Origin of the sequence: Streptomyces sp. NPDC088794 (genome assembly GCF_044750545.1) — a bacterium.
GTDB lineage: Bacteria > Actinomycetota > Actinomycetes > Streptomycetales > Streptomycetaceae > Streptomyces.
The window spans coordinates 201,157-257,952 of sequence record NZ_JBIVKB010000002.1 but is presented as its reverse complement, the minus strand read 5'-3'; the positions used below and the strand labels follow the sequence as shown (position 1 = coordinate 257,952).

At 68.8% G+C, this 56,796-nt stretch carries 54 protein-coding genes (2 of these 54 cut by a window edge); 33 read left to right on the top strand and 21 right to left on the bottom strand.

The genetic code is table 11. The features are described from left to right. The 11 genes from ACIP6U_RS05740 to ACIP6U_RS05690 all read left to right on the top strand — a co-directional run. Positions 1–231, top strand: the 3' portion of a protein-coding gene (locus ACIP6U_RS05740; protein WP_401713490.1) for a hypothetical protein. The gene continues 225 nt to the left of window position 1, outside the view; only the last 231 of its 456 coding nucleotides appear in the window; its start codon lies off the left edge, out of view; the stop codon is at positions 229–231. Continuing rightward, positions 228–350: a hypothetical protein gene (locus tag ACIP6U_RS05735; protein WP_401713488.1), complete on the top strand. Its 123-nt coding sequence runs from the start codon at positions 228–230 to the stop codon at positions 348–350. The genes ACIP6U_RS05740 and ACIP6U_RS05735 overlap by 4 nt, the downstream gene beginning before the upstream one ends. A 223-nt stretch (positions 351–573) precedes the next feature. Beyond that, positions 574–1,227, top strand: coding sequence for a hypothetical protein (locus ACIP6U_RS05730; RefSeq protein WP_401713486.1), 654 nt, complete (start codon positions 574–576; stop codon positions 1,225–1,227). Continuing rightward, positions 1,215–2,249 (top strand): hypothetical protein, encoded by a 1,035-nt coding sequence (locus ACIP6U_RS05725; protein WP_401713485.1) that lies wholly within the window; start codon positions 1,215–1,217, stop codon positions 2,247–2,249. The genes ACIP6U_RS05730 and ACIP6U_RS05725 overlap by 13 nt, the downstream gene beginning before the upstream one ends. Positions 2,250–2,395: 146 nt before the next feature. After that, positions 2,396–2,710 (top strand): hypothetical protein, encoded by a 315-nt coding sequence (locus tag ACIP6U_RS05720; RefSeq protein ID WP_401713483.1) that lies wholly within the window; start codon positions 2,396–2,398, stop codon positions 2,708–2,710. Next, positions 2,707–4,065, top strand: coding sequence for a hypothetical protein (locus tag ACIP6U_RS05715; RefSeq protein ID WP_401713482.1), 1,359 nt, complete (start codon positions 2,707–2,709; stop codon positions 4,063–4,065). Before ACIP6U_RS05720 ends, ACIP6U_RS05715 begins: the two co-directional genes overlap by 4 nt. 91 nt (positions 4,066–4,156) lie before the next feature. Continuing rightward, positions 4,157–4,804: a hypothetical protein gene (locus ACIP6U_RS05710; RefSeq protein ID WP_401713480.1), complete on the top strand. Its 648-nt coding sequence runs from the start codon at positions 4,157–4,159 to the stop codon at positions 4,802–4,804. After that, a complete protein-coding gene (locus ACIP6U_RS05705; RefSeq protein ID WP_401713478.1) occupies positions 4,801–5,487 on the top strand; it encodes a hypothetical protein in 687 nt (228 codons plus the stop codon). The genes ACIP6U_RS05710 and ACIP6U_RS05705 overlap by 4 nt, the downstream gene beginning before the upstream one ends. 1 nt (position 5,488) lies before the next feature. Continuing rightward, positions 5,489–6,079: a hypothetical protein gene (locus ACIP6U_RS05700; RefSeq protein ID WP_401713476.1), complete on the top strand. Its 591-nt coding sequence runs from the start codon at positions 5,489–5,491 to the stop codon at positions 6,077–6,079. Beyond that, positions 6,072–6,674: a dihydrofolate reductase family protein gene (locus ACIP6U_RS05695; protein WP_401713474.1), complete on the top strand. Its 603-nt coding sequence runs from the start codon at positions 6,072–6,074 to the stop codon at positions 6,672–6,674. The genes ACIP6U_RS05700 and ACIP6U_RS05695 overlap by 8 nt, the downstream gene beginning before the upstream one ends. Before the next feature lie 40 nt (positions 6,675–6,714). Then, positions 6,715–7,671 (top strand): LLM class flavin-dependent oxidoreductase, encoded by a 957-nt coding sequence (locus ACIP6U_RS05690; protein ID WP_401713472.1) that lies wholly within the window; start codon positions 6,715–6,717, stop codon positions 7,669–7,671. A 155-nt stretch (positions 7,672–7,826) separates the two neighbouring features. On the opposite strand, the gene ACIP6U_RS05685 is transcribed toward ACIP6U_RS05690, so the two are convergent. Continuing rightward, the gene (locus tag ACIP6U_RS05685) at positions 7,827–8,315 is read right to left on the bottom strand and encodes a DinB family protein (RefSeq protein ID WP_401714399.1); all 489 of its coding nucleotides are present in this window, start codon (positions 8,313–8,315) and stop codon (positions 7,827–7,829) included. Between the two features lie 134 nt (positions 8,316–8,449). Between ACIP6U_RS05685 and ACIP6U_RS05680 the strand changes: the two genes are divergently transcribed. After that, positions 8,450–9,256, top strand: coding sequence for a class I SAM-dependent methyltransferase (locus ACIP6U_RS05680; RefSeq protein ID WP_401713470.1), 807 nt, complete (start codon positions 8,450–8,452; stop codon positions 9,254–9,256). A 15-nt stretch (positions 9,257–9,271) separates the two neighbouring features. On the opposite strand, the gene ACIP6U_RS05675 is transcribed toward ACIP6U_RS05680, so the two are convergent. After that, on the bottom strand, positions 9,272–10,552 hold the full coding sequence (locus ACIP6U_RS05675; protein WP_401713468.1) for a winged helix DNA-binding domain-containing protein: 1,281 nt from the start codon (positions 10,550–10,552) through the stop codon (positions 9,272–9,274). A gap of 749 nt (positions 10,553–11,301) precedes the next feature. Between ACIP6U_RS05675 and ACIP6U_RS05670 the strand changes: the two genes are divergently transcribed. The 7 genes from ACIP6U_RS05670 (at position 11,302) to ACIP6U_RS05640 (ending at position 18,407) form a co-directional block, all read left to right on the top strand. Further along, the gene (locus ACIP6U_RS05670) at positions 11,302–12,075 is read left to right on the top strand and encodes an isoprenyl transferase (protein WP_401713467.1); all 774 of its coding nucleotides are present in this window, start codon (positions 11,302–11,304) and stop codon (positions 12,073–12,075) included. A gap of 345 nt (positions 12,076–12,420) precedes the next feature. Beyond that, positions 12,421–13,746, top strand: coding sequence for a PhoH family protein (locus tag ACIP6U_RS05665; protein WP_123998007.1), 1,326 nt, complete (start codon positions 12,421–12,423; stop codon positions 13,744–13,746). Between the two features lie 418 nt (positions 13,747–14,164). After that, positions 14,165–14,860, top strand: coding sequence for a lytic transglycosylase domain-containing protein (locus ACIP6U_RS05660; RefSeq protein ID WP_401713464.1), 696 nt, complete (start codon positions 14,165–14,167; stop codon positions 14,858–14,860). A 156-nt stretch (positions 14,861–15,016) separates the two neighbouring features. After that, positions 15,017–16,486: an AI-2E family transporter gene (locus ACIP6U_RS05655; RefSeq protein ID WP_401713462.1), complete on the top strand. Its 1,470-nt coding sequence runs from the start codon at positions 15,017–15,019 to the stop codon at positions 16,484–16,486. Between the two features lie 134 nt (positions 16,487–16,620). Next, positions 16,621–17,517 (top strand): MarR family transcriptional regulator, encoded by an 897-nt coding sequence (locus tag ACIP6U_RS05650; protein WP_401713461.1) that lies wholly within the window; start codon positions 16,621–16,623, stop codon positions 17,515–17,517. 58 nt (positions 17,518–17,575) lie between these two features. Continuing rightward, positions 17,576–17,974 carry a roadblock/LC7 domain-containing protein gene (locus tag ACIP6U_RS05645; protein WP_401713459.1) on the top strand — a complete coding sequence of 133 codons (399 nt, stop codon included), beginning with the start codon at positions 17,576–17,578 and terminating at the stop codon, positions 17,972–17,974. 4 nt (positions 17,975–17,978) lie between these two features. Next, positions 17,979–18,407: a hypothetical protein gene (locus ACIP6U_RS05640; RefSeq protein WP_123998003.1), complete on the top strand. Its 429-nt coding sequence runs from the start codon at positions 17,979–17,981 to the stop codon at positions 18,405–18,407. 30 nt (positions 18,408–18,437) lie between these two features. On the opposite strand, the gene ACIP6U_RS05635 is transcribed toward ACIP6U_RS05640, so the two are convergent. The 5 genes from ACIP6U_RS05635 to ACIP6U_RS05615 all read right to left on the bottom strand — a co-directional run bounded on the left by ACIP6U_RS05635 (position 18,438) and on the right by ACIP6U_RS05615 (position 23,293). Then, on the bottom strand, positions 18,438–20,774 hold the full coding sequence (locus tag ACIP6U_RS05635; protein WP_401713456.1) for an ABC transporter permease: 2,337 nt from the start codon (positions 20,772–20,774) through the stop codon (positions 18,438–18,440). After that, on the bottom strand, positions 20,771–21,460 hold the full coding sequence (locus tag ACIP6U_RS05630) for an ABC transporter ATP-binding protein (RefSeq protein ID WP_401713453.1): 690 nt from the start codon (positions 21,458–21,460) through the stop codon (positions 20,771–20,773). Before ACIP6U_RS05630 ends, ACIP6U_RS05635 begins: the two co-directional genes overlap by 4 nt. After that, entirely contained in the window at positions 21,457–21,981 is a 525-nt protein-coding gene (locus ACIP6U_RS05625; protein ID WP_123998000.1) for a PadR family transcriptional regulator, read from the bottom strand. Before ACIP6U_RS05625 ends, ACIP6U_RS05630 begins: the two co-directional genes overlap by 4 nt. A gap of 143 nt (positions 21,982–22,124) precedes the next feature. Further along, a complete protein-coding gene (locus ACIP6U_RS05620; RefSeq protein WP_401713450.1) occupies positions 22,125–22,367 on the bottom strand; it encodes a hypothetical protein in 243 nt (80 codons plus the stop codon). Beyond that, entirely contained in the window at positions 22,364–23,293 is a 930-nt protein-coding gene (locus ACIP6U_RS05615) for an SPFH domain-containing protein (RefSeq protein WP_401713447.1), read from the bottom strand. The genes ACIP6U_RS05620 and ACIP6U_RS05615 overlap by 4 nt, the downstream gene beginning before the upstream one ends. A gap of 268 nt (positions 23,294–23,561) precedes the next feature. On the opposite strand from ACIP6U_RS05615, the gene ACIP6U_RS05610 reads away from it, so the two are divergent. Beyond that, on the top strand, positions 23,562–26,006 hold the full coding sequence (locus ACIP6U_RS05610) for a transglycosylase domain-containing protein (protein WP_401713444.1): 2,445 nt from the start codon (positions 23,562–23,564) through the stop codon (positions 26,004–26,006). A gap of 75 nt (positions 26,007–26,081) precedes the next feature. On the opposite strand, the gene ACIP6U_RS05605 is transcribed toward ACIP6U_RS05610, so the two are convergent. After that, a complete protein-coding gene (locus tag ACIP6U_RS05605) occupies positions 26,082–26,636 on the bottom strand; it encodes a hypothetical protein (protein WP_401713442.1) in 555 nt (184 codons plus the stop codon). An 838-nt stretch (positions 26,637–27,474) separates the two neighbouring features. Here ACIP6U_RS05605 and ACIP6U_RS05600 point away from each other — a divergent pair. Genes ACIP6U_RS05600 through ACIP6U_RS05590 form a run of 3 tightly spaced genes read left to right on the top strand, consistent with a single transcriptional unit; the run spans position 27,475 to position 31,014 of the window. Continuing rightward, on the top strand, positions 27,475–29,721 hold the full coding sequence (locus tag ACIP6U_RS05600) for a glycoside hydrolase domain-containing protein (protein ID WP_401714398.1): 2,247 nt from the start codon (positions 27,475–27,477) through the stop codon (positions 29,719–29,721). Between the two features lie 5 nt (positions 29,722–29,726). Beyond that, a complete protein-coding gene (locus tag ACIP6U_RS05595; RefSeq protein ID WP_401713439.1) occupies positions 29,727–30,242 on the top strand; it encodes a hypothetical protein in 516 nt (171 codons plus the stop codon). 1 nt (position 30,243) lies between these two features. Next, positions 30,244–31,014 carry a hypothetical protein gene (locus ACIP6U_RS05590; protein WP_401713437.1) on the top strand — a complete coding sequence of 257 codons (771 nt, stop codon included), beginning with the start codon at positions 30,244–30,246 and terminating at the stop codon, positions 31,012–31,014. Between the two features lie 79 nt (positions 31,015–31,093). Here ACIP6U_RS05590 and ACIP6U_RS05585 read toward each other — a convergent pair whose 3' ends face one another. The 4 genes from ACIP6U_RS05585 to ACIP6U_RS05570 all read right to left on the bottom strand — a co-directional run bounded on the left by ACIP6U_RS05585 (position 31,094) and on the right by ACIP6U_RS05570 (position 37,469). Next, positions 31,094–32,557: a catalase gene (locus ACIP6U_RS05585; protein ID WP_401713434.1), complete on the bottom strand. Its 1,464-nt coding sequence runs from the start codon at positions 32,555–32,557 to the stop codon at positions 31,094–31,096. Between the two features lie 109 nt (positions 32,558–32,666). After that, positions 32,667–34,793, bottom strand: coding sequence for a SpoIIE family protein phosphatase (locus ACIP6U_RS05580; protein WP_401713431.1), 2,127 nt, complete (start codon positions 34,791–34,793; stop codon positions 32,667–32,669). Positions 34,794–35,304: 511 nt separating this feature from the next. Beyond that, positions 35,305–36,000, bottom strand: coding sequence for a DUF402 domain-containing protein (locus ACIP6U_RS05575; RefSeq protein WP_401713428.1), 696 nt, complete (start codon positions 35,998–36,000; stop codon positions 35,305–35,307). 83 nt (positions 36,001–36,083) lie between these two features. Beyond that, positions 36,084–37,469 carry a class II fumarate hydratase gene (locus ACIP6U_RS05570; protein ID WP_401713425.1) on the bottom strand — a complete coding sequence of 462 codons (1,386 nt, stop codon included), beginning with the start codon at positions 37,467–37,469 and terminating at the stop codon, positions 36,084–36,086. A gap of 163 nt (positions 37,470–37,632) precedes the next feature. Between ACIP6U_RS05570 and ACIP6U_RS05565 the strand changes: the two genes are divergently transcribed. Together ACIP6U_RS05565 and ACIP6U_RS05560 are read left to right on the top strand one after the other, a co-directional pair. After that, a complete protein-coding gene (locus ACIP6U_RS05565; protein WP_401713422.1) occupies positions 37,633–38,214 on the top strand; it encodes a SigE family RNA polymerase sigma factor in 582 nt (193 codons plus the stop codon). A 53-nt stretch (positions 38,215–38,267) separates the two neighbouring features. After that, complete coding sequence (locus tag ACIP6U_RS05560) at positions 38,268–38,732, top strand: PASTA domain-containing protein (protein WP_401713419.1); 465 nt, start codon at positions 38,268–38,270, stop codon at positions 38,730–38,732. Positions 38,733–38,806: 74 nt separating this feature from the next. Here the strand turns inward: ACIP6U_RS05560 and ACIP6U_RS05555 are convergent, their stop codons facing one another. Then, positions 38,807–40,498 carry a fumarate hydratase gene (locus ACIP6U_RS05555; RefSeq protein ID WP_401713416.1) on the bottom strand — a complete coding sequence of 564 codons (1,692 nt, stop codon included), beginning with the start codon at positions 40,496–40,498 and terminating at the stop codon, positions 38,807–38,809. 167 nt (positions 40,499–40,665) lie between these two features. Between ACIP6U_RS05555 and ACIP6U_RS05550 the strand changes: the two genes are divergently transcribed. Both ACIP6U_RS05550 and ACIP6U_RS05545 read left to right on the top strand, forming a co-directional pair. After that, positions 40,666–41,373 (top strand): DUF1707 domain-containing protein, encoded by a 708-nt coding sequence (locus ACIP6U_RS05550; protein WP_401713413.1) that lies wholly within the window; start codon positions 40,666–40,668, stop codon positions 41,371–41,373. Between the two features lie 173 nt (positions 41,374–41,546). Next, entirely contained in the window at positions 41,547–41,924 is a 378-nt protein-coding gene (locus ACIP6U_RS05545; protein WP_123997989.1) for a WhiB family transcriptional regulator, read from the top strand. 68 nt (positions 41,925–41,992) lie between these two features. Here the strand turns inward: ACIP6U_RS05545 and glpX are convergent, their stop codons facing one another. Further along, a complete protein-coding gene (glpX, locus tag ACIP6U_RS05540) occupies positions 41,993–43,027 on the bottom strand; it encodes a class II fructose-bisphosphatase (protein ID WP_123997988.1) in 1,035 nt (344 codons plus the stop codon). Between the two features lie 127 nt (positions 43,028–43,154). Here glpX and ACIP6U_RS05535 point away from each other — a divergent pair, with 127 nt between their 5' ends. After that, positions 43,155–43,712: a DUF4245 domain-containing protein gene (locus ACIP6U_RS05535; protein WP_401713409.1), complete on the top strand. Its 558-nt coding sequence runs from the start codon at positions 43,155–43,157 to the stop codon at positions 43,710–43,712. A 70-nt stretch (positions 43,713–43,782) separates the two neighbouring features. On the opposite strand, the gene ACIP6U_RS05530 is transcribed toward ACIP6U_RS05535, so the two are convergent. The 4 genes from ACIP6U_RS05530 to ACIP6U_RS05515 form a co-directional block, all read right to left on the bottom strand. Beyond that, complete coding sequence (locus ACIP6U_RS05530; RefSeq protein WP_401713407.1) at positions 43,783–44,373, bottom strand: malonic semialdehyde reductase; 591 nt, start codon at positions 44,371–44,373, stop codon at positions 43,783–43,785. A 216-nt stretch (positions 44,374–44,589) separates the two neighbouring features. Beyond that, the gene (locus tag ACIP6U_RS05525; protein WP_401713404.1) at positions 44,590–44,829 is read right to left on the bottom strand and encodes an exodeoxyribonuclease VII small subunit; all 240 of its coding nucleotides are present in this window, start codon (positions 44,827–44,829) and stop codon (positions 44,590–44,592) included. Positions 44,830–44,839: 10 nt separating this feature from the next. Then, a complete protein-coding gene (xseA, locus tag ACIP6U_RS05520) occupies positions 44,840–46,057 on the bottom strand; it encodes an exodeoxyribonuclease VII large subunit (RefSeq protein ID WP_401713401.1) in 1,218 nt (405 codons plus the stop codon). 375 nt (positions 46,058–46,432) lie between these two features. Then, positions 46,433–47,806: an APC family permease gene (locus tag ACIP6U_RS05515; RefSeq protein ID WP_401713398.1), complete on the bottom strand. Its 1,374-nt coding sequence runs from the start codon at positions 47,804–47,806 to the stop codon at positions 46,433–46,435. Between the two features lie 106 nt (positions 47,807–47,912). Between ACIP6U_RS05515 and ACIP6U_RS05510 the strand changes: the two genes are divergently transcribed. Both ACIP6U_RS05510 and ppgK read left to right on the top strand, forming a co-directional pair. Then, positions 47,913–48,998 carry a 4-hydroxy-3-methylbut-2-enyl diphosphate reductase gene (locus ACIP6U_RS05510; RefSeq protein WP_401713396.1) on the top strand — a complete coding sequence of 362 codons (1,086 nt, stop codon included), beginning with the start codon at positions 47,913–47,915 and terminating at the stop codon, positions 48,996–48,998. Positions 48,999–49,027: 29 nt separating this feature from the next. After that, positions 49,028–49,783, top strand: a complete 756-nt coding sequence (gene ppgK, locus ACIP6U_RS05505) for a polyphosphate--glucose phosphotransferase (protein ID WP_401713394.1) — start codon at positions 49,028–49,030, stop codon at positions 49,781–49,783. A gap of 118 nt (positions 49,784–49,901) precedes the next feature. Here ppgK and ACIP6U_RS05500 read toward each other — a convergent pair whose 3' ends face one another. Then, complete coding sequence (locus ACIP6U_RS05500; protein ID WP_401713391.1) at positions 49,902–50,495, bottom strand: DUF6542 domain-containing protein; 594 nt, start codon at positions 50,493–50,495, stop codon at positions 49,902–49,904. 235 nt (positions 50,496–50,730) lie between these two features. Here ACIP6U_RS05500 and ychF point away from each other — a divergent pair, with 235 nt between their 5' ends. After that, complete coding sequence (gene ychF, locus ACIP6U_RS05495) at positions 50,731–51,819, top strand: redox-regulated ATPase YchF (protein ID WP_401713389.1); 1,089 nt, start codon at positions 50,731–50,733, stop codon at positions 51,817–51,819. A 45-nt stretch (positions 51,820–51,864) separates the two neighbouring features. On the opposite strand, the gene ACIP6U_RS05490 is transcribed toward ychF, so the two are convergent. Continuing rightward, on the bottom strand, positions 51,865–52,263 hold the full coding sequence (locus ACIP6U_RS05490) for a hypothetical protein (protein WP_401713385.1): 399 nt from the start codon (positions 52,261–52,263) through the stop codon (positions 51,865–51,867). Between the two features lie 195 nt (positions 52,264–52,458). Here ACIP6U_RS05490 and ACIP6U_RS05485 point away from each other — a divergent pair, with 195 nt between their 5' ends. Then, a complete protein-coding gene (locus tag ACIP6U_RS05485; RefSeq protein ID WP_401713382.1) occupies positions 52,459–53,964 on the top strand; it encodes an ATP-binding protein in 1,506 nt (501 codons plus the stop codon). Positions 53,965–54,001: 37 nt separating this feature from the next. Here the strand turns inward: ACIP6U_RS05485 and ACIP6U_RS05480 are convergent, their stop codons facing one another. Next, positions 54,002–56,344 (bottom strand): hypothetical protein, encoded by a 2,343-nt coding sequence (locus ACIP6U_RS05480; RefSeq protein WP_401713379.1) that lies wholly within the window; start codon positions 56,342–56,344, stop codon positions 54,002–54,004. 65 nt (positions 56,345–56,409) lie between these two features. Between ACIP6U_RS05480 and ACIP6U_RS05475 the strand changes: the two genes are divergently transcribed. Beyond that, positions 56,410–56,796: the 5' end (the start) of a CHAT domain-containing protein gene (locus ACIP6U_RS05475; protein WP_401713376.1), read on the top strand. 846 nt of this gene lie beyond the right edge of the window; 387 of the gene's 1,233 nt are visible here — the first part of the coding sequence; it begins with the start codon at positions 56,410–56,412; its stop codon lies off the right edge, out of view.

Here is a 56,796-nt window from a genome sequence, read left to right as displayed (position 1 = left end):
GCCGACAGCGAGCAGTTCATCAAGGCAGTGGACATGGCCATCGCCGAGCAGGATCCGCTCAGTGAGGCGTACAGGTACTACTCCGAGGGTGAAGCTGCGGCGGGAAGCCGGAAGTTCATCCAAGAATTCGTGGACTACAAGGACCGCATCCCCGGCGCCAAATGCCATTTCGAGGCGAAGACCGGAACAAGGCCTACAACCGAAGCCTCAAGACCGGCAAGACGGACATGACGCCGGCCTCCAAGGACAACTACGTCCTCTACACCACGCAACTCCGCAAGAACGCCAAGGGCGTCTGGGTCGTGGGGAAGTTGACTTCGCTGCGCGGTGGCGACAAGTGCCAACCCTGAACACATTCACCTTTGCTTGTTCATGAGTGGAATGATCGGCTCACATCGCTGCACCGTGAACACGTTGGCGCGTTATGTAACTGTAATGACTCAAGTGGTCCCGGGTGTGGGGGATTTGACCTCATACGCTCCCTGGGTCGACGGGTGTCACCCTGGTGTCGCTCCATGCCGCTGGATAGCGTTGGTTCGCTCGAGAGAAGCCTCGCCCCACCAGGAGCCGACCGTGACCCGCCGCCCCACACTGCTCGCAGCGATCACGCTGACCGCCGCTGCGGCCCTGTCGCTGTCCGCATGCGGCAACGACGACAGCTCCGGCAAGAACGACAAGATCGCAGGCGCCGACACCAGCAAGGAGCCGTCGGCATCCCCGACGCCCTCGACGTCGACGGCATCGGACCGCCCGAAGATCACGCTGCCGTCCGACCTGACGCTCGACTTCGAGGACGCGAAGACCGGCGACGCCGTCAAGGACGCGGTGCTGTCGGACAACGCGGAGCGTATGCGTGCCGTCGACGCCGCGATCACGGGAACCGATCCCAAGGGCGAGGCCGTCGGTTACTACAACACCGGCAAGGCGCTGGAATCCGCGCTGTCGTGGGTCGCCGAGTTCAAGGACGCCGGGGCCACGATGACGGGCTCGGCCCGGTACTACGACCGCGAGGTGACGCTCAAGGGCAAGACGTCGGCCGGTCTCACCTTCTGCGCGGACGAGAGCAAGGGCTTCAGCAAGGACAAGAAGACCGGGAAGGTCTCCAAAACGCCGGTGACCAAGAACAGCTACGTCTTCTACAACACCACGTTGGACAAGAACCCCGACGGTGTCTGGCAGACGTCGCAGATCATTTCCACAAGGGGGGCGGCTCAGTGCCAGCCATAACGAGGATCTCGCTCGGCACCGCCGTCATGGCAGGCGTCCTGGTGTTCACGTCCAGCCCGTCGGCCTGGGCCGATTTCGTGCCCGGCGGAAAAGGCACCGGTTCCGAGACCCAGGAGCAGGGCGGCAACGAGGGCGACAAGCTCACCTCGACCGCGGGAGCCGTCGTCTACGACCGTTCCAAGAACGGCTCCGGCGAATCCGTGGGCCCGGTCACCTCCACGACGACCTGGACCCCACCCGCCTGCTACTACGCCCCGAAATACACGCCCGCCCAACTGGAGAAGTACCTCAAGCCGATCTGGGAAGCCGGTTCGACGGGCTACGAGTGGGACGCCAAGGAGCGCGCGACATACGAAGAGGGCAAGCCCTACAAGGACTTCAACAAGGAGGAGACCGGCAAGGGTTTCTGGTGGGACTCGTACGTCACTCAGGGCCGCGAGGGTGACCCCGCCGCGCTGAACTGCAAGGAGCCCTACTTCTGGGTCGCCACCGGCGACGCCCCGCCGGCCAACATCGCCGAGGCGGTCACGCCCGAGATGCTTGCCCAACTCGCCTATGCCGAGATCCGCGTCCCCTCCACGAAGATGGACCTCGCCCCGGCGAACACCACGAAGGTGAACCTCCCGACCTGGGCCTGGCTGGACGCGGCCAAGTTCAAGCCCGTCTCGGTCACGGCGAGGGTCCCGCTGCTGCAGATCTCCGCGACGACCACCGCCACACCGGTCTCGGTGAAGATCGAACCCGGCACCGCGGACGCCCAGACCTACCCCGCGTCCGGCGTCTGCCCGCTCGACGGCGACCGCATCGGCGAGCCCTACGCCAAGGGCAAGGCCGGCAAGACCCCACCCTGCGGGGTGAAGTACCTGCGCTCGTCGGGCGACGACACCTTCCCACTCAGGGCCACGGTCACCTGGGAGATCCACTGGACCGGCACGAACTCCCCGGGCGGCGACCTCGACCCCGGCACCTTCGGCGCCACCCAGAACGTCGTCGTACAGGAGATCCAGGCCGTCAACCGCTGACCCCGGCCACCCACTCCACTCCGCCGCACCCCCGCTGTCCGGTAAGCGCTCCCCCTAAAGAGGGGAGCGCCCCACCGTCCGTCACAAAACCCGGACCCGGTCGTTCCTCCCATCGGTGCTGATCAACTGGGGAGAGGGACCGGGGCATGGCGGAACGCTTGGTCGTCGACGGCGACGAACTCGCGCATTTCATGAAGCAACTGCGTAAGTCGAAGAGCTCTCTTCAAGGCATCCGCAAGGCGCTGATGGACGCGAACGTCATCGGGCTCGGCACCGATGACCTGGATTGCGCCTGCGAGGAGTTCCAGGACGACTGGCGGTACGGGACCGAGGAGATCGGCCGGCAGACGGAGGACCTCGCCGAGATCATCGGGAAGAGCAAGGACAGCTATCGCGAGGTCGACAGGGCGCTCGACGAAGCCTTGAAGAAGGCCGGCGCGGGCAAGGGGAACCGGACGTGACGGTCACTCCTGGAGCCGAGCGGATCGGGGCCGCTCTCGATCCGAAGTCACGTGCGGATCTGGACAAGCCTCAGGGTCTCAAGCCGGCGCCGCGCATCCCGAATTCCGACTACCCGCACTTGGGGTTCAACCCCGTTCCCGGTCATACGGAGACGGTTCGGGCGTTGCACAAGAAGCTCGCCGGCTGCGCGAAGGTCCTCGAAGACACCCACGACTTGGTGACCAGGCTCCTCGACGGCAGTTACTGGAAGGGGGACGCGGCTGTCGCCTTCCGTGAGCAACTCGACGGCGGCCCTCTTCCGATGAACCTGAAGAACGCGGGTCACTCCATTCGGAAGGCGGCGCGGCATCTCCACCGCTGGGAAGGGGAGCTCGATGACTTCCAGCGCCGGGCCAGAGATCTCGAACGGGACGCGAAGGATGCCAAGGACGTCCTGGACGCGGCGAAGGGGCGCGCGAACAAGGCCGCGAACGCTCCCGGCCTGGACCACAAGGGGGCTCGGCACGATGAGGCACAGAAGGCACTGACTCACGCGAACACGGCCGTCGGCGACGCCCAGGGCGACCTGGAAAGGGTCATCGGCAGGGCGAAGAAACTCGCGGAGGAGCACGAGAGCAGAGCGAAGTACCGGGCTGCCAAGATCCGCGACGCGACGAAGAAGCTGGCACCGCACGAACCGGGCTGGTGCGACGAGGCACTCGACTGGCTGAGCGAGAACCTGCCGGACATTCTCAGCTTCGTGGCAGGTGTGATCGCCGTGGCGGCGCTGCTTCTCTCCGGGCCGTTGGGATGGACTCTCGCGACGGTGGGGATGTTGATGCTCACGTCGTCCGCGCTCAGCCTGGCTGCGTTCGCATGGCGCCTTTCGGATGCGGAGACATGGGAATCCCTGAAGGACGGCTTCACCAAGCAGGAATTCGACGCCGACTTCTGGAGCAACCTCGTCTCCGTAGGGGCGGATTTCGCAGGTGCCCTGCCAGGAGCGGGGGCAGCCGGAAAGGGCGCGTACGCCGGTATCCGGGCCGCTGCTCGCAGCGCCGAAGCCGTCGGCCTGGGGGAGAGGATGCTCCTGGTGGGCGCAAGAACCATGGACGAGGTGAGTGCGGTGTCGAATGTGGACAACCTGCTGGTCGCGCGAGCCGTGCGAGGCCTCAGCAATCCCGCGAGGGCCGCTGAAGTCGTCGAGGGAACTTCCGGGTTGGTGGGAGTCGGTACCGGTGGGTTCGGTTTCTACAACCAGGTGGCGGACGCGGACGACGACGGCATCAAGGACGGAACCGTCGCCGGTATCGATGGATCGCGGCTGGCGCTTGATGTCGGTGGCGTCTACAGCGTCGCGCGACATGTCTTCTGAGGTCACTGCTGAAACGGAGAGTCCTGTGAACCCGACTGACTGCTCCACGGCATGGGGTCACCCGCCCACGCGTCGTGCCTGGTCGGCACACATGGTCATGAACATCGTCGGCCTCGTGGGCTGGCCCGTCGTATGGTTCGGCCTGCTGTATGTGTTGATCGGTTATCTGTCGCCCGGTTTTGCATGGCTGTTCGCGTTGCCTCTTTGCTATGTGCTCTACCGGGCGGTCATCCAACTGCGCTACATCTCGACGGCACTGCGCATGGTGCGTGTTCTCCAGCACTATCCGTGGCAACTCCTTCACCGCGCCCCCCGCGGTCTCGACCGACACCCCGAAGCGGAGGACGACGGCATCTGGATCGAATTCCCCGACCCGGTGGATGATCGGGAGAGGGGAATCCCGCTCACGTTCGTCAAGCACTACCGCGCGTACTGGTGGCTGCGGCGCATCGGAGGTCCGCGGACCAAGCCCGGGCTCAAGGCTCGACTGGAACCGCTCTGGTTCGCCGGCGACCCGCGATTTCTCGGTGTCCTGGCGGTGTCCGCCAGAGGCGGCAAGGCTCCCCGCAGGCTTCATTTCCTCTATCGCCCGTCCGCACTCGACCCGAGAGCGGAACGGCGGCGGTGGCAAGGAGCCACTCCCGCCGATCTCGAGGTCGCCCGCCGAGCAGGCGCCCGCTTCGCGGAGGCCTCCCCGACCTCCGTCGACACGGCCGCAGTCACCGGACAGGAATCATGAGCAGTCCCACCGTCATCCTCCACGACTCGGTCAAGGACGCCCTCGCGGAACTGTGGTTCGCCGAGCCGGCCGGCTTCACCGCCCTTCCGCTCGACGCCCTGTTACCCGAGCCCGGGTCTCCCGCCGCCGAGGAACTGCGCAGTACCGTCGCCCCCTTCTTGGCCGCGGCACCGAACGAACTGGCCCGGCAGAAATTCATCACCGACTTCGCCGCGGTCCAGCAACTGCTCTGCGCACTCCGCGAAGTAGGTACCGTGCACTGCTCGGTCGGCTTGCACAGTGACGACGCCGATGCGGCGGGTCCGAAAAACGGGCAGCCTCTGCTGTCCTGGTTCACCATCTCCTGGCGTGACGTGGCCGTCGCTCCCCGCGGGGTGCTGGCAGCTCGCGCGGTCACGTCCTCCGAGCCTCGCACCGACATCGAATACCGCGAACTCCCTTGTGGCCCAGCGACATTCAGCGAGAGCGTCATGGCAGTACCTACGCAAGGCGACCTTCCGCGGCAACCCCTCTCCCAGTTCCACGCCTACCTTCCCCAACCCGACTGCAGACGTCTGGCCGTCCTCGCCCTGAGCACGACTAGGGGCGCCGCCCACCGCGAGCAGTATCGGGCCATCGTTCGTCAGATCGCCGCGACGGTCAGTTTCGAGAACCCGCTCCCGGACGTATCCGACGAGGAGTGAAATGCCGCCCCCGAACCACCCCACGGCATGGGACGACCCGGCAACTCGCCGTGCCTGGAACAGGCTTGCCATCTGTGCTGTCATCGGCCAGATTCTGTGGCCGGCGGCGTGGGCGGGCCTGTTGGTGTGGTACGTGATCATGTCCATCGCATGGACGCTGTGGCTCTTCTTCGTCCCGTTGGCCTACACGTTCTACCGGACGTTCCTTCAAGTGGCCTACTGGCGGGGAGCATTCCGTGCGCGCCGCATTCTGCGCCACCATCCGTGGCAGGTGTACGAGGCGCCGGAAAGCGGCATCGGGAACATCCCCGGGGTGCGGAACGGGTACGCCTGGCTGCGGTTCCCGCACCCCGAAGCACCGGATCAGCAGGTGACGATGGTGATGCATTCCCACGTGCGCTCCGTGTGGTGGGGAGGTCGCCTCGGGAAGCGGGCCAAGCCTGCGAGGAAGGCGGAGGTCAGGACGGTCTGGTTCGCCGGCGATCCCTGCCTCGCCGCGGTGATCGCCGTTCCGGGACCCCGTCACCTGTACGTCATCGACCAGCGTCCGAGCTACAGACCCGCACCCACCAGTGAGGTACGCGATGCCTAAAGTCGTTCTGATGATGTCCGTGTCCCTCGACGGCTACATCGAAGGCCCCGACAAAGACATCTCCTGGCACACCGTCGACGACGAACTCCACCAGCACTTCAACGACGAGATCGGACAGCTGGGCGCGCTGCTCAGTGGGCGGGTCATGTATGAGCTGATGGCGGACTTCTGGCCCACCGCCGACGCCGATCCCGAGGCCGACGCCGTGACCGCCGAGTTCGCCGGGATCTGGCGGGAGCTGCCGAAGGTCGTGTACTCGCGGACGCTCGCGCGGGCCGAGTGGAACGCCACGGTGGTGCGGGAGATCGTGCCCGAGGAGGTCGCCGCGCTCAAAGAGGACACCCGTGGGGACCTCTGGGTCGGTGGGGCCGGTGTCGGTGGCGAGTTTCTGCGGCTCGGACTGGTCGAGGAGTTGCGGTTGTACGTCCATCCCGCGCTGGTCGGGCAGGGGACGCGGCTCTTCCCGGAGGCGACCGCCATCGCCACCTCCCTCCGCCTCCTCGAGAACCGTGTCTTCGGCAACGGCGTCGTGCTGCTCCGTTACGGCATGGGCATGAGCAGAGACGGCGGCAGCGACGGCTTGTCAGGGGTGTAAAGGTGTTGTTCCTGCTCCCCGCGCCGGGTAGGAAAGGTCCATGACTGGACTCGGCGCTGTGTTCCGGCCCCAACTGCCCCCTGAGCGACTGCGTTCCGTCGCCCGGCTCGCTGACGAGACCGGGCTGGAGGAACTGTGGTTGTGGGAGGACTGCTTCCGGGAGGGCGGGATCTCCACCGCCGCGGCGGCCCTCGCCTGGACCGAACGCGTGCGGATCGGCGTCGGGCTGCTGCCCGTCCCGCTGCGCAACGTCGCCGTCACCGCCATGGAGGCCGCCGCCCTGCACCGCATGTTCCCCGGCCGCCCGATCCTCGCCGTCGGCCACGGCGTGCAGGACTGGATGGGCCAGGTCGGCGCCCGTGTCGAGTCGCCCGTGACGCTGCTGCGGGAGCATCTCGACGCGCTGCGCGCCCTGCTGGCCGGTGAGCGGGTCACCACCAGCGGGCGGTACGTGAAACTGGACGACGTCGCACTCGACTGGCCGCCCGCCGAACCCGTCCCCGTTCTCGCCGGCGCCACCGGACCCCGTACGCTCCGCCTCGCCGGTGAGGCCGCCGACGGCACCGTCCTGACCGCCAGCACTTCACCCGAGGGCGTACGCCGGGCCCGCCAACTCATCGACGAGGGGATCAACGAGAGGAACCAGCAGCGGCAGAAGGCCGCCGGTCCCTCCTCCGCCGGTCTCTCCCCCGCAGACCCCTCCTCCGCCGACCCCTCTCACCAGCCCCCAACCCCCCGGCACGAGGTCGTCGTCTACCTCCTCGCCGCCACCGGCCCCGACGCCCCCGCCCGCCTCCGCGCCGAACTCGCCGCCGAGGGTGTCGAGTCCGTCCCCGACCTCGGTGTCGCCGGGGACGCCGGAGCCGTCGCCAAGGCCGTTCAGCGGCTCGCCGACGCCGGTGCCGACACGGTGATCATCCAGCCGACGGGCGACGAGCCCGACCCCGAGGGATTCGTACGGTTCGTGGCGGAGGAGGTCCGGCCCCTCGTCCCGTAGCCCCCAATCCGTGGGCCCCCGTTCCGTAACCCCTCGTCCCATAGCCTCCGTTCCGTAACCCCTCGTCCCATAGCCTCCGTTCCGTAACCCCTCGTCCCGTAACCCCCGCCCCGTAACCCCTCCCGCCGCGACCATCGCCCAGGCCGGCCGACACCTCAGCCCCGGCGATGGTCCCCGGCCGCCCCGTCGAGCAGCTCCCGCACGATGTCCATGTGCCCCGCGTGTCTCGCCGTCTCCTCGATCATGTGGACCAGGGTCCAGCGCATCGACACGGAGTGCTCGCGCCACGGCGGCCGGCCCAGGTCGTCCAGTGATCGCGCGGCGATCATGAGGTCGGCGGCGGCGCGGGCGCGGCCGTAGAACTCGATGATCTGTCCGGTCGTCTCGCCCTGGTCCGCGCGCATGTCCTCGTCGCTGTACGGGTCGAACCACAGCGGCTCGGCCTCGCCGCCGAAGGTCTCCACGAACCACCCGTACTCGACCGACGCCAGGTGCTTCACCAGGCCGAGCAGAGTCGTGCCCGACGGGGTCATCGGGCGCCGCAGCCCCTCGTCGTCCATCCCCTCCAGCTTCCACAGCACCGCGTCCCGGTGCCGGTCGAGACTCTCCCGCAACGTCTCCTTCTCACTGCCCGCGTACGGCATGCCCATAGCCGCCGTGCCTGCGGACGGGGCACTCTCGCCCGCCGTACTCCCAGCCACCGTGCCCGATGCGTCACCAGTCGTCATGCTCGAAAAATTAGCAGCGCCCACTGACAACGCCCTGCCACGATGACCACATGGACGTACACCCGCGCACTTTCGAAGACCTGGTCGCCGAAGGGGTCGCCGTCCCCACCGCGGGCTGGGACTTCTCGTGGTTCGAGGGGCGGGCCAGCGAGGCGCGGCCCTCCTGGGGGTACGCCAGTTCGATGGCGGAGCGTCTCGCGGAGGCGACCGCCGCGCTCGACATCCAGACCGGGGGAGGGGAGGTCCTCGGGTTCGCCCTCGGCTCCGTCCCCCGCCCGTTGCCCGGCGCCGCCCCCCGCCCCCTCCTCACCGCCGCCACCGAGGGCTGGCCGCCGAACGTCGCCAAGGCCACCGCCCTGCTCCGCCCGCACGGCGTCGCCGTCGTCGCGTCCGGGGAGGACGCGCCGCTGCCCTTCGCGGACGCCGCCTTCGACCTGGTCGTGAGCCGGCACCCGGTGCGCGCGCACTGGCACGAGATCGCCCGCGTGCTCCGCCCCGGCGGCACGTACTTCGCTCAGCACGTCGGTCCCAGCAGCGTCTACGAACTGGTCGAGCACTTCCTCGGCGCCCAGCCCGACGCGACCCGCAACGCCCGCCACCCCGACCGCGAGCGCGCCGCCGCCGAGGCCGCCGGTCTCGAAGTCGTCGAACTGCGCGCCGAGCAGCTGCGGATCGAGTTCTACGACATCGCCGCCGTCGTCCACTTCCTGCGCAAGGTGATCTGGATGGTCCCCGACTTCACCGTGGAGAAGTACGAGGACCGACTCCGCTCCCTGCACGAACGCATCGAGTCCGAGGGCCCGTTCGTCGCGCACAGCACCCGCCACCTCTTCGACGCCCGCAAGCCCCTCGCCTGAGAGCCCTCACGCCCGTCACGCGTGCGGCCCCGTCGTCACCGCCCCGATCACCAACTCCGCCTCCGCCTCCAGCACTTCCCCCACCCGTCGGACCCGCTCGCCCAACTCCCGTTCCTGGCCCGCCGTCAGCCGCCCGAGCGGCTCGACCGTGACCGTCGTACGACGTCCCCGGCGCCGTTGGTGCCAGACCCCGGCCACGACCCCGTCGACCAGCAGCACGGGGAAGTTGCCGGCCTGGCCGCCCGCGAGGGCCCTTCGGTACGCGGCCCCCGGGAACAGCAGCTCCCGAGGCTGCGCGGCGATGGCGTACGCATCGAAGTACGGCAACAACCGCACCCCGCGCGCGGGTTCGGAGGGGAACACGGTGTCGCCGGCCACGACCCAAGCGACCCCGTTCCCTCTCCCACTCCCGTTCCCTCTCCCACTCCCGTTGCCGCTCCCGTCCCCGGCGCCCTTGGACGCCACCCCCTCCAAGACCGCCCCTTCCAACACCGCCCCCTCCAGGACCACCTCCTCGATCTCCCCCGCCGCCGCCAGCTCCCCGAACAGCTCCGCCGCCCAACCACCCCGCGCCGCCAGCCACTTGGCGAAGTGCGCCGGTGTCGCCGGGCCGTAGGCGTGCAGATAGCGGCGTACCAGCTCGCGCAGGGCCTCGTCCGCGGGCTGCGGGGCGAAGTGCGGTGGGCGGGTGTACGTCACCTTGCGGCCCCGGTTCGGTCCGAAGCAGAGGGCGCCCGACTGGCCGGCCCGGTGCATCACTTGGCGCCAGCGCGGCCACAGGTCCTGGAAGGCGGGCATCACCCGGTCGCCGGCCCAGGGCCCGGTGCGGGCGACCACCGCCTCGCCCAGTTCGTCGATGGTCAGGCAGGTCCCGTCGAGCGCGTCCCTGATCGCCGTCACGATCTCCCGCGCCTGCTCCTCGGTGACCCGCACGTCCGGCGCGAACGGACTGGCCCCGCCCGGTACCGCGGGCAACGCCGAGCACCACAGGGGCAGTTCACGCGCCGGCAGCAGATGCACGGTCCCGCGCGGACCGTACGCCTTCACCAACGACGCCGAACCCGTCGACGATGCCGACGTCCCGTCTCCCCACAACCCCGCCCGTACATCCGCCCGTGTCAGCCCGACCGCCCGCACCCCCACCGACACCTCCGCCGCCGACAGCACTTGCGCGTGCGTGGCGAGCATGGCGCTCACCACATCGGCGACCGGTGTGCCCGCCGGCGCCGGGTTGGCCAGGAACTGCCGCTCCATGCGTCGCGCGCTCGCCTGTTTCCACGTGATCGTCAGGGTCATGGACCGACGGTAGAGGGGGAGTAGGACGGGAGGTGTCCGCCATGGCATAACGCCCCCACAGCGCCCGCCTACGGCGTATTCGCAGGCAGGGGCGGGGTTTCCACATTGTTATCGAGGTCGGCTCGCATCTGGGCCTATGGCTCACGTAAGTTCGTACCAAGGTAATTCGCGTGAGCAAAGCTGCGCGGGCGGCACCGCGCAGTGGAGGGGGCTGCGCGGTGCCGATTTCTCTGTGGTTCCGTGACCGTCCGTTTGTGCCCATGTGCGCGTCAAGTGAGCGTTCGCCGACGGGGTCACCCACCCGGGGGACGGGTAAAACGCCTGGGAATCCGCTGTGTTTCGGCCATGTGCGCGCTACGAAAGGGCCCTTGTACGGCCATCGGCGCGTCGCCGTTCGATTCCGGAGAGTAGTTGTGGCACGCCGATGCACGCAGCATCACTTACGAAGGGTTATGGTGGAAACCCCCCCTCGGGCCGGTCCGTATCCCCCCCACGGACCGGCCCGTTTTATGTGGGCGGACAGGGATACCCGGAGCGGACGCTCACGGCAGGCACCCGGGGGTTGCGGGAACCGCTCGACCGGCCCCCGCCGTCCTGCACTCGGCGACGCATCCTCAAGCACCGCAACTTCAAGCACCGCGTCTCGCACCACCGCGTCCTCGACCGCCGGACCCCCCAACTCGGGTGCGGCCAGGCAGCGGTACGCTGCCGACGCGGGGACCGCCACCGTACGGAGGGGCTGACATCACGTGAACCTGCGCGACAAGCTGCGCGGCCTGCTGGTCAGGCTCTACGCACGCCGGGTGGAAGGCCACCTGGACCACGCTCAGGTGCCCAAGCACATCGGCGTCATCATGGACGGCAACCGCCGCTGGGCGAAGGCCGCGGGCTCCACCACCGTGCACGGCCACCGGGCCGGCGCGGAGAAGATCGAGGAGTTCCTCGGCTGGTGCACCGAGACGGACGTCGAGGTCGTCACCCTCTGGCTGCTGTCGACGGACAACTTCGACCGGCCCCAGGACGAGCTCGGCCCGCTCCTCGGCATCATCGAGGACGTCGTGCGCACCCTCGCCGCCGACGGCCGCTGGCGCGTGCACCACGTCGGCACCCCCGACCTGCTGCCCGGCCAGATGCAGACCGCGCTGAAGGAGGCCGAGGAGGCCACCGCGCTGGTCGACGGGATAGTGGTCAACGTGGCCATCGGCTACGGCGGCCGGCAGGAGATCGCCGACGCCGTGCGCTCGATGGTCCTCGACGCCCACGACAAGGGCCATTCCATGGAGGAGCTCGCCGACGCCGTCTCCGTCGACATGATCAGCCGCCACCTCTACACGGGTGCGCAGCCCGACCCCGATCTGGTGATCCGGACCAGCGGCGAGCAGCGGCTGTCCGGATTCATGCTGTGGCAGTCGGCCCACTCGGAGTACTACTTCTGTGAGGTCTTCTGGCCGGCCTTCCGCAAGGTCGACTTCCTGCGCGCACTGCGCGACTACGCGCTGCGCCACCGCCGCTACGGCGGCTGAGGGCGGGCCGGCAGGGGCCGGCGGGACGGTCCGGGAGGCAACGGGACCATCCCTTTTGGGACGGAAGTAACAAGGAGTTCACCGGGGCGCCGTCATATGCCGTGGCATGGCGGCGCATGTTCGAGGGCATAAGCCAAGCAGGTCGACGCCCGAACCACGGGTGTCGGATCTCAGCGGACGGCACGGGGCCGTCCGCCCGGGAGGCCCTTTGCACCAGCTCGACCGTGCGGTCACGGCACGGAAGAAGCAGTGGAGGGCCGGTTCTCGGCCCGTGCAGAGCGGCCGTCGACCGGTCCAGCTCCACTCCGTCGCTCCCCGACCTCATCCGAGGGGGTACGTCCTTCCGTGGTGACCAGCACAAAGCGCCGTATGCCAGACCGGCGCACCTATGTTCTCGACACCAGCGTCCTGCTGGCCGACCCGAACGCCATGACCCGCTTCGAGGAGCACGAAGTAGTGCTCCCCATCGTCGTGGTCACGGAACTGGAGGCCAAGCGGCACCATCCCGAGCTCGGGTACTTCGCCAGGCAGGCCCTGCGCCTGCTCGACGACTACCGGGTGAAGTTCGGTCGCCTCGATGCCCCCATCCCGATCGGGGAGCTGGGCGGGACCATCCGTGTCGAGCTCAACCACTCGGACCCCAGCGTGCTGCCCAGCGGCTACCGCCTGGGGGACAACGACTCCCGCATCCTCGCGGTCGCCCGCAATCTGCAGGCCGAGGGGTTCGACGTCACGGTCGTGTCCAAGGACCTGCCGCTCAGGATCAAGGCCTCGTCCGTCGGGCTCCTCGCCGAGGAGTACCGCGCGGAACTCGCCATCACGGGCTCCTCCGGCTGGACCGGAATGTCCGAACTGACCCTGGCCGGCGAGCAGGTGGACATCCTCTTCGAGGAAGGGCACGTGTACGTGCCCGAGGCCGCCGAGCTTCCCGTGCACACCGGGCTCACCATCCAGTCCGAGCGCGGCAACGCGCTGGGCCGGGTGACGTCCGAGGGCAACGTCCGCCTCGTGCGCGGCGACCGGGAGGCGTTCGGCATCAAGGGCCGCAGCGCGGAGCAGCGCATCGCGCTGGATCTGCTGCTCGACCCGGACGTCGGGATCGTGTCGATGGGAGGCCGGGCCGGCACCGGCAAGTCGGCGCTCGCGCTCTGCGCGGGTCTTGAGGCGGTCCTGGAGCGCCGCCAGCACCAGAAAGTGATGGTCTTCCGGCCGCTGTACGCGGTGGGCGGACAGGAGCTCGGCTATCTGCCCGGCTCCGAGGCCGAGAAGATGGGCCCCTGGGCGCAGGCGGTCTTCGACACGCTCTCCGCGGTCACCAGCCGCGAGGTCATCGAAGAGGTCACCGCGCGCGGGATGCTCGAAGTGCTGCCCCTGACCCACATCCGCGGACGCTCGCTGCACGACGCGTTCGTGATCGTGGACGAGGCGCAGTCACTGGAAAGGAATGTCCTGCTGACCGTTCTGTCCCGGATCGGCGCGAATTCACGGGTGATCCTGACCCATGACGTCGCCCAGCGGGACAATCTGCGGGTCGGTCGCTACGACGGCGTGGTCGCCGTCGTGGAGAAACTGAAGGGGCATCCGCTCTTCGCGCATGTCACGCTGAACCGGTCCGAGAGGTCCCAGATCGCGGCCCTTGTGACCGAAATGCTGGAGGACGGGCAGATCTGACCCAAGTGCTCAACTTGCGGTAGCTACTCGTTGGTTGGCGCCGTCCGGAAAGGCCAAGAGCCTAGCCGGGCGGCGCCTTCGCGTGGCCCTGTTTCTCGAATTCACCGGCGCCAAACGGGATGTGAGCTTTCACACGCAACTCAGAATTGCCACCCGACGTCCGGTTACGGCAGAGTCTCACTCCTGTCAGGCCCCGCATACGACACACCTGTGCCCCCAGCGGTACAACACCACAGCAGCATCACAGCCAACTGAACAGCGTCGTCGTATGCCGCCCGAGCACCAAGCGGCGCTCCCCTCGTGGGAGTTGCCCACCGGGCCCGTGCCTCCCGTGACCCCGCAGTTGGGAGGCCAGTGTTCAGGGGCACGATTGCGTCCGCCAGGGTCACCGAAGCGGGCGATGCTGGAAGGAAACCGTGTGAGCCGGATCTCGGTCCGGGGATTCGCAGTGGTCTCGGCCACCGCGGTCACCGCCGTCGGAAGCGTCGTGGGCGTTGCCTCGGGCAGCGTGGCGCAGAACAACGACGCAGAGGCGACGGCAACCGATGCGACGCTCCTCGCGGACATACCCGCGGGCCAGCAGGCCCACGTGCAGCTGGCGTCCCTGACGCAGCAGGCGGACGCGCAGGCCATCGCGGCCGACGCGAGCGCCAAGAAGGGTGCCGAGGAGTCGGCCCGCAAGGCAGCCGCGAAGACCGCCCTCGAGAAGAAGGCGGCCGCCGAGAAGGCGGAGAAGGAAGCCAAGGAGCGCGCCGAGGCCAAGAAGGCCGCGAGCCGCACCAGCACGCGTGACGCTTCCTCCTTCCCCGTGCAGAGCTCGTACTCGGTCGCGCAGATCCAGGCGATCGCCCGCCAGATGGTGCCGAGCGCCCAGTTCCAGTGCTTCAGCAACATCGTGGACCACGAGTCCGGCTGGCGGATGAACGCGGTCAACGCGTCCTCCGGTGCCTACGGTCTCTTCCAGGCACTGCCCGCCTCCAAGTACTCCTCGGCGGGCTCCGACTGGCAGACCAACCCGGCCACCCAGATCAAGTGGGGCCTGAACTACATGGACAGCCGCTACGGCAGCCCGTGCGAAGCCTGGTCCTTCTGGCAGGCCAACAGCTGGTACTAGGCCCCGAAGCCTGAGCCGTCGCCGAAACCGGCGCTCTCACCTCTCAACCTCGCGCAGCCCCTCCCCGTCCTTAGGGGAGGGGCTTTCGCCCTGTACGGTCGGACGCGACGACTCCAGGGAGGAGTGGTGGGCACGGACGGGGGTAGAGGGCGAATCATGTCGCGCGTGCCTGGATGGCTCGGCCGGATCGGCGCCGGACTCACGGATCTGAGTGAGCGGCTGGATGAACGCCGGGCCGAGGTGGAGCGGGAGAGTTCCGACTCCGACGTACCGCCGCCCGGCGCGACGGAACCGGCCCGGCAACCCGCGGACCGCGCCAAGCCGAAGACCGCCGAGAGCGCCGAGTCCGAGGACCCGCCGGCCGTCCGTCCGTCCGCCGCGCCCGTCGTGACCGTCAAACGCCCCTCCGCGCCCCGCCAGCTCACCGTCCGCCCCGATCCCGCCCAGGCCGTCCCCTGGGGCGTACGGGTGGCGGCCGAGGCCGGCTGGCGGCTGCTGGTGCTCGCGGGCACCGTGTGGGTGCTGATGCGGGTCATCAGCGCCGTCCAACTCGTCATCCTCGCCTTCGTGATCGCGCTGCTCATCACGGCGCTGTTGCAGCCGACGGTGGCGCGGCTGAAGCGGCGCGGGGTGCCGGGCGGCCTTGCCACCGCGCTCACCGCGATCCTCGGCTTCTGTGTGATGGGCCTGATCGGCTGGTTCGTGACCTGGCAGGTCATGGAGAACATCGACAACCTCTCCGACCAGATCCAGAACGGCATCGACGACCTGCGCAACTGGCTGCTGAAGAGCCCGTTCCACGTCACCGACAAGCAGATCAACCAGATCGCCAAGAACCTGCGCGACGCGGTCGGCGCCAACACCGACCAGATCACCTCGGTGGGCCTGGAGGGCGTCCAGGTCGTCATCGAGGCCCTCACGGGGATCCTGCTGGCGTTCTTCTCGACGCTCTTCCTGCTGTACGACGGTGAGCGGATCTGGGGCTGGGTGCTCAAGCTGGTTCCCGCGGACGCCCGGCCCGGCGTGGCGGGTGCGGGACCGCGCGCCTGGCACACGCTGACGGCCTACGTCCGCGGCACGGTGATCGTCGCCCTCATCGACGCCACCTTCATCGGCGTCGGCATCTACTTCCTCGACGTGCCCATGGCCGTCCCGCTGGCCGTGTTCATCTTCCTGTTCTCCTTCATCCCGCTGGTCGGCGCGGTCGCCTCCGGCGCGCTCGCGGTGGTCGTCGCGCTGGTCACCCAGGGCGTGTTCACCGCGGTGATGACCCTCGCCGTGGTCCTCGCCGTCCAGCAGATCGAGGGCCACATCCTCCAGCCCTTCATCCTCGGCCGCGCGGTCCGCGTGCACCCCCTCGCGGTCGTCCTGTCGGTCGCGGCGGGCGGCATGGTCGCCGGCATCGGCGGCGCGGTGGTCGCCGTACCGCTGGTGGCGGTGTCGAACACGGTGGTCAGTTACCTGAAGCGGTATTCGGAGGAACAGCGGGAAGAGGAGCAGGAACCGGAGCGGGACGAGAGCCTTGAACAGGAACCGGAACAGCGGAACCTCGAGGATTCGCCTCCGGCGGCCGATACCGACCCGCCCTCGGATCGCTCAAATGCGGCGTCGAACGAAGTGAATTGACACGTCCTCCGGCGCAACTTCCGTCACCTGAAGACAGGTTGGAAACCCCCGGCCGGAATATGCGCCCGGACTGATACACCTTCCCCCCTGAGCGCTACGCGTCAGGCGTATGTGCGACACGGCAGGGGGGCGTGATGTCGGGGTACGACCTCCTGGCGCGGTCCCTGGTCGCGTGCGGACGGGAGGGGCTGACGGGGGAGTTGCGGGTGGCGGGGGCGCCCGGCGGGGTCTTCCATCTGCGGGACGGGCTCGTCGTCGCCGTCGAGTCGCCCGGGGCGCCGGGGCCCGAGGCGCTGCTGCTGCGCTCGGGGCGTATCGACGGGGAGCAGTGGGCCGCGCTGGTGCGGGAGGCGGGAGGCGCGCGCTGGCCGGTCGCCGGGCTGATCGCACATGGGTACGCGGGGGCCGCGCAGCTGCGGGTGGTGTGCGTGATGGCCTTGCAGGACGCCGCGTTCGCGATCGCCGCGGGCGGTGTCCACGGCTGTGAGCGCACCGAGGGGGAGGTGGGGCCGCCGGCTCCGGTCACCGTCGGCGAGCCGCCCGGACGGCTGCTCCAGGACGCCTCCCGCAAGCTCGCCGCGGTCGCCGCCATGCCCCGGCCCGCCCACCCCGACCGCGAACGGCCCGTGCCCGCGGCCGGCTGGGCCGACGGCCCGCTCACCGAGTTGCGCAGCGAGCTGCTTGCCCATGCGGACGGTCGCCGTACCGCCCGTGACCTGGCCTTCCGTACCGGACGCGGGGTCTACACCGTCACCGTCGAGGTGGCCCGCATGCTCGCCGAGGGGCTCCTGGAAACCCCGGGACCGCCCACGCCGATCGTCGTCCGCACCCCGCCGGGCGGGGTCCGGCAGCGCACCCCGCCGCCCACGCCCGCACCGCCCGTGCCCACCGCGCCGCGCGCCGTCGAACTGCCCCGGCGCAGCCCCGGCGCCAGCGGCATCACGGAATCACTCACCCCCTCGCTCGCCCCGGAGAAGCACGGCGCGAGCTGGAAAGGGTTCTTCCGGCTGCGGAACGGAACCTCGAAATGAAAGAACCCCGAGATGAAAAGACCGATCAATTGCGAACAGAATATGGGGAGTTGATTCCATGGACCATGAAGCGCTGACCCTGGAAATGCGCGGACTGCGCGAACAGGTGGCCGGTATCACCGACACGGCGCTCGCGGCCGCCGACGGACTGCTCATCGCCGCCGACACCGCCGACTCCATCGACCCGGAGGGCCTCGCCGCCCTCGCCGCGGCCGGCCTCGGCCTCGCCCGGCGCACCGCGGCGGCGACGGACCGCGGCACCTTGCGACGGACGGTGACCTACGGCAGCCACGGCTGCGCGGCCTTCTACGCCGTCGGCGACGCCGCCCTCATGGTCGTACTCGGAGACGAGGGCATCGACGTGGACCACCTGCACCGGGCGACCCGGCAGGCGTTGCACCGCATCGACCTGATCCTCACCGAGAAAGCACCGGAAAAAGCACCAGAAGGAGTCTGAAGGGATGGCGACGAAGCGCATGACCCCAGGTTTCTCCGACCAGGTGATGGGCCTGGTCAAAGCACTCCGCACCGATGCACCCGACTGTGTGGCCTCGGGCGTGGTCGACATGTCCACCGGGATGCTGCTGTCGTACGAGACGGTGGACAACCACCCGCCAGAGATCCTCGACCTGCTGGCGGGCGCGACCCTCGACCTGTTCCAGGGCCGGACGGTCGTGATGATCGAGGACGTCTTCAAGGAGCGTCGCGGGATCACCAGTGACCACCACTTCTTCCAGGAGATCCTCGTCAACAGCGAGAACCTCACCCATCTGTTCGTGCGGATGACCGAGCAACAGGACGTCGTCGCCGTGGTCGTGTGCCGCAAGTCGGTGAACGTGGGCATGCTCTTCGCCCAAGTCCGCCGGGTGGTACGGGAGTACGGACTCTGACCGGAGCGAGCGGAGGGCTGCGGGCGGCTGCTACTCCGTGCGCAGTCCGTCCGGCCGCATCATGCGCAGCAGCGGCGGCAGGCTGAGCAGGGTCACGGCCAGGACGATCCCCGCGCCGACGCCCGTCATCTGCAGCACGCTCGTCCAGTCCACGCGCACCGTCGTGTCCGTCATCCTCAGCAGCACCGCGCCCAGCGTCAGCCCGACCGCCGACGCGAGCGCCAGCCCCAGGGTGATCGGGATCGCCGTCTGCCACAGCACGGACAGGCTCAGCGTGCGCCGCCGGGTACCGAAGGCGACCAGTGCGGAGAGGAGCTTCTTGCGCTCGCGCAGCTGCTCCAGCTGGGACACCAGCAGACTCGCCCCGATCAGCGCCAGCACAGCCGCGGCGCCGACGAACAGCCCGGTGCGGATGGAGGTGTACTTGTCCGACCGCTGGGTGGCCGACCACGTCATCGGATCCGTCATCGGGTCGACGGCGGTCGCCGTGTTGCGGACCAGGTCCTGCACATCGGGCACCGACTGGTCGAGGCTGAGATAGACCTGCCCGCTCAGGCCCGCCAGGGTGGCGGCCGGCAGCGCCTTCGGGGTGACCAGGAAGCCGCCCCGCTCGTAGCCGGTCATGTCCTTGCGCGCATCGGCGGTCTTCACGTCGGCCGGCAGCGGCCAGGGGAGCTCCTTGCCGCGCGTGGAGTCACCCTCGTAGCTCGGGTCGACGTACAGCGTCCCGCCCGCCTTGGCGAGCTTGGGCGTGTCGTTGTCGTACTCGACGTCGCGGACGGCGAAGACGTCGCCGTCGTGGCACGAGGACAGCCGGGCCACCTCGCGCAGTGCCGCACAGCTGCCGACGGTCATCGAGCTGGAGTGCAGGGGGTCCGAGCGCCGGTCGCCGAGGGTGCCGTCGGAGTAGACATTGACCGCGCGCACGCCCTCGGTCGCCCGGAACTTCGCGGCGGCCTGCGCGGTCGACACCCCGCTCGGCAGCGTCACCTGCATCTGCGCCCGCGTCACGTCGAGGCCGGTGTCCTTGGTGTAGTCGCCGTCCACGCCCGCGAACAGCATCTGCAGCGCGATCGCCCCGGCCACCGCCACCGCGATGCCGTTGACCATCCGGGCCGCCGAGCCGCTGCTCAACTGCAGCCTGCGCACGGCCAGTTGCCAGGCGACCCCGCCCGGGCCGAGCCGGGCGACGACCGCCTCCACGATCCACGGCAGCAGCGCGGTGATGCCGACCAGGAGCAGCATCACGCCGCCGATGACGAGGTACTGGTTGAAGTCGCCGTTGGTGCGGCCCTGCCCGATCATCGGGTAGAGCATCGCGAGCCCCGCCAGCGGCAGCAGCAGCCGCCACCACAGCCGGCGCCGGGCCGGCTTCGCCGTACGCACCACGCCGAGCGGCTCGATGACCACCCCGCGCAGGGCGAACAGCGTCACCAGCACCGCGGCCGCCGGCACCGCGAGGGCGACCAGCAGGGCCAGGGCGGGGGAGGGGTTCAGATAGCTCGGGAACACACTGACGTCGAAGACCTCCATGGAGCCCGCGATCTGCCGGCCGATCATGAAGAACCCGGCACCGAGCACCAGGCCGAGCACCGAGCCCGCGAGCGCCTCACCGGCCGCGATCCGCCGGGTCATCCGGCTGTCGGAGCCGACAAGCCGCAGTGCCGCGAGCCGCCGGTCGCGCCGCTCGCCGCCGAACCGCACGGCCGCCGCGATGAAGACGGCGACCGGCATCAGCAGCGCCACGAACACGACCAGGACCAGCAGGAGCAGTACGGGGTCCATCGCGTCGGACGACGGGTCCGGGTCCCCGAAGTGGTCGATGCGCTCGACCCGGCCGCCGTCGACCTTCGGCGCGAGGTCGTCGGCGCCCCGGTAGAAGGCGAGTTCGGCCGAACCGACCAGCCCGCTCTCGCCGATCGTCCCGATGATCTTCTGCGGCAGCCGCTCCCGCAGCAGCTTCCCGTCGGAGGACTCCAGGAGCCTCTTCAGCGCGGGGGAGACGACGATCTCGCCCACCCCCGGGAACTTCGCCACACCGGGCGGCAGCGGGGCCTTCGGGCCCTCCGGCTCCAGCGCGCGGCCCCGGACGTCCTTGTCGCGGAAGGTCGTACCGACGCTCGCGACGATCACGGTGTCGTCGGCCTTCTTGATCCTCTTCGCGGTGTACGTGATGTCGCTGCGCGCGGCCTCCCGGTCGTGCCGCACGTTCAGCGCGTTCGGCAGGGCCGTGGTCAGCAGCAGCAGCGCCACCCCGAGCCCCACGCCGACCGCGGTCAGCAGGGCCCGTACCCAGCCCTCGCGCCCGCCGGCGAAGGCGAACCGCACCCCCATGGCCAGGTCCCTGACCGACTGCCCCGCCTTCATACGGCCCGCTCCATGTCCCGGGACTTGCCGTCCCGTACGACGATCTCGCGGTCGGAGTACGCGGCCACCCGGGCCTCGTGCGTGACCAGGACGACGGCCGCGTTGGTGGACCGGGCCGCGTCCGTGAGCAGTTCCATCACGCGCTCGCCGTTGAGCGAGTCGAGCGCGCCCGTCGGCTCGTCGGCGAACAGCACGCGCGGACCGGTGACCAGCGAGCGGGCGACGGCGACGCGCTGCCCCTGTCCGCCGGACACCTCGCCGGGGCGCTTCCTGCCGAGGTCGTCGACCTCCAGGCGCTCCATCCAGGTCAGCGCGGCCCGCTCGGCCTCCTTGCGGGAGGTGCCGTTCAGCCGCAGCGGCAGGGCGACGTTCTCCACACAGGTGAGTTCGGGCACGAGCTGGCCGAACTGGAAGACGAAGCCGAACTCGGAGCGCCGCAGCTGACTGCGCTGCGCGTCGCTCATGGTCGCCATCTCGCGACCCTGGTACGTGATCGAGCCCGAGTCGGGCGGCACGATGCCGGCGAGGCAGTGCAGCAGCGTCGACTTGCCGGACCCGGAGGGGCCCATCACGGCGACGACCTCGCCGGGGTGGATGGAGAACTCGGCGCCGTCGAGCGCGAGGGTGGGGCCGTAGGCCTTGCGCAGGTCCTGGGCGGCCAGCAGGGAACCGGGCGGAGGAGTCACTTGGCCACCGCCTCACGGAGCTTGTCGAGCCGCGCGGCCGTCAGCTCCAGCCAGCGCAGATCGGCCTCAAGGTGGAACAGGGCGTGGTCGCAGACCAGTTGGTCCGCCAGATCGCCCCGGCGCTTGCGGTCGGTCAGGATGCGCATGCTGCGCAGGTGCTCGGAGCGCTGGCTGTCTAGGATGTCGGCGGCCTCGCGATGGGTGAGCAGCGCCAGGACGACCTTGGTGTAGAGGGTCGACTGGAGGTACTCCTCCGGCTTCTCCGGCGTCGCCAGCCACCGCTCCACGTCGGTGATGCCGGCGTCGGTGATCGCGTAGCGCTTGCGCTCGGGGCCGCCGCCGGCCTCGATGCCGTCGACTTCGACGAGCCCGTTCTTCAGCAGCCGGGACATCGTCGAGTAGACCTGGCCGTAGTGCAGCGGCCGGTCGTGACCGAACTTCTCGTCGAAGGCCCGCTTGAGGTCGTAACCGTGGCGCGGGCCGGACTCCAGGAGCCCCAGGAGGGTGTGACCGATGGACATGCGGAGCACTCTACACACGGTGTATACGCCTCATGTATACGCGGTATGTGTAGATCATGGCGGGGTGTACGGGTGCGCAGGTGGGGGCCGATTGTCACGGTTCTGCTACATGGATTCGGCCGCCTGGGCCGGGCTCTCCGGCTTCAGCTGTCGCGGTCGGTGGGCGGGCGGCCTCTGCGCGGGATCGGTCCCGCCTGGTCCGGCAGGCGGCCGGCCTCCTTCAGCGCCCTCCGCAGCAGCAACTCGATCTGCGCGTTGGCGGACCGCAGTTCGTCGCCGGCCCAGCGGGCGAGGGCCTCGTAGACGGACGGGTCCAGCCGCAGCAGCACCTGCTTGCGCTGCTGCGGCCGACTTTGAGGGGCCGACCCCTCGGAGGGATCCGTCACTGGTAGAGGGTTCCGGTGTTGAGGACGGGCTGGGGTGCGCGGTCGCCGCACAGCACCACCATCAGGTTCGACACCATCGCCGCCTTGCGCTCGTTGTCCAGCTCCACGATGTCCCGCTCCGAGATCCGCGCGAGCGCCGCCTCGACCATGCCCACCGCTCCGTCCACGATCTGCCGCCGGGCCGCGACGACCGCGCCGGCCTGCTGTCGCTGGAGCATCGCCGAGGCGATCTCGGGAGCGTACGCGAGATGCGTGAAGCGCGACTCGATGATCTGGACGCCGGCCGCCTCCACGCGCGCGTGCAGTTCGACGGCGAGCTTCTCGGTGATCTCCTCGGCGTTGCCGCGCAGCGAGAGGCCTCCCTCGTCGTGGGCGTCGTAGGGGTACTCGATGGCGATGTGACGGACCGCGGCCTCGGTCTGGGTGGCCACGAACTCCAGGTAGTTGTCGACCTCGAAGGTGGCCTGCGCGGTGTCCCGCACCTTCCAGACCACCACCGCGGCGAGCTCGATCGGGTTGCCGTAGGCGTCGTTGACCTTGAGGACGGCGGTCTCGTGGTTGCGGACCCGGGTGGAGATCTTGGACCGCGAGGTGAAGGGGTTCACCCAGCGCAGCCCGTCCTCGCGGATCGTGCCGCGGTAGCGCCCGAAGAGCTGGACCACGCGCGCCTCGCCGGGCGCGACCGTGTTCAGTCCGAGCAGCGAGATCAGTGACGCGAGCAGGACGAGGACACCGCCGACGGCGAAGCCGGCGCTCGCGGAGGCGGCCACGAACAGGCCGACGGCGGCCAGGATCCCGACCAGCCCGAGCAGCAGCACGAGTCCGCCCCCGATGCTGTGCGCGGTGAACTCCCGCACGTGCGGCGCGGGCATCTCGGGCAGGTCGGCGGGTGTGTCGGTGGTGGGTGCGGAGTCGTGTGCGGACATGGTGGGGCCCCCGTTCTCGTACGGTTTCGTACGTCTTCGCCGTGCATATCTCGGCTCTAGCTAAGTGATATCACTTTACCCTGTGGGGCAACCCTTCACGCCTCTCGGCCGTCGGTTCCGTTGGGACGGGTGCTGATTCTCACGTCCGAGAAAGGACGGATCGGCGGACCTGTGTCACAACTCCCGGTGTTAGCTTTCTGAGCTGACTTGAGCGGCGAACCTGTGTGACGTGTGAGCACACATGACCGAAGCGGAGCGGAACGGACCAATGGGACGGGCGGAAGAGAGACGAGCGCGACAGCGCGGCGGTCGCCGCGCGGCGCCCCCTACGCGCTCGTCCGAAGAGACGGCGTCGACGGCCCCCACGGGCCCCTCCGGGACGACGTCCACGGCGACCACGGCCACCGCCGAGGCCGAACCCACCGTCATCGGCGGCCGGGCCGCGGCCCGCAAGGCGGCCCAGGCCGAGGCCAAGGGGCGGGGCAAGGGCAAGGCTGGCAAAGGTAAGAACGACAAGAGCTTCCTGCGCCGGATGTTCACGTGGAAGAAGATCGTCGGGGCCGTCTTCGGGTTCTGTCTGCTCGGCATGGGCGCCTTCATCGCGATGTACATGATGATCGACATCCCGGCGGGCAACGCCGACGCGGAGTTGCAGAGCAACGTCTACAAGTACAGCGACGGCAGCCTGCTGACCCGTGACGGCGAGCGCAACCGCGAGATCGTGGACCTGGCCAAGGTGCCCAAGAAGGTCCAGTACACGTTCGTCGCCGCCGAGAACAAGACCTTCTACCAGGACGGCGGCGTCGACCTGAAGGGCACCGCCCGCGGTCTGCTCAACACGCTGTCCGGCAAGGGCACCCAGGGCGGTTCGACGATCACCCAGCAGTACGTCAAGAACTACTACCTCACGGCCGACCAGACCGTCACGCGCAAGCTGAAGGAACTGGTCATCTCGCTCAAGCTGGACCGCGAGAAGTCCAAGGACTACATCCTCGCCGGGTACATCAACACCAGCTACTACGGCCGCGGCGCGTACGGCATCCAGGCCGCCGCCCAGGCCTACTACCGCGTCGACGCCGAGGACCTCAACGTCCAGCAGGGCGCCTACCTCGCCGCGCTGCTCCAGGCGCCGAGCCAGTACGACTGGGCCGTCGCCTCGCCCACCGGCCAGAAACTGGTGAAGGCGCGCTGGAACTACGTACTGGACAACATGGTCGGCCAGGGCTGGCTCGACGAGGCCAAGCGCGCGGAGATGAAGTTCCCGGTGCCCAAGGAGCCCAAGGCCGCGCCCGGCATGGGCGGCCAGACCGGCTACCTGGTGGACGCGGCCAACGACCAGCTCGCCAAGCAACTCGTCGCGCAGGGCACGGCGGACAACGTCAACGACGCTCTGACCATGGTCAAGGCGGGTGGCTGGACCATCACGCTGAACATCGACAAGAAGCGGCAGAAGGCGCTGGAGAGCGCCGCCAAGTCGCAGCTGACCAGCAAGCTGGACCCGAAGAAGCGCAAGGTCGACGCGGACGTCCAGGCCGGCGCGGTGTCGGTGAACCCGAAGACGGGCGCGGTCGTCGCGCTGTACGGCGGCACGGACTACTACAAGCACTTCCGCTCCAACGCGACCCGCGTGGACTACCAGCCCGCGTCGACGTTCAAGCCGGTCATCCTGGCCGCCGCCCTCGACGAGGACGCCAAGACCCAGTCGGGCAAGGCGATCTCCGCGAACACGATCTACGACGGCACCAGCAAGCGCCAGGTCGTGAACAACGGCACCAAGGTCGGCTTCGCCCCGGAGAACGAGGACGACCAGGACTACGGCGACATCACCGTCCAGACGGCGATGAACAAGTCCGTGAACTCCGTCTTCGCGCAGATGGGCGTCGACGTCGGCATGGACAAGGTGCTCAAGGTCGGCAGTCAGATGGGCATGGACACCGCCGACCTCAAGGCGGTGCCCGCGCAGACGCTGGGCACCATGGGCGCGAGCCCGTGGCAGATGGCCGGTGTGTACGCGACCCTCGACAACCACGGCCGACAGGTCACCCCGACCATCATCAAGGCGGTCGAGAACAGCAAGCGCGAGGTGAAGCTGCCGGATCCGATCGGCGCCCAGATCGTCAGCCGCGAGGCCGCCGACACCGTCACCTCGGTGCTGACGGGCGTGGTCGACGACGGTACGGCGAAGAAGTCGGTGGCGGAGAACACGGAGCGCGACGGCCGCAAGGTGGCCGGAAAGACGGGTACGTCCGACGACAACCTGTCGGCCTGGTTCACCGGCTTCACGCCCGACCTGGTCACCTCGGTCGGCCTGTTCGGTGAGGCCGCGAAGGGCGGTGCGCATGTCTCGCTGACCGGTGCCACCGGTCTCATTCCCGCCCCGGGCCGTATCAACGGCGGTGGCTACCCGGCGCAGATCTGGGCCGCGTACACCTTCGGCGTCGCCTCCAAGAACGCCAAGTTCGACCTGGACACCACGCAGGGCGCGGCCGTCCAGCCGAGCACGACGCCGACGGTCTCCGAGACGCCGAGTCAGACGCCCAGCGAGACACCGAGCGAGACGCCGACGACCAAGCCGCCGACGTCCTCGGCGCCGCCGAGCCAGACGCCGACCACCTCGGCGCCGGTCGAGACGCCGACCACGTCTCCACCGGTCTCCACACCGGTGGAGACACCGACGGAACCGGAAAACCCGCTGGAGGGCGACGACCAGTAGGTACGACGCCGGCGGACACCTGACGAAGGGGCGCCCGGTGAGCACCGGGCGCCCGTGTCGCAGACAGTGTCGAAATCAGTCGCAGAGCGTCGCCGACCTCACTCTGTCGATGATCGGCGTTCCGTTTGCATCCCACATGATCGCCGTGACCGGGGCACACATGACGTACAGGCCGTTGCTGCTCTCGTACTTCACAGGACCGGCGTACTGACTGTATGTACCCTCATCGGTCGGGCAGGCCGCGCCTTCCTTGTTGGGACAGAGCTTCAGTTTCATGTGCTTCGCACTGCTCGTGTTGTTGTCGAACAATGCGCAAACACCGTAAGACCCCACAGAGGACTTGACGTAGGTGAAGAGCGTCCCGTAGCGCCTGGAGTCGGGAAGCTGCTCCGCGAACTCCAGTTCATAACCGGTGCCACAAAGGGTGGCCGCCGCGCTGACCTCGGCGGCGTTCGCTTCGGCGATGGCTCGAGTCTGCGCGTCCCGAGCGCCGTTGGGGGACAACTGAACATCGGTTCCCGCGATTTGCTGCTCCGGCGCGTGAGCGTCCTGGGCGATCGCTTGTGGAGCGAATAGGACGGAGGCGGCGAGTGACGCACCAACAGCGACAGAACGGATGAGCTTGCGCATGGAAAAGGCTTCCTCTCGGTGCGGGTTCTGGGCGGTGCCGGATCCCAGGTGAAAAGGAGCGGGTTCGGCGAAGTGATCTGCACCTGCCAAACATATCGATCACCATAGGCGCGGGTCGGCGCCGTCGACCAGCGATTATTCGAGGGCTGGCTCGATCACGTCCCCCTGGGATCTCTGTAAGAGACAGCGGTTTCCCTGCGTATGGGCGGCTGGAGGAAGCTGAACCGCATTGCCGGCCGCTCTCTCCTATGGGCATATTCGGGCCACTTCTCCACTCCCGCAAAGTCGGCCCTTGACTCCTGTCCGTGATCCGAGGCTAGGGTGATCGGTGCGTGGGCGGTTCGACGACTGAATTGCCGGAACATGCGTCCGCCAACGACTGGGGGATCGTTGCGATGGGGGGATAGGTCGCCGTGTCGTGATGCCAGCTATCCGTGCTCAGTAAGCGGAATCTGCGCGCCCTGTTCCGCTCTACTCGACTTCCCTGACGCCATGCCGTTAGGCAATTTATATCTGTACGCAGCGTGCTACCGGTGTGTTCGGATATGTGAGGCGCCCTGAAGGCGACAGCGCCGACCGGGGCACGATGTTCAGCTTGATCATGGATCTTCTGTATGCATTGGACATCAGGCCGGTCGTCACTGACCTCGGCGACGGAGTCCTTTCTGTGGCCGCCGCTCATGGGTCCATCGGTATCGGCTGGGGCGCGAACGAAAACGTTGTCAAAGAAGCAGAGGCGGGGCAGCGCCTTGATCGTGAAAGCTGCTCGAATCTGACTGGAATGACACATTCCGATTATTTCAGGTGGTCAGTCCAAACTCGCGAAGGGGGACTTTCAGTGGCCGACGAGATGGTGCTCAGAGCCCAGAAGTTCGTCAATCAGGTCTACGGCAGCAAGATCGGTATGACCGTCACCGAGGACGGGCGTACCGGATGGAACACCATGTACGCCCTGACGCGTGCTCTCCAGTACGAACTCGCCATCACCTCGCTCTCCAACACATTCGGTCCCACCACCCTCTCGACGCTTCAGTCGAAATACCCGAAGCTCAATGCTTCCACGGTTCCGTCGGGTGACTTCTGTCGCATCATTCAGTCCGGGCTCTACTGCAAGGGCTACGACGGCGGCGGCATCGACGGTGTGTACAGCGACCGCGTGGCCTCATCCATAGCGTCGCTCAAGGCCGACATGGGTGTCGGAAGCGCTTTTTCGGGCAGTAGCCTCGAACCCAAGGTGTTCAAGGGCCTGCTCAACATGGACGCGTACGTCACCGTCAACGGCGGCTCCGACAGCATCCGTGGGATCCAGCAGTGGATGAACGGCCGCTACGTCAACCGGCAGGACTTCTACATCATCCCCTGCGACGGCCATCACTCCCGCGATGTCGCCAAGTCCCTGCTGTTTGCCATCCAGTACGAGCTCGGCATGGCCGACGGCACCGCCAACGGCGTCTTCGGCCCCGGTACTCAGGCCGGCCTGAAGAACCACACGGTCGCTGTCGGCACGACCGGCACGTGGGCGCTGCTGTTCACCGCGGCCATGATCCTCAACAAGCGCAGCGTGCCGTTCGGAAACTTCACCGGGGATGTGCAGACCGGTGTCAAAGTGTTCCAGTCCTTTGCGCAGCTCCCAGTCAGCGGAGTCGGCGACTTTCAGACCTGGGCTTCCCTGTTGGTCTCCTACGGTGACCAGGCTCGCGTGGGAGAGGCGTGCGACGGCATCACGAAGATAACCCCCGCTCGTGCGCAGGCATTGAAGAACGCGGGCTACAAGTACATCGGCCGGTACCTGTACAACCCCTCCACCACATCACTGCCGGAGAAGGAGATCCAGCCGGGCGAGCTGGACACGATCAAGCAGTACGGACTGCGCTGCTTCCCGATCTACCAGACGTATGCCCGGTCGGTCGACTACTACAGCACAGCGCAGGCAGTCACAGACTGCATGACCGCCGCGTACAAAGCGGAGGAGCACGGTTTCAAGTCAGGTTCGAGGATCTATTTCGCAGTCGACTACGACGCGGTCGACGAGGAGGTCACCTCGTTCGTCCTACCGTACTTCGGGAGTATCAGGGCCCAGATGAACCGGATGGGAAGCCCGTTCAGGATCGGCATCTACGGTCCGCGCAATGTGTGCTCCCGTGTCTCCGATGCCGGATACGCGGACGCGAGTTTCGTATCCGACATGTCGTCCGGTTTCTCCGGAAATCTGGGCTACACGCTGCCAGCGAATTGGGCCTTCGATCAGATCGTCACGAAGTCGATCGGTTCCGGCGACGGTGCGATCGAGATCGACAACAACATCGCCTCTGGGCGGGACCTGGGTCAGAGCGACTTCGACGCCCCGCCGGCTCAGAAGCTCGACATCGGCTTCAGCCTGTCCTACTGGGAGGCACTGGCGCAGGAAGCCACCGACTACATGAAATCCATCGGAAGGGGCGAGGGCGCCAACAACATCTACACACGTCGAGAGTGCTTGGAAACGATCATCTCGCTGGACGACGTCATCACGTCGACAGCCCGCAGGTACCGTATGCGCAAGTCCCTGATCCAGACCACCGCTTTCTGGGAGTTCTGTCACTACGGCAAGGAGGACGTCAACGTGGACGGCGGCGTCGCCCTCTACTACACAGGTGTCCTCCCGGACTGGGCCAAGGACATCCCCGGCATCGAACGGGCCCAGGACAGCAGCACCGGAGTCGGCCAGATAAAGGGCCGTACCGGCATCCTGGCGTGGAACAACTCCATACGTTCCGGTCTCGTCGACGGGACGCTCCTTGACCCCGATGACGTCCGCCCCGACCCGGACGCCGACCGGTACAAGATGTGGGTACAGCTTCTTGAGGACAACGCGTTTAATGTTCGCACCGTGGCTCATGCCCACATATGGGCCGCTGATGGCAAGGCCGGCGACGTGGAGGAGACTCCGATCGACCGCCCCTCACTCAACTACAGCGACAGCTATATCTACGAGATCCTGCGCCGCTACCAAGGGCCGGTCGAGCCCGCGTTCTCCGACGCCAAGCTGCGCATGCCGCTGTACGCGATCTTCGAGAAGTACAACCTCCTTATCCGCGAGGCGTAGCCACCATGCCAGTATCCGATCCGTACCAGGTGCACAACTACACGGTGCTCTCCACGATCATGATTGCCGGCGTGGCGGCTCTGCTGGGCCTTGCCGTGTATCTGGGCTCACGGCTTACGGGCCAGAACCTCCGGGCCTATAGCCCGCCCACCGTGTGGCGAGATCTGTCCCTGCTGACGGCTACCACGTCGCTCGCCCTTTATCTGTGGGGATGCCTCCACATCGTCTTCCTGGAACGACAGGAGGTCGGCAACGAATGCGCCAAGAAAGCCGGAGGGATCCGCGTAGCCGCGTTCCACGGTGATTTCGTCCCGTTGCAACTCGTATGTCGTACGGACGCCGACCGCAGCTTCACCGTGGTCATCCCGGACTACATCAACCCCTCCATCGCCGTCCTGTTGCTGTCCGCGCTGGCCTGCGGAATCACATCCATTTTGCTCCACCGCAAGCGGCACTCGGCCACCTGCGAGCAGCGCACGGCCATACGCAAGCAGCACACGGCCATACAGAAGGAAGGCTGACATGTTGCGCCACACCGCCCCGACCCGTAGACATGCCCTCACCGCAGTGGCAGGCGTCACCGCCGCCGCGAGCCTCGGCTCCACCGGCTTCCTCGCGACACCGGCCGCCGCGGCACCTTCGATCCAGTCTCAGCCCCTCAAGGACGACGGGCTGAAGGCAGCGTTGCGCCGCCTCGAAGCGCGCCGCCGCCGCATCCTCACCGGTCGCCCGTCCGCCAATGGGTGGGAGATGGAGAAGGAGATCGACACTGGTGGCTCGATCTGGACTTGCGAGATCGAAGGCACCCGCGGCCCGCTCACCGTCGCCGTCCGCGCCGGTGACGTGGAGACGATCCTCATCCATGTGATTCGCCGCTTTCACTACGAGATCGATAGCCTGGGCGCCCAGGGCGAACCCAAGCCGGTCGAAGGCTGGGTGCCGCCGTCGGACGTCCGCGACAGTCGGCTGCCGGAGTCGAGCCAGGCGTCTGGCACGGTCGTGGTGATCCGGCCGGACTCTTACCCGCCGGGCGCTCGGGGTGCCTTCACAGCGGCGCAACAGCTGATCATCCGGGACATCCTCGCCGACACGGAGGGACTTGTCCGCTGGGGCGGCGACGACCGTCGCCCTTACGAGGGCCTGTTCTACCTGGCTGTACGCCCCGGTGACCCGCGTCTGGTGAGCGTGGCCGCCAAGATCCGTTCCTGGGATGAGACCCCCGGCCGGGGCGCCGGTGTCCTCGTCGACATGACTCAACCGTCCCGCAGGCGTCGCGCCACTCGTTACCAGTGACATGCACCTGGTAACCGGTAGGTGAACGCCCTCGTCCAGCGTGCATACGCGGGACGAGGGCGTACCGGACGCGGCCGACTCAGTAGCCGTCGACCTTGGCCGCGACCCGCTCGCCGAGTTCCTTGTCGACGTTCTGCCAGTACTGCAGCGCCCGGGCCAGCACCGGCCGGGAGACGCCGTCCAGCAGATGCCCGGCGATGTTGGAGACCAGCCGGTCGCGGGCCGCGTCGTCGAGGACTTCGCGGACCATCGTGCCGGCCTGGCCGAAGTCGTCGTCCTCGCGGTGCGGCTTCGTCGCCTCACGGACCAGTTCACCGGCGGTCTGCCAGCTCGCCGGATCACCGAACCGCGCGTAGTCCGCCGCGGGGCCGCCGTAGGAGTTCGGTGCGTACGGCCGGGCCGCGTCGGACGCCTCGTAGCGCATCGGGCCGTCCTTGGCGTACGAGTTGACCGGGGAGTGCGGTCGGTTCGGCGGCAGCTGGGTGTAGTTGGGGCCGATCCGGTACCGGTGGGTGTCCGGGTAGGAGAACAGCCGGCCCAGCAGCATCTTGTCCGGCGAGGGGCCGATACCGGGCACCAGGTTCGAGGGCTCGAAGGCGGCCTGCTCGATGTGGACGAAGTAGTCGTCCGGATTCCGGTTCAGGGTCATACGGCCGACGTCGATCAGCGGGTAGTCCCCGTGCGGCCAGACCTTCGTCAGGTCGAAGGGGTTGAAGCGGTAGTCCGCCGCGTCCTCGAACGGCATGATCTGGACCTTCAGGCTCCAGCTCGGCGCGTTCCCGGACGCGATCGACTCGTAGAGGTCCCGGCGGTGCTTGTCGCCGTCGGACCCGGCCAGTTCGTCGGCCTCGGCCTGGGTGAGGTACTCGATGCCCTGGTCGGTCTTGAAGTGGTACTTCACCCAGAACCGCTCGCCGCCGCCGTTGATCCACATGTAGGTGTGGGAGCTGTAGCCGTTCATGTGGCGGTACGTCTTCGGGATGCCCCGGTCGCCCATCAGCCAGGTCACCTGGTGTGCCGACTCGGGGGAGAGGGTCCAGAAGTCCCACTGCATGTCGTTGCTGCGCAGTCCGGTCGCCGGGTGGCGCTTCTGCGAGCGGATGAAGTCCTGGAACTTGATGGTGTCCCGGACGAAGAAGACCGGGGTGTTGTTGCCCACCATGTCGTAATTGCCGTGCTCTGTGTAGAACTTGAGCGCGAAGCCGCGGGGGTCGCGCCAGGTGTCGGGCGAGCCCTGCTCGCCGGCCACGGTCGAGAACCGGGCCAGCATCTCGGTGCGCCTGCCGGGCTGGAAGAGGTCCGCCCTGGTGAACTGGCTGACGTCGTTGGTGACTTCGAACGTCCCGTACGCGCCGCTGCCCTTGGCGTGGACCACCCGCTCGGGGACCCGCTCCCGGTTGAACTGGGCCATCTTCTCGATGAGGTAGTGGTCCTGGAGCAGGATCGGGCCGTCGGGCCCGACGGTGAGCGAGTGTTCGTCGCTCTCGACGGGGATGCCCGCGTTGGTCGTCGTGTACGGAATCTGCTGGGGTGCCTGCGTCACGATTGTCCTCCCATCCTCGGGTGAGGGGTCGGTCAGGCGCTTCGCGTACCCCAGCAGTCAACGCCTCCAACATGATGTCGGCAACTTTTGGAATTAATCCAAAACTGATTCAGTTCCGGTTCAGCTCGAACCAGACCACCTTGCCGGTGCTGAGCCGGGTCGCTCCCCACCGTCTGGCCAGTTTGTTCACCAGGTACAGCCCGCGACCGCCCTCGTCGGTGGCCCGCGCCTGCCGCAGCCGCGGCAGCTGAGGCACGTCGTCGCCGACCTCGCAGCGCAGCACATCGGTGCGCAGCAGCCGCAGGGTGACCGGCCGCGAGGCGTACCGCACGGCGTTGGTCACGACCTCGCTGACCAGCAGCTCGACCGAGTCGCTCATGTCCTCCATGCCCCAGCGGGACAGCGCCCGCCGGGCCAGCCGGCGGGCCCGGCCGGGGGCCGCGTCCTCCGGTTCGAGGAACCAGTACGCCACGTCGCTGGGCGCGATCCCGTCGAAGCGGGCGGCGAGCAGCGCGATGTCGTCGTCCCGGTCGCCCGGGCCGAGCATGTCGAGCACCTCGTCGCAGAGGGCCTCCAGCGGCGGCGGATGGTCGGGGCCGGTCAACTGCGCGGTCGCGGCGAGCTTCTCGCGCAGCTGCTCTATGCCGGTCCAGACGTCCCGCAGGCGGGACTCGACCAGGCCGTCGGTGTAGAGGAGCAGGGTGGCGCCCGCGGGCGCGTCCAGCTCGACGGCCTCGAAGTCCACGCCGCCGACGCCGATCGGGGCGCCCGGCGGCACCCGCAGCACCTCGGCCCGGCCGCCCAGGTGGAGCAGGACGGGCGGCGGGTGGCCGGCGTTGGCGATGGTGATGCGGTGCGAGACCGGGTCGTAGACCGCGTAGAGGCAGGTCGCCATGCGGTCGGTGCCCAGGCGCTGGGCCTGTTCGTCCAGGTGGTGCAGGACCTCCTGCGGGGGCAGGTCGAGGCCGGCCAGCGTCTGGGCCGTCGTGCGCAGCTGGCCCATGATCGCCGCGGAGGTCATGGAGTGACCCATGACGTCACCGACGACGAGCGCCACGCGGCTGCCGGGCAGCGGGATGGCGTCGTACCAGTCGCCGCCCACCCGGGCCGTCTCGGCGGCCGGGAGGTAGCGGGAGGCCAGCCGGACGCCCGTGGGGCGCGGCAGCGTCTCGGGCAGCATCGTGCGCTGCAACTCGTCGGCGATGTAGGCCTCGCGGCCGTACAGCACCGCCTTGTCGATGCCGAGCGCGCTGTGCGTGGCCAGTTGGGCCGCGACCAGCAGGTCGTCCGGCTCGAAGGCGATGCGGTCGGGGCGGCGCAGGAAGAGCGCGGCGCCGATCACCCGGCGCCGGCCGCGCAGCGGGGCGAGGATCGCGCGCTGGCCGCCGGGCACGCTGAACTCGCAGCCGTCGCCCAGCAGTTCGGGCAGGGCGGCGCGGGCCGCAGGGGCGTCCGTGAAGACCGGGCGCACCCCGCGCAGCACCTCGGCGAGCGCGCTGCCGGGGCGGACCTCGCACAACTCGGCGCCGAGCAGATCCAGTTCGGTCACCTCCGCGGGCTCCGGCTGGAGCGCGGGCGTGAATCCGGCCTCGCTGTCCCGCTCCGCCGGTATCCGGTCGGTGCGGCGCAGCCGCAGCAGCAGCGGTCCGGTGGGCCGCTCGTCGCCGACCGGCAGCGGGTCGCGCAGATAGACCAGGATCGCGTCCGAGAACGTCGGGACGGTGGCCCGGCACAGCCCCATGACGATCTCGTCGAGGTCGATGCCGCGGGCGATCCGCCGGGTGGCGGCGCCCACGAACCGCAGCCGGTCCCCGTCCCGCCGCATGGGCGTGGGCCGCCCGGGCGGCAGACCCTGTCCGGTACGGCGCTCGGAGTCGCCGGAGCCCTGCGGCCCCGCCTGCTCGGCGCCGGGCTGGGTGGGGATGCCCTCGGGCGCGGGCCGCGGCCGGTGCGTGTCCGGTTCCGCGACGGCCGGCTGCGAGTGCTCGGAGCCGGCCGCGTCCGCGGAAGTGGCCGGATCCGTGCCCTGGCTCGTGCTCTTACCCGTACCCGTGCCCTTGTCGCACGGATGAGCCGTGCCCGGTGTCGACGGTGTCTCGCCCGTGCGCGCCTGTGCGGGTAAGGCGGCCGAGGGCGATGCCGTCGCCGGTGTCGGGGTGTGCAGGAGCGCCCCGCGGGGGTCAGCGGGGTCGACGCCCGGCTGTGGGCGCTCGAAGGAGATGGGGTGCTCCGTCACGCGTGTCGAATCCGTCCGTCCGGGGCTGCGCGCCGCGCGCGCAGTTCGTCCCGCAGAAAACCCGATACCCGGAATGCGTGTCCCAGGAACGGAATTCCCGCGTGGTCAGAAGCTGTTCCTGCGCCACCGGCGCACCGTCTGCGGCTCCCAGGGCCAGGGGCTGTCGTTTGGATCAGGTTGGCTGTGAGGTGCGGTACCTCTTGGCCGAGCCGAGCGGGGTCTGGTGCGTGCAGCTGCAAGGCGGAGGAGGGAGTCGACGCGGAGCGTCGGCGACCGACGACAACGCGGCAGATGTGCGTGCCAGACCCCGCGACGCCGGGCTGATCCAAACGGCAGCCCCTAGGACCCGCGTCCACGCAGGCCCTTTCGGTCTTGCCCTCGTACCCCTCGCTCACGTCCTGCCGCCCCTCGGTGACGATCGGTCAAGCCCAGCGCATGCTCCGGGAGTTGCTACTGCGCGCCCTTGCGGAGGACGATCCTACGGTTGCGGACCGGGGGCGCATCAAGGGTCTCATGTGGACATGTGCGCGGGCATACGGTCCCAGCCCTCCGGGAGTGACGGTACATCCCAGGACGGATCCGGGCGCCAGTGCTGCCATCCGTCGCCGAACGGCGGGCCCCAGGCGCGGATCACCTCCACCGCCGAACGTCCCGCCTCCCGTACCCGTTCGGCGACTTCGGCGTCCATCAGCCCGTCCCGCTGGGCCTGCGCGAACTCGTCCTCGTCCCGCCAGTGCCAACTGCGGTCCGGGTGCACGGAGATGTCGAGGAAGTGGTCCTCGGAGTCGACGCCGCCGGCCCAACGCACCAGCGGCGTCTCCAGGTTCACGTACCAGTTCTTGAACCGCCAGCCCGGCTCCCAGAACAGCCACACCGACCAGGGCTCACCCGGCCGCGCCAGCTTCAGCACGCCCGTGCCGAACCAGGTGTCGAGCTGGACCGTGCGCGGCTTGGTGTAGCGCGACTCCAGCGGCTCCTGGTGCACCGGCGTTCCGTCACTGAGCACCGGCTTCACGCACTCGGTGCCGGGCGCGAGCCACACGGCGAGCAGCTCGGCGTCGTCACTCACGACCGTGACGGGGCGCGCGATGTGAAAACCCCGGCCCGCGTTCTCCCGGTACCGCCACAGGATCTGACTCCCGGGGGCCCAGAATCCCGCCGAACCGCCCGTTTCCGCTTCAGCTCTCACCGCTCCGCCCTCTGCCATGCACAGATATTAGGTGCCACAGGCATACGACGCTGCGGTCCGCGTCACGGTTCACGAACACTCTGGTTCTGGTTCGCAATCGGTTACGGGTGCGTCATGCGCAGGACATCCAGGGCCTCGTCGAGCTGTTCGACGGTGAGGTCGCCGCGTTCGACGTACGGGCCCTCCAGCACCACCTGGCGGATGGTCTTCCGCTCGGCCAGCGCCTTCTTGGCGACCTTGGCGGCCTCCTCGTACCCGATGTACTTGTTCAGCGGGGTCACCACGGACGGGGAGGACTCGGCGTACTCGCGGGCCCGCTCGCGGTGCGCCACGATGCCGTCGATCGTGCGGTCGGCCAGCAGGCGGGAGACGTTGGCCAGCAGCCGGACCGACTCCAGGACGTTCTTCGCGATCACCGGCAGCATCACGTTCAGCTCGAAGTTGCCGGCGGCGCCCGCGGCGGCCACCGTCGCGTCGTTGCCCACGACCTGCGCGGCGACCATGAGCACGGCCTCCGGGACGACCGGGTTGACCTTGCCGGGCATGATCGAGGAACCGGGCTGGAGATCGGGGAGGGAGATCTCGGCGAGGCCGGTGCGCGGTCCGGAGGCCATCCACCGAAGGTCGTTGGAGATCTTGGTGAGGGAGCCGGCGATCGTCCGCAGCTGTCCGCTGGTCTCGACGACGCCGTCCCGGGCGCCCTGGGCCTCGAAGTGGTTGCGGGCCTCGGTGAGCGGGAGCTCCGTGGCGCGCGCGACCTCCTCGATCACGGCCGCGGAGAAGCCGGGCGGGGTGTTGATGCCGGTGCCCACCGCCGTGCCGCCCAGCGGCAGCTCGGCCAGCCGGGGCAGCGAGGCGTGCAGCCGCTCGACGCCGTACCGCACCTGGGCCGCGTACCCGCCGAACTCCTGCCCCAGCGTCACGGGCGTCGCGTCCATCAGATGGGTCCGCCCCGACTTCACCACGTCCGCGAACTCCTCGGCCTTGCGCTCCAGGGAGGCGGCGAGGTGCTCCAGGGCCGGCACGAGGTCGCGGGTGACGGCGGCGGTGGCGGCGATGTGCAGGGAGGACGGGAAGACGTCGTTGGAGGACTGGGACGCGTTCACATGGTCGTTCGGATGGACGTCCCGGCCAAGTCGCTCGGTCGCCAGCGTCGCGATGACTTCGTTGGTGTTCATGTTCGAGGAGGTGCCGGAGCCGGTCTGGAACACGTCGACCGGGAACTGGTCGTCCCAGTCCCCGCGCGCGACCTCCGCCGCCGCCTCCTGGATCGCCTCGGCGATGTCCTTGTCGAGCACCCCGAGCCGGGCGTTCACCTTCGCCGCGGCTCCCTTGATCCGCGCCAGCGCCTCGATGTGCGCGCGCTCGATCCGCTGCCCGGAGACGGGGAAGTTCTCTACGGCCCGCTGCGTCTGCGCCCGCCACTTGGCGTCGGCGGGGACGCGGACCTCGCCCATGGAGTCGTGCTCGATGCGGTAGTCGCTCATGTCCCGTACAGCGATCGGGGCGGCCCGGATGTTCCGGACCAGGGCCGTTCTTCGCGTACTTCGCCCGAACGGGTTTCCGGCCTGTGACCCAGGTCTCAGAACGGCCGTGCAGCAGAAGCGGAGGTGTCCACGTCGAGAAGGGATGACAGGAAGGGAGGAGCGTGTGGAGAGGGACTTCAAGGCACCGGACTTCACGGCGGCGGACTTCCCGGCACCGGCTTTTCCGGCATCGGACTTCCAGGAATTCGTGGCCGCTCGATCGACCGCGTTGTTCCGGGGCGCCCTGGTCCTCACGGGCAACCGTGAGGCGGCGGAGGACCTGGTCCAGGAGACCCTGGAGAAGGCCTGCCGCAAGTGGCGCGTCATCGCCTCGAAGGACGCTCCGGACGCCTACGTCCGGCGGATCATGGTGAACCTGGCCAACGACCGCTGGCGGAGATTCCGCCGCCTGACCACGACTCCGCACCCGGAGGCCGGCGACACCGCCGCCCCGGGTGACGAGTACGGACAGGTGGACAGCAGGGACCAGTTGGTGCGCGCGCTGCAGCAACTGCCCATGCGGATGCGGACGGTGGTGGTGCTCCGGTACTTCCACGATCTCTCGGACGGCGAGATAGCGGCCGACCTCGGCATCACGCCGAGCACGGTCCGCTCCCAGCTGGCCCGGGGCATCGAGAAGCTCAGAAGCCAGTTCTCCGCGCTCTCCGGCCCTTCGGCCCCGCGGCACACGGAAGGAATCCGATGACCTCGTACGGCGACGCACGGCCTTCCGGCCGCACACCTTTCGAAGAGGAACTGATGAACGCCATGAACCGACTCGCCGACTCCGCCGAGACCCCCGAGTTCGACGCCCCCCGGATCGAGCGCCGCACCCGTCGCCGCCGTACCGCCGGCATCGCGACGGTCGCCGCCGCGCTCATCGCGGCGGGCGGCGGCACGGCCCTGGCCACCTCGGTGGCGAGCAGCAGCAGTTCGACCCCGGCGTCGAGCACCAGCAGCCCGGCCGCCACCGCCGCCACCGGCAGCGACGCCACCACCCTGCTCTACACCTTCGCCGACGGCACCCACACGCGGATGGAGGTCGGCGGCTACGACCTGCAGATGGCCAAGGCCGTCCTGGAGAAGACCCAGACGAAACTCGGCAGCGTCACGAAGAAGGCGGTCAAGAACTGCAAGCCGGGCTCGGTGGTCGAGGTGTCGCCGCACGCCCCGACGGCCATCAAGCCGGGCGACACGATCAACATCGTGCTCTGCGCCGGCTGACCGGTCCCGACCCGGAACGACGACGCCCGCCCCTGCGTCAATCAGGGGCGGGCGTCCGTCACAGCATCACACGGTCAGGCGAGGCCGGGCCCGCGCACCGGGATCGTCGTGAACGTCGGCGCCGGGGCCGGGTCCTGGAAGAAGTCGTTGCCCTTGTCGTCGACGACGACGAACGCCGGGAAGTCCTCGACCTCGATCTTCCAGACCGCCTCCATGCCGAGTTCCTCGTACTCGACGACCTCGACCTTCTTGATGCAGTCCTGGGCGAGCCGGGCGGCCGGGCCGCCGATGGAGCCGAGGTAGAAGCCGCCGTGCGCGTCGCACGCGTCCGTGACCTGTTTGCTGCGGTTGCCCTTGGCCAGCATCACCTTGGAGCCGCCGGCGGCCTGGAACTGCTCGACGTAGGAGTCCATACGGCCGGCCGTCGTGGGACCGAAGGAACCCGACGCGTAGCCCTCGGGGGTTTTCGCCGGACCCGCGTAGTACACCGGGTGGTCCTTCAGGTACTGCGGCATCTCCTCGCCCGCGTCCAGGCGTTCCTTGATCTTGGCGTGCGCGATGTCACGGGCCACGACCAGCGGGCCGGAGAGCGAGAGCCGGGTCTTCACCGGGTACTTGGTCAGCTCGGCGAGGATGTCGTCCATCGGCTGGTTGAGGTCGATGCGGACGACGTCCGAGGACTCGTCCAGGTGCTCGTCCGTCGTTTCCGGCAGGAACCGCGCGGGGTCCGTCTCCAGCTGCTCCAGGAAGACGCCCTCGGGGGTGACCTTGGCCAGCGCCTGGCGGTCGGCGGAGCAGGAGACAGCGATGGCGACCGGGCAGGACGCCCCGTGCCGCGGCAGCCGCACCACGCGCACGTCGTGGCAGAAGTACTTGCCGCCGAACTGCGCCCCGATACCGATCCGCTGCGTCAGCTCGAAGACCTTCTGCTCCAGCTCCTTGTCCCGGAACCCGTGCCCCAGCTCCGAGCCCTCGGCCGGGATCTCGTCCAGGTAGTGCGCGGAGGCGTACTTCGCGGTCTTCAGCGCGTACTCCGCGCTGGTCCCGCCGACCACGATCGCCAGGTGGTACGGCGGACAGGCCGCCGTACCCAGCGAACGGATCTTCTCCTCCAGGAACTTCATCATGGAGCCCTCGTTGAGGACCGCCTTCGTCTCCTGGTAGAGGAACGACTTGTTGGCCGAGCCGCCGCCCTTGGCCATGAACAGGAACTTGTAGGCGCCGCCGTCCGTTGCGTACAGCTCGATCTGGGCCGGCAGGTTCGACCCGGTGTTCTTCTCGTCCCACATCGTCAGCGGAGCCATCTGCGAGTACCGCAGATTGAGGTTCAGGTACGCGTCGTAGATGCCGCGCGACAGGGCCGACTCGTCGCCGCCCTCCGTGAGGACGTTCTGCCCGCGCTTGCCCATGACGATCGCCGTACCGGTGTCCTGGCACATCGGCAGTACGCCCGCGGCCGCGATGTTCGCGTTCTTCAGCAGGTCGAGGGCCACGAACTTGTCGTTGCTCGACGCCTCGGGGTCGTCGATGATGCGCCGCAGCTGCGCCAGGTGCGCGGGCCGCAGATAGTGCTGGATGTCGTGGATGGCCTCCTCGGCGAGCTTGCGCAGCGCCTCCGGCTCCACCTTGAGGAAGGTCCGCCCGTCGGCCTCGAAGGTGGAGACACCCTCGGAGGTCACCAGCCGGTACGGGGTGGTGTCCTCTCCCATGGGGAGCAGATCGGTGTACGCGAACGCAGGGCTGGGCGGGGGGGAACTATTCGGCATCTCAGCCCATTCCTCACTCGACGGACGGTCACCCACCGACACTGGCGGGCGCTCACCAGCGTAGAACCTGCCACTGCCACGGTCCTTGTGAGGTAGTCCTCAGTTGGCCGGACTTGGTTATCCACACCCCCTAGTCGCGATCTATCGCGTTTCGGTACGCTGCTGTCGTGGACCTTCAGAAGCAGCCTCAGCAGCAGGACAAGGCACCGCGCGCCGCCGACCCCGAGGTCGTCGAGCTGCGCGCCTCGGACGCCGACCGGGACCGTATCGCCGACATCCTGCGCGAGGCCATGGCCGAGGGCCGGCTCACGCCCGACGAGCACGCCGAGCGGGTCGAGGGCGTGCTCGCCGCCAAGACGGTGGGCGAGCTGGAGGTCTTCGTCCGGGACCTGCCGGTCGCGCACCGCCGCGCCGCCCCCTCCTTCGCCGCCGACCGGCCCGCCCCGGACACGGTCCCGGCGGAGGCCGACGACAACGTGGTGGCGGTCTTCAGCGCCGCCGTCCGCAAGGGCCGCTGGCGCGCCGGGCGCCGGATCCACGCGTACGCGATCTTCGGCTCGGTGGAGATAGACCTCAGCGAGGCGATCTTCGAGTACCAACAGGTCATGATCAAGGTCGTCTCCGTCTTCGGCGACATCCAGATCCGCGTCCCGGAGAACGTGTCGCTGCGCGGCACCGGCGGCGGCGTGCTCGGCAACTTCGAGGTGGACAACCTCGACGCGGAGGACCAGGAGGCGCCCGTCGTGTACGTCGACGGGTGGGCCGTACTGGGCAATGTCGAAGGCCGACCGAAGCGCGGCAAGCTCGTCGCGGACATCATCGATCGGGTTCAGCGCAAGGTCGACAAGAATTTGCGCAAGCACTTGGGCCGTTGACGGTTGCGAATCGAACGGTTTCCGGAGGGAGTTGGTCCACCCGCGGTCGGGTGGGCACGGGGCTCCGGCGCCCCGAATTCCAGCGGTTCGGAACTCAGTGCATAGGCACGCGCACAGCGGGTAGGCCTTGCTGCATCGTCTCTCGCTCGCGAAGCCGTCGTCAGGAGTAGACCGTGCTGCAACCGCCGCATTCGTCCCTGCAGGTCGCTGCCGTTCCGGCCCAGCGGGTGCCAGTGCGGGACAGGGACCAAGACGCACCCTGGCACACCGAGGCGGTGTGCCGGCGCGACGAGGCCGGCCTGTTCTTCGCACCGTCCAAGGAACCCACCGCCGCCCGACTCTCCCGGGAGGCGGCCGCGAAGCGCGTGTGTGCCGGCTGTCCGGTCATGGTCGAGTGCCGAGAACACGCACTGCTGCAACCCGAGCCCTACGGAGTCTGGGGCGGTCTCACCGCGGCGGAACGCCGAGTGGTCCTGGCCCGCAGGCGCCGCCGCGACATGGAGTTGAAGAAGGCGGCGAGGGCTTCGGGCCGCATAGCGCAGGCAGGCTGACACACGCGAAGGGCGCCCCCACCGCACCGGGGGCGCCCTTCGCGTTCCGAACAAGCCGTTGTGAGGCCCTACTTGGCGCGGTCGAAGTCGATCGCGCTGTACGCCCGCAGCTTGCTCAGCCGGTGCTCCGAGTCGATCCGCCGGACCGTGCCGGACTTGGACCGCATCACGATGGAGTCGGTCGTGGCGGTCTCCGAGCGGTAGCGCACACCCCGCAGCAGCTCGCCGTCCGTGATCCCGGTCGCGACGAAGAAGACGTTCTCGCCCGACACCAGGTCGTTGGTGGTGAGCACCCGGTCCAGGTCGTGCCCGGCGTCCAGCGCCCGCTGCCGCTCGGCGTCGTCCTTCGGCCACAACTTGCCCTGGATCACACCGCCCAGGCACTTCACGGCACAGGCCGAGATGATGCCCTCGGGGGTGCCGCCGATACCGAGCAGCAGGTCCACGCCGGTGCCCTCGCGCAGCGCCAGGATCGAGCCCGCCACATCGCCGTCGGAGATCAGCTTGATCCGCGCACCGGTCTCCCGGATCTCCTTGATGATCCCGTCGTGCCGCGGCCGGTCCAGGACGACGACGGTGACGTCCTCGGGGGTGACCCGCTTGGCCTTGGCGACCCGGCGCACGTTCACCGAGATCGGGGCCTCGATGTCGACGAACTCCGCGGCCTCGGGCCCGGTGACCAGCTTGTCCATGTAGAACACGGCGGACGGGTCGAACATCGAACCCCGGTCCGCGGCGGCCAGCACGGCGATCGCGTTCGGCATGCCCTTGGCGTTGAGCGTGGTCCCGTCGATCGGGTCGACGGCGATGTCGCACTCGGGCCCGGTGCCGTCACCGACGCGCTCGCCGTTGAAGAGCATCGGCGCCTCGTCCTTCTCGCCCTCGCCGATGACGACGACGCCGTTCATCGAGACGGTGGAGACGAGCGTCCGCATGGCGCGCACCGCGGCACCGTCCGCGCCGTTCTTGTCGCCGCGCCCGACCCAGCGGCCCGCGGCCATCGCGGCGGCTTCGGTCACTCGGACGAGCTCAAGGGCGAGGTTGCGGTCGGGGGCTTCGCTGGGAACTTCGAGTTCGGTCGGCAAGTGATGATGCTCGGTCATCGAGGCGCACCTTTCTGATACGACGACGGCCGGATGAGGGTTCGACCATCGACTCTATCGTCAGTCCGACAAAATGAGCAGGGCCCCCCACGGATGAGCGGACCGGGCACCTGCGACGATGGGGCGCGTGGCAGGTTCGAACAGCGAGACCGGCAAGACCGGCGCGACCGGCAGGACCGGCAGGCAGAAGACGGTCCGGGACATGATTCTGTCCCTGGGCCTGATCATGATCGCGGCGGCGGTCATCTACGTCTTCATCCCGCACGACGACTCACCCCCGGACATCAAGCCGGTCGACTACCGCGTCGAACTGCTCACCGCGCGCCGTGCCGCCTCCTATCCGGTGGCCGCCCCGGAGGGCCTGTCCACGGGCTGGAAGGCGACCTCCGTCCGCTTCCGCGGCGACGAGTTCGACGCCTGGCACCTCGGCTTCAACGCCCCCGGTGGTCAGTACGTGCAGGTCGAGCAGTCGACTCAGAAGCCGGGCGCGTTCATAGACACCGCCAGCCAGGGCGCCGAGGCGACGAAGGCCACCCAGCGGATCGACGGCCGCACCTGGACGCGGTACACCGGCGGCCGGTACGACGCCCTCGTGCTGTCGGAGAAGGGCTCGACGACGGTGGTCGCGGGCACGGGCTCGTACGCGCAGCTGACGGAGATGGCGCAGGCGCTGAAGACGGAGTGACCTGCCGCCCACGTGCGACGAAGGCCCCCGGCGGATGCGCCGGGGGCCTTCACGCGTGTCGGGTCCGTCCTCAGACCGTGGTGACGACCTCGTCGTACGCCAGTCGCGGGGAGCGCGGGAACCAGGCGTCCGGGCCCGGCTTGCCGATGTTGATGACGACGAACGGCGTGTGGTCGTCGTCCAGGAACTCCTTCTGGACGCCCGCGAAGTCGAGACCGGTCATCGGTCCCGCGGCCAGGCCGGCGGCGCGGATGCCGATGATGAAGTACGCGGCCTGGAGGGCGGCGTTCAGCGAGGCGTTGGCCTCACGGACCGTGCGCTCGCCGAAGACGGCGTCCTTGGCCTGCGGGAAGTGCGGGAAGAGGGTGGGCAGTTCCTCGTGGAACTCGTTGTCCGCGGAGAGGATCGCGACCAGCGGGGCGGCGGCGGTCTTCTTCTGGTTGCCCTCGGCCAGGTGCTGCACGAGGCGCTCACGGGCCTCGGGGGAGCGGACCAGGGTGATGCGCAGCGGCGACTGGTTCATCGAGGTCGGGCCGTACTTGACCAGGTCGTAGATCGCCTGCACCTGCTCGTCGGTCACGGGCTCGTCGGTGAAGGTGTTGGCGGTGCGGGCCTCGCGGAACAGCAGGTCCTGGGCGGCGGGGGCGAGAGCGAGAGACATGCGGACTTCCTCGGGGGGTAGCCTGGAACCGGATAACCGGACCGTGGTCCGGATCTGCTTACGGCATGAAGGTACGCCAGATGAAGTTCAACGTTCAACAAAAAGCGGGGTGACGTGATCCGCTTCACATACGTGACCGGATGGCGCGTCGGCGCATACGGCAGGGGCGGCACCGTTCCGCTCGGTGCCGCCCCTGCTCCGTACCCGGTGCCGTACCTACTCGGCGTCGGCTTCTTCCGCCGCCCCGGCCTCTTCCTCCGCCAGCGCCGCGTCCAGCCGCGCCCGGGCCCCGTCCAGCCAGCGCCGGCACACCTTGGCCAGCTCCTCGCCCCGCTCCCAGAGCGCCAGGGACTCCTCCAGCGTCGTACCGCCCGCCTCGAGGCGTCGTACGACCTCGATCAGCTCGTCCCGCGCCTGCTCGTACCCGAGCGTCTCTTCCGCCACCTTGCTGGTCATTCCGCCCACCCTATGCATCGCCCGCGTCGACTCGAACCGTGAACTCGCCCTCGGCGACCCGCGCCCGCAGGGACTCCGCCGCCGTCACGTCGTCCGGCGCGCGGACCACATGACCGTCGGCCTTCTGGAGCACCGCGTACCCGCGCTTGAGGGTGGCGGCGGGGGAGAGCGCCACCACGCGCGCGTGCGTGTGCGTCAGCTCGGAGTCGGCGCGGTCCAGGAGATGCCCCAGGGTGCGCCGCCCCCGGTCGAGCAAGGACGCGACATGGTCGGCCCGCTCGTCCACCATCCGGTGCGGATCCTCTATCGAGGGCCGCGCCAGCGCCTGCGCGAGCCCGCGCTCCTCCCGCTCGACGAAGGCCCGCACCGAGCGTCGGGCCCGGTCCCGCAGCTGCCGCACGCGCTCGTGCTCCTCGCCCACGTCCGGTACGACCTTCTTGGCGGCGTCGGTGGGGGTGGAGGCCCGCAGGTCGGCCACGTAGTCCAGGAGCGGGTTGTCGGGCTCGTGCCCGATGGCGGACACGACCGGCGTACGACACTCGGCCACCACGCGCACGAGCTGCTCGTCGGAGAAGGGCAGCAGGTCCTCCACGCTGCCGCCGCCGCGCGCGACGATGATCACGTCGACGCCCTCGGTCTCGTCGAGCTCCTTCACGGCCTGCACGACCTGCGGCACCGCGTGCACGCCCTGGACGGCGACATTGCGCACCTCGAAGCGGACGGCGGGCCAGCGGTGCCGCGCGTTCTCCAGCACGTCCCGCTCCGCGGCGGAGGCCCGACCGCAGACCAGCCCGATCAACTGCGGCAGAAACGGCAGCGCCTTCTTCCGGTCCGCCGCGAACAGCCCCTCGGCGGCCAGCGACTTCTTCAACTGCTCCAGCCGCGCCAGCAGTTCCCCGACCCCGACCGGCCTTATCTCGGTGGCCCGCAACGACAACTGCCCCCGCGGCGCGTACCACTCGGGCTTCGCCTGTACGACGACCCGCGCGCCCTCGCTCACCACATCGGCGACCGTGTCGAACACCTGCCGGAAACAGGTCACGCTGATCGAGATGTCGTACGAGGGATCACGCAGCGTCAGAAACACCACACCGGCGCCGGGCCGCCGCGACAGCTGGGTGATCTGCCCCTCGACCCACACCGCCCCCAGCCGGTCGATCCACCCCCCGATCAGCCGGGAGACCTCACCGACGGGGAGCGGCGCTTCCGCGGACGTGTTGAGAGCCATGCAGGTGAGCGTATCCGCAGGCACCGACAACGGGCCGGACGCGTGCGGTGGGCTTGGCGGGAGCGGTCGTTGGGGCGGGATGCCGGGGCGGACGCGTCCGTCGAACTCTGCCGATTCGGCCCGCGTCCGTCGAGCCCCGTCGGCTCGGCCCGCGTCCGTCGAACTCTGCCGATTCGGCCCGCGTCCGTCGAGCCCCGCCGATTCGGCCCGCGTCCGTCGAACTCTGCCGATTCGGCCTGCCTCCGTCGAGCCCCGCCGATTCGGCCCGCGTCCGTCGAACTCTGCCGATTCGGCCTGCCTCCGTCGAACCCCGCCGATTCGACCCGCCTCCGCCGAGTCTCCCGGCTCAGCCTGCCTCCGCCGAGCCCCGCCGGCTCAGCCCGCCTCTGCCGGCCCCCGCCCGCGTTGTGCGAACAGCACAGCCAACCCGATCGCCAGCCACACCGCGCCCACCACCTGGGCGGTCCCCGATGCCTCGACGATCACCGCGATCGTGATCGCCGCTCCGACCACCGGCATCAGCACATGCCGCCACCAGACGACCGGTCCGCCGGCCCGGCGTACCGCGAACCAGCTCACCACGCTCGCGTGCAGCAGGGTGAAGGCCGTCAACGCGCCGATGTCGACCACCGACACCAGATGATCCATCCCGTCGTCCCGGCGAGCCGCCCAGACCGCGGCGACCAGGGTGATGACGGCCGCGCAGAGCAGCGCGATCCGCGGCACCCCGGAGTCCGTCTTGGACAGCGCCCGGGGCAGCCGCCGCTCCCGGCCCATGGCGAACAGCAGCCGCCCCGCGGCCGCCTGCCCGGCCAGCGCCGCGAAGGCCGCGCCGATCGCCTTGCTCACGGCCACCAGATCGTGCAGCCAGGTGCCGACGGAGACGTCCACGGCGTCGTAGAAGGCCGTCCCCTGCTTGCCCGGATCGGCGGCCAGTTGGGCGGACGTGGTCGGCTCCAGGAGCGCCACCAGATACGACTGCGCCACGAACAGCACACCCGCAAGCGCCAGGCAGAACAGCACCGCGCGGGCGACCTTCTCCGAGCCGCCCGTGACCTCCTCCGCGAAGGACGCGATCGCGTCGAAGCCGAGATACGACAGCACCGCCACCGACACCGCGCCGATCACGGCCGACAGCGCGAACGCCCCCTGGGTGCCGTCCCCGGACAGCGGCGACAGCCACCCCCGCTCGGCCCCGTCCCGCGCGAGGACCACCACCGCGGAGACGACGAAGATCAGCAGCACCACGATCTCCATCGCCAGGACCAGGAAGCCCACGCGGGCAGCGGCCCGTACGCCCCACAGGTTCAGCAGGGTCGTGACGACGACCGCGATCGCCGTCCACACCCAGCGCGAGACCTCCGGGACGAGGGAGTTCATCGCGATCCCCGAGAACAGGTACGCCACCGCCGGGATGAGCAGGTAGTCCAGCATCGCCATCCAGCCGGCGACGAACCCCGCCTCCTTGCCGAGCGCCACGCGTGCGTAGGCGAACACCGACCCCGCCAGGGGGACCACCCGCACCATCTGCGCGTAGCTGAAAGCGGTGAACGCCATCGCGATCGTCGCGACGACGTAGACCAGCGCCACGGCCCCGTGCGACTTCGCGTCCAGGGTGCCGAACACGCCGACGGGAGCCATCGGGGCGATGAACAGCAGCCCGTAGACGACGAGGTCCCGGAAGCCGAGGCTCCGCCGCAGGTCGTGCCCCGCCTCGTCCGTTCGTGCCGTCGTACCGGTCCCGGACATCGTGCCTCCGCCTGTGCCTCGCCCGTCGAGTCCTTCCCCACCCCTCCCACCGCAGGGCCAGTCTCCCCAAGGAGGCGATCTTTGACCCGTCGGGCGCGGCCTTACGATGGTTCTCATGACTGCTTCGCCTGGCCGCCGTGTCCTGCTCGCCGCCCCCCGGGGCTACTGCGCGGGTGTGGACCGCGCCGTGATCGCCGTCGAGAAAGCCCTGGAGCAGTACGGGGCTCCGATCTATGTCCGGCACGAGATCGTGCACAACAAGTACGTCGTGCAGACCCTTGAGAAGAAGGGCGCCGTCTTCGTCGAGCGGACGGAGGAGGTCCCCGAGGGGAACATCGTCATGTTCTCCGCGCACGGTGTGGCCCCCGTCGTCCACGAGGAGGCCGCGCGGGGCCGGCTCGCCACCATCGACGCGACCTGCCCGCTGGTGACCAAGGTCCACAAGGAAGCCGTCCGCTTCGCCAACGACGACTACGACATCCTCCTGATCGGGCACGAGGGCCACGAGGAGGTCATCGGCACGTCCGGCGAGGCCCCCGACCACATCACGCTGGTCGACGGCCCGTCCGACGTCTCCAAGGTGGAGGTCCGCGACCCCTCCAAGGTCGTGTGGCTCTCGCAGACCACGCTCTCCGTCGACGAGACGATGGAGACGGTCGACGCCCTCAAGACGAAGTTCCCGCAGCTCATCTCGCCGCCCAGCGACGACATCTGCTACGCCACCCAGAACCGCCAGCTCGCCGTGAAGCAGATGGGCGAGGAGGCCGAGCTGGTGATCGTGGTCGGCTCGAAGAACTCCTCCAACTCCGTACGGCTCGTCGAGGTCGCCAAGCTCGCCGGCTCCCGCGAGGCCTACCTGGTGGACTTCGCCGACGAGATCGACGAGGCCTGGCTGGAGGATGTCTCCACGGTCGGCGTCACCTCCGGCGCCTCGGTGCCGGAGATCCTGGTCGAGCAGGTCCTTGAGTGGCTCTCGCAGCGCGGCTTCGAGGACGTCGAACTGGTCCGGGCGGCCGAGGAGTCCATCACGTTCTCCCTGCCCAAGGAGCTGCGCCGGGACCTGCGTGACGAGGCGGCCGCGCTGGTCGCGGAGCGCGGCGGATCCGGAGCGGGGTCGGGTACGGGGTCGGGTACCGGATCCGGTGCGGGATCCAGTGCGGGATCCGTTACGGATACCGCCTCCGCTGAGTGACTGTCAGTCCATCGTCGTAACGTAGAGCCATGCAGATCTTCGGTGTGGACATCGGTGGGTCCGGGATCAAGGGCGCCCCTGTGGATTTGGACAAGGGCGACCTGGCGGAGGAGCGCTTCAAGGTGCTCACTCCGCACCCGGCGACGCCCGACGGAGTGGCGGACGGCGTCAAGGAGGTCGTCGAGCACTTCGGCTGGACGGGCCCGGTCGGGCTGACGTTCCCGGGCGTGGTGACGGGCGGGTCGACGATCCGTACGGCGGCCAACGTCGACAAGAGCTGGATCGACACGGACGCGCGCGTGCTGTTCAGCGACCGGCTCGGCGGGCACGACGTGACGGTCGTCAATGACGCGGACGCGGCGGGCGTCGCCGAGATGGCCTTCGGCGCGGGCCGCGACCGCAAGGGCACGGTCATCCTGTTGACCTTCGGGACCGGCATCGGCAGCGCGGTGTTCGTGGACGGCGTCCTCGTTCCGAACACCGAGCTGGGCCATCTGGAGCTGCACGGCCACGACGCGGAGACGCGCGCCTCCAGCAAGGCCAAGGAGGACGGCGAGCTGACCTGGGAGCACTGGGCGCACCGCGTCCAGAAGTACCTGGCCCATGTCGAGATGCTCTTCACGCCCGAGCTGTTCATCATCGGCGGCGGGGTCAGCCGCAAGGCCGACAAGTTCCTGCACTTCATCGAGGACATCAAGGCGGAGATCGTCCCGGCGCAGCTGCAGAACAACGCGGGGATCGTGGGCGCGGCGATGCACGCGGCGGGGCGGGACGGCGACCAGTAGTCGGTTGTCGGGTCGGGCCGCCTCCGGCGGCCGGCGGGTGCCCGTCCCGTCCGGTCGGCTCACCGGCAGTCGGCGGACGGTGCCCCGGTAGGTCACCGGCGGGCGGTGCCCCGGTAGGTCACCGGCGGGCGGCCCGTGCCGTCGCCGTCCGTTGGCGCATCAGGTGGATCTTGCGGGCGGAGGCGATCAGGCCCGCGACGAGGGTGCCGCCGTACAGCCAGCCGGCCTGGGTGGCGAGGGCCGTCACCAGGCCCATCAGGCGGCCGAGGATCCCACCGTTGCTGTCGGCGACGGGCAGCAGGCCGAAGGCGAAGGCGATCGGGACGACCACCGGGGCGGTCACCAGGTCGCCCCGCCGCACCCAGCACGCGGTCAGCACGCACACCGGCAGGAACAGCACGCCGTAGACGGTCAGGGACGACCCGAACAGCAGCGCGTCCAGGCCGCCGAGCACGAACATCACCGCCCCGCAGAACAGCCCGCCGCCCAGCCCCGTCAGCCGGGGGTTGGGCATCCGCCGTACCGCCTCGACCAGCGGCGAACCGGGCCGGCGTACGGGCGTCGTCGGGCGGGCGGCCGGGCGGTTCGCGGGGCGCCGCTGCCCCGGGCGCGCACCGCCGCTCCCGCTCTCGCCGCGCGTCGCCTGCGGGGGCAGCGGGGGTGTGCCGCGTCGCGGTCCGTGCTGCGGGGGTCGCGTCCTGTGTTGCTCCACTGGACAAACTTAGGTCGGTTTATGTGCCGAATCGCTTCCGGGACACGCCGGAGGGCGGACCTTGGCCAAGCGTTCGACTGGTAGCCGGGGCGGGGTCGGGCACGCCGTAGACTGGTGGATCGGCCCGCCCGCGCACTGAAGAAGAACCGCGCACCGAAGAAGGACCGGGCCCGCAATCCCAGTGCCAGCCCCAGTCCCAGCCCCTTGATGTCTCTCACGTACGGGAAGTCGCAACGTGTCGCTCACGATCGGAATCGTCGGTCTGCCGAATGTCGGCAAGTCGACCCTGTTCAACGCCCTGACCAAGAACGACGTGCTCGCGGCCAACTACCCGTTCGCCACGATCGAGCCCAACGTCGGTGTGGTCGGTGTCCCCGACGCGCGCCTGACGAAGCTGGCCGAGATCTTCTCCTCCCAGAAGGTCATCCCGGCGACCGTCGACTTCGTCGACATCGCGGGCATCGTGAAGGGCGCCTCCGAGGGCGAGGGCCTGGGCAACAAGTTCTTGGCGAACATCCGTGAGTCCGACGCGATCTGCCAGGTCATCCGCGCCTTCAAGGACGAGAACGTCGTGCACGTCGACGGCAAGGTCTCGCCCAAGGACGACATCGAGACGATCAACACCGAGCTGATCCTCGCCGACCTCCAGACCATCGAGAAGGTCCTGCCGCGCCTCCAGAAGGACTCGCGCATCAAGAAGGACATCGTCCCGAAGGTCGCGGCGGTCGAGGCGGCGAAGGACATCCTGGAGCGCGGCGACACCCTCTTCTCGCAGGGCATCGTCCAGGGCTCGGGCAAGGAGGAACTCCTCCACGACCTGCACCTGTTGACGACCAAGCCCTTCCTCTACGTCTTCAACGTCGACGAGGACGAACTGGTCGACGAGGACTTCAAGACCGAACAGCGTGCCCTGGTCGCCCCCGCCGAGGCGATCTTCCTCAACGCCAAGCTGGAGCAGGACCTCGCCGAGCTGGACGAGGAGGACGCGATGGAGCTCCTGGAATCGGTCGGCGCCGACGAGCCCGGCCTCGCCACCCTCGCCCGCGTCGGCTTCGACACCCTCGGCCTGCAGACCTACCTGACGGCCGGCCCCAAGGAATCCCGCGCCTGGACCATCAAGAAGGGCGCGACGGCCCCCGAGGCGGCCGGCGTGATCCACACCGACTTCCAGAAGGGCTTCATCAAGGCGGAGGTCATCTCCTTCGCCGACCTGGTGGAGATGGGCTCGGTGGCGGAGGCTCGCGCCAAGGGGAAGGCGCGGATGGAGGGCAAGGAGTACGTGATGCAGGACGGGGATGTGGTGGAGTTCAGGTTCAACGTCTGAGCTTGGTGACATAACACCGCACCGGCGACCTCGTAGAAATCCAGATCAAATGGGGCCGGCTCTTCCAGGAGCCGGCCCCATGCTGTTTCTCGTGTTGAACAGCTCGTCAGTCGGAACCCAACTTGGCCTCGACTTGGGCGACCAGGTCGCGGCATTTTGTGGTGTTCTTGAAGAGTGGTGCGAGATAGTTGTTCGAGTAGGTGTTCTCGATTGCCTCAGGTGTTCAAGGGCGATGCCGGTCACTTTGTGGACTCGCTTCATCTCCTTGGTCCAGTCGTAGTTCGCATCGTTGATCTTGTCCACGGCGCGAGCCGCCAGTGCCCTGCTGAGGAAGATGGTGTCGGACTGGGCACTCTGGTTGCCCGTCACATCGCTTAAGTCGATAAGACCGGTGAAGTCCTGCCTGAGTGAATCTTTGACATGGTGAACATGCAGTGTCCGCATGGCGGTCCCGCCCCTCATCCCCTGAATCAAGAGATTCAGGGTAGCCCTTGGGGCGGGCCTGGCCTCGGCCTTCTCGGCGCTGAGCAGTGAGGCTGCCACTGCTCGGGGCCGAGCGCGGAGGTGAGCCCCAGCACGACATGAAGTGTCGAAGTAGACTTAGACGAAATCTGTCGAAGTCGAGTTGCGGGAGCGTGGGTGGAGAAGAGCCTGCTGGTCAAGCCGGACGACGTGGTCGATCGGGACCGGGAGTGGGATCTGCTCGCGGAGTTCCTCACCGATCCGGACCCGGCGATGCGGCTCGGCATCGTGTCCGGGCGGCGGCGGCACGGGAAGTCGTACCTTCTGCAGGCTCTGTCCGAGCAGGTCGGCGGCCTGTATGTGACAGCGGTCCGGGAGGAGGGGCGGCTGCCCGCGATCCAGCGGTTCAGTGACGCGGTCGCCGCCCACGCCGGTCTGCGGGCGGGTAGCCTGCGCCTGACCGACTGGCGTGACGTTCTGTCCAACGCCCTTGAGGTGACCGCCCGTTCCTCGCACCCGCTCCTGGTGATCGACGAGCTGCCGTACCTGCTCCAGCACTCGCCTGAAATCCCGGGGCTGTTGCAACAGCTCTACGACGAACGTCAGCGGGGTGCCCCGCCCGGTGCCGGGCCGGGGCCACGCCTGATCCTGTGCGGCTCCGCGATGAGCGTCATGCACGAACTGCTTTCGGGAACCAAGCCCCTGCGCGGACGTGCCGTGGTCGATCTACGGCTGGGCCCCTTCGACTACCGCGACAGCCGGACGTTCTGGCAGATCACCGACCCGCTGACCGCACTGAAGGTGCACGCGGTCCTGGGCGGGGCCCCCGGCTACCGGCCGGTGGCCGCCCGGCCGCATCCGGACGACGGTTTCGACACCTGGCTCAGCCGGACGCTGCTCGATCCTGGGCGGGCGGTGTACTCGCGTACCGAGACCGAGTACCTGCTGCGCGAGGATCCGAGGATCACGCAGCACACCCTGTACTACGACATCCTCACCGCGATCGCGCAGGGCGCCACCACCCCCAGCAAGATCGGTGCCGCCCTGGAGCGCCCGCGCAACGCCGTCGCTCACCCGCTCGGAGTGCTGGAATCCACCGGCTACATCCAGCGGGAACAGGACATCCTCCGCTCCCGGCACCCCGTCATCACGCTCGCCGACCCCGTCATCCGTTTCAACCAGCTCATCACCCTCCCGCAGGCCGCCGCCGTGGAGCAGGGCTTCGCCGAGCAGGTGTGGCAACAGGCCGCTCCCACCTTCAACTCCAAGATCCTCGGACCGCACTTCGAGGACCTGGCCCGCGACTTCACCCGTCGCTACGCCCACACTCTGTTGCCCGACGGACTGCCCGGCCCGGTCGGTACCACCGAGGTCGCCGATCAGGCCGCCAGGACGAAGCACGAGGTCGACGTCATCGCCCTGGCCGCCGGCGAGCGTCCACAGGCTCCCCGCGCGCGGATCGCGCTGCTGGGCGAGGCCAAGGCGACCGCCGCCCGTCGTGGGACCGGTGACCTGGAGCGCCTGGAACGTGTCCGTGCCCTGCTCGCGGATCAGGGGTACGACACCGGCGCCACCGTTCTGGCCCTGTACTCCCTGCATGGCTTCTACCCCGACCTCGTCGGCCTGGCCGCCCGCCGTGACGATGTCCTCCTCGTCGATCTGCCCACTCTTTACGGCAGTTGACACCAGGAGCGACCGGCCCTGGGACCGGGCAAAGCGATCACAGGCCGGGATCGCGGCTTTCGGCCAGCAGGTTGCGCAGGTTCTCGATACGCCGGGCCAGATCGGGATGTGCGGCGGCCAGCCTGACCATCTCGTCGTCTCCGCGCAGGGACTGTGCCAGGAGGATGCCACGCCCCTTTTCGAGAACCCCGACGGCGTCCTCGGGACGGCCGACCTCCAGGCAGGCCGCGACGGCGTCCGTGGCGAGGCCGCTGAAGTCCGCCAGGCTTCGTTCCTGGTCGACACGGGAGACCCTGGGCCCGAGGTGATCCGCGAGAAGTTCGACTGCCCCGGTGAGAGCCTGCGCTGTCTCAGTCCAGTTGCCGGCTTGCGCGGCGACCTTGCCCCACAGGCGTCGGTAGGCGACCAGGTCGGCGGTCCGGGGCGGAGCGGACCGGGAGGCATCGCGGAACAGGTCACGGGCACGTAGGTCGAGGCCGGGGTCGCCCACCGCTTCGCCGAGCCGCTGGAACGCCTGGGCCAGATGAATGCAGAGCACGCCGTAGGCCGGATCCGCGGCGTTCGCCGAGTCGGCGCAGGGGACCAGCACGGTGACGGCCTCTTCCACCAGCCGGAGATCGTCGTCATGGGTACCGAGCATGAGGAGCTGGCCGCCCAGATTCGAGAGGTGGCCCAGGCGGTCCGGATGGTCCTGAGGAGTGGCGTCCACTGCCGCGCGGGCCAAGCGAAGTCCGTCTGCCAGCCACGTGCGTTCGCGCGTCACCCTCCACATCAGCCCATGTGCCGCACTGTGGTTGTGCAGATACATCGGTAGCCCGGGATCGTCGGCCGGCGCCTCCGCGACCGCCCTCCTCCCCAGCGCGAGCGCCCGTTCGATCTCCTTCCGGTCCCTGCTGAGGGTCCCGGCACGCAGCATCATCGATCCCAGGTTGTTCAGATACATCGCCTTCTCGCCCGAACCTTCGGGGGCTCGCTCGACGGCCAAGGAGAGAAGCGCGACGGCGTGTTCGATCGCGACGCTGTCGCCGCTGCTCTCCCACCGCGCGCGCATCGCGCGGGCCAGCCGGTTGAGGGACTTGGAATCGCCCAGTTCCATGCCGGAGAGATGTGACCCCAAAGCGCTGATGATCTCGTCGACGTCGGAGAGGTCCCGCTTGTGGTCCCAGCGCGCCCAGAGAACATCGCCCAGACGCCGGGCCCGCTCCTCGGCGGGTACGCCCCGCTCGGAGTCGCCGACCTGTTTCACGAGATCGATCACGGTGTCGAGCAGTGCCGGATCCTCGAACTGGATCCAGGCCAGGTACCAGCTGTTGGCGAGCATCGCGAGCGTGGACGGACGGATGCCCGGTCCGATGTCGCTCATCTCCCGCAGGACGGCGATCACTTGTTCCTTGTCCGCGCTGCCCCGCTCGGCCATGAGCGCGTGCGCCAGGAAGCCCATACGCGTGACGCGGAACGGATCGTCGGCGTCCGTGATCCTCATGGACTCGAGGAGCACGGACACGGCCTCGGCATGGTCCGCGGAACTCTCCGACACGAGCCAGCGGTTGAGGTGCGCCCGCCCGAGGTTCTCGGTGAACCCCGCCTTGCCGTCCATCCCGTCGGGCATGGCCGTGACCGCTTCCCGCAGGATGGCGATCGCCCGATCGAAGGTGGCAAGGTCACCCGTGCGTGTGGCCTCCTCCGTCAGCGTTCCGCCGATCGTCGCCTTCCGGATCGCGGCATGCTCGTCGTCCCCGTCGCCATCCTCCTCTTTGAGGAGCGCGTCGAGGACCTCGACGATCTCTTCGTCGGGCTCCGCGCTCCCTTCCCCGCGTGCCCAACTCAGCGCGCCCAGATAGTTGTTGAGGATGTCCTTGCGGTAGGGGTGGCCAGGAGGGCATGCGGCGACCGCACGTCTGAGGAGTTTCAGGGCCACCGGCACCACCGACTCGTCCTCGGTCGCTCTGGAGTACGCCAGCACGGTGGACGCGGCGTTGCTGAGATCGGCGGGATCGTCGCCCATCTCGGGCTCGCGTCCTTCGAGCGCGGTGAGGATCCACCGGACCTGAGTCGGTTGCTGCACATCGGGAACCATCGCGAGGATCTTGTACAGACCCACGGCGCCGACCAACTCGTTCGTCGGGTCATAGGGCGTTGCCGAGTGGCGGGCGAGATACAACTTCGCGGCGGCTTCCAACGCGGCGACGAGGTGAGGCAGGGAGCCGCCCAGCCGTTCCCCCAGATTCGACACCAGGATCCGGCCGAGAGCTGCCTGCACTTTCTCCGTGTGCAGGTGGGCGTAGTCCTGATGGACGGCCGCTTGGTGGATCGCCTCACGCAACACCGTGACGGATTCCATGACTTGGGCGCGTAAGGCCTCTTGGTCGTTCTCGCTCATGCACCCCGTCCGTTCCGGCTAGCCTTGTCCCAGTGTCCAGGCGTTCATTCGACCCCGTGGGGAATATGGAGCTTTCGCTCCAACTTGAGGCGACGTTGGCCGAGGTGCGCGCCCTGCCCGGGTTCGAGGGCTTCCTCTCGCACCCGGAGCCCGAGGCTCTCTTCGGAGTCGCGGATCGCGGCCCCGTGGTCGTGGTCAACGTCAGTGGCTGGCGCTGTGACGCGCTTCTGCTCCGCCCGGAGGGTGTGACCGTCCAGGAACTCCCGACGCTGACCGCGGCGGACGTCGCCGATCGGGTCCGTGAGTATTTGGAGACGCTCGGTCGGCTCGCCGAGTCGGCACACCGCCTCCAACAGGCAAGGCTCCGGTTCGAGGCGGGCGAGCGGTCCTTCGACGCGAGCAGAGAGGTCAGCGAGGCCCGCCGGGCCTACTACCGGGTGCTGGGTGAGATC

Coding starts and splice junctions, on each gene's coding strand:
- ACIP6U_RS05735 (WP_401713488.1), top strand. CDS start 228: ATGACGCCGGCCTCCAAGGACAACTACGTCCTCTACACCACGCAACTC.
- ACIP6U_RS05720 (WP_401713483.1), top strand. CDS start 2,396: ATGGCGGAACGCTTGGTCGTCGACGGCGACGAACTCGCGCATTTCATG.
- ACIP6U_RS05710 (WP_401713480.1), top strand. CDS start 4,157: ATGGTCATGAACATCGTCGGCCTCGTGGGCTGGCCCGTCGTATGGTTC.
- ACIP6U_RS05705 (WP_401713478.1), top strand. CDS start 4,801: ATGAGCAGTCCCACCGTCATCCTCCACGACTCGGTCAAGGACGCCCTC.
- ACIP6U_RS05700 (WP_401713476.1), top strand. CDS start 5,489: ATGCCGCCCCCGAACCACCCCACGGCATGGGACGACCCGGCAACTCGC.
- ACIP6U_RS05695 (WP_401713474.1), top strand. CDS start 6,072: ATGCCTAAAGTCGTTCTGATGATGTCCGTGTCCCTCGACGGCTACATC.
- ACIP6U_RS05690 (WP_401713472.1), top strand. CDS start 6,715: ATGACTGGACTCGGCGCTGTGTTCCGGCCCCAACTGCCCCCTGAGCGA.
- ACIP6U_RS05685 (WP_401714399.1), bottom strand. CDS start 8,315: ATGCCGTACGCGGGCAGTGAGAAGGAGACGTTGCGGGAGAGTCTCGAC.
- ACIP6U_RS05680 (WP_401713470.1), top strand. CDS start 8,450: ATGGACGTACACCCGCGCACTTTCGAAGACCTGGTCGCCGAAGGGGTC.
- ACIP6U_RS05675 (WP_401713468.1), bottom strand. CDS start 10,552: ATGACCCTGACGATCACGTGGAAACAGGCGAGCGCGCGACGCATGGAG.
- ACIP6U_RS05655 (WP_401713462.1), top strand. CDS start 15,017: ATGTCGCGCGTGCCTGGATGGCTCGGCCGGATCGGCGCCGGACTCACG.
- ACIP6U_RS05650 (WP_401713461.1), top strand. CDS start 16,621: ATGTCGGGGTACGACCTCCTGGCGCGGTCCCTGGTCGCGTGCGGACGG.
- ACIP6U_RS05645 (WP_401713459.1), top strand. CDS start 17,576: ATGGACCATGAAGCGCTGACCCTGGAAATGCGCGGACTGCGCGAACAG.
- ACIP6U_RS05640 (WP_123998003.1), top strand. CDS start 17,979: ATGGCGACGAAGCGCATGACCCCAGGTTTCTCCGACCAGGTGATGGGC.
- ACIP6U_RS05635 (WP_401713456.1), bottom strand. CDS start 20,774: ATGAAGGCGGGGCAGTCGGTCAGGGACCTGGCCATGGGGGTGCGGTTC.
- ACIP6U_RS05625 (WP_123998000.1), bottom strand. CDS start 21,981: ATGTCCATCGGTCACACCCTCCTGGGGCTCCTGGAGTCCGGCCCGCGC.
- ACIP6U_RS05615 (WP_401713447.1), bottom strand. CDS start 23,293: ATGTCCGCACACGACTCCGCACCCACCACCGACACACCCGCCGACCTG.
- ACIP6U_RS05610 (WP_401713444.1), top strand. CDS start 23,562: ATGGGACGGGCGGAAGAGAGACGAGCGCGACAGCGCGGCGGTCGCCGC.
- ACIP6U_RS05605 (WP_401713442.1), bottom strand. CDS start 26,636: ATGCGCAAGCTCATCCGTTCTGTCGCTGTTGGTGCGTCACTCGCCGCC.
- ACIP6U_RS05595 (WP_401713439.1), top strand. CDS start 29,727: ATGCCAGTATCCGATCCGTACCAGGTGCACAACTACACGGTGCTCTCC.
- ACIP6U_RS05590 (WP_401713437.1), top strand. CDS start 30,244: ATGTTGCGCCACACCGCCCCGACCCGTAGACATGCCCTCACCGCAGTG.
- ACIP6U_RS05575 (WP_401713428.1), bottom strand. CDS start 36,000: ATGGCAGAGGGCGGAGCGGTGAGAGCTGAAGCGGAAACGGGCGGTTCG.
- ACIP6U_RS05570 (WP_401713425.1), bottom strand. CDS start 37,469: ATGAGCGACTACCGCATCGAGCACGACTCCATGGGCGAGGTCCGCGTC.
- ACIP6U_RS05560 (WP_401713419.1), top strand. CDS start 38,268: ATGAACGCCATGAACCGACTCGCCGACTCCGCCGAGACCCCCGAGTTC.
- ACIP6U_RS05555 (WP_401713416.1), bottom strand. CDS start 40,498: ATGCCGAATAGTTCCCCCCCGCCCAGCCCTGCGTTCGCGTACACCGAT.
- glpX (WP_123997988.1), bottom strand. CDS start 43,027: ATGACCGAGCATCATCACTTGCCGACCGAACTCGAAGTTCCCAGCGAA.
- ACIP6U_RS05530 (WP_401713407.1), bottom strand. CDS start 44,373: ATGTCTCTCGCTCTCGCCCCCGCCGCCCAGGACCTGCTGTTCCGCGAG.
- ACIP6U_RS05525 (WP_401713404.1), bottom strand. CDS start 44,829: ATGACCAGCAAGGTGGCGGAAGAGACGCTCGGGTACGAGCAGGCGCGG.
- xseA (WP_401713401.1), bottom strand. CDS start 46,057: ATGGCTCTCAACACGTCCGCGGAAGCGCCGCTCCCCGTCGGTGAGGTC.
- ACIP6U_RS05515 (WP_401713398.1), bottom strand. CDS start 47,806: ATGTCCGGGACCGGTACGACGGCACGAACGGACGAGGCGGGGCACGAC.
- ACIP6U_RS05510 (WP_401713396.1), top strand. CDS start 47,913: ATGGTTCTCATGACTGCTTCGCCTGGCCGCCGTGTCCTGCTCGCCGCC.
- ppgK (WP_401713394.1), top strand. CDS start 49,028: ATGCAGATCTTCGGTGTGGACATCGGTGGGTCCGGGATCAAGGGCGCC.
- ACIP6U_RS05490 (WP_401713385.1), bottom strand. CDS start 52,263: ATGCGGACACTGCATGTTCACCATGTCAAAGATTCACTCAGGCAGGAC.
- ACIP6U_RS05480 (WP_401713379.1), bottom strand. CDS start 56,344: ATGAGCGAGAACGACCAAGAGGCCTTACGCGCCCAAGTCATGGAATCC.